A 57,671-nucleotide genomic window follows, 5' to 3' on the forward strand; every position below is an offset into this window, starting at 1 on the left:
GCAAGATTAGCAGAAGAGGCTAAAGAAGCTGAGGAAGCAAGATTAGCAGAAGAGGCTAAAGAAGCTGAGGAGGCAAGATTAGCAGAGGAAGCTAAACAAGGTGAAACTAGTGAGAGTGAAGAAACGCCTAAGAAAAAAGGACTTTTCTCTAAGTTGTTTAGTGGGTTAACAAAAACACGTGACCAGTTTTTAGGTGCTGTAGATGATGTTTTAAAAGGCTTTAAGAAAATAGATGAAGACCTTTATGAAGAATTAGAGGAAGCCCTAATCATGGCTGACTTTGGTGTAGAAACTACCATGAATATCATGGAAAAACTTCGTGAAAAAGTTAAAACAGAGAAAATTACTGAACCAGGTGATTTAAAACTTGCATTACAAGAAATCATCACAGGGATTTTGACAGCTCATGAGTGGAAACCACTTGTTGAAGAAGGTAAGCCAAATGTTATTTTAGTTATCGGTGTGAATGGGGTAGGTAAAACGACTACAATTGGTAAGTTAGCACATCAATTCAAAGAAGAGAATAAGAATGTTATTTTAGCAGCAGCAGATACATTCCGTGCAGCAGCTATTGAACAACTCCAAATTTGGGCAGATCGTTCAGGCGTGCCACTTGTTAAGCATGAAGAAGGATCAGATCCGGCCGCTGTTGTATATGATGGGATTAAAGCTGCAAAATCAAGAAAGTGTGATTTACTTATCTGTGATACAGCGGGGCGTCTGCAAAACAAGACGAACCTAATGAAAGAACTTGAAAAAATGGGACGTATTATTGAACGTGAATATCCAGAAGCACATAAAGAAGTGCTAATTGTTTTAGATGCAACAACAGGGCAAAATGCTATTTCCCAAGTTAAAGTTTTTAAAGAAGTAGCGAACGTAGATGGTATCATTTTAACAAAATTAGATGGAACAGCTAAAGGTGGAGCCGTGGTAGGTATTTGTGAAAACTTAAATGTACCTGTTAAATATATTGGTGTAGGGGAAAAGATTGATGATCTTCAACCTTTTGACCCTAAAGCTTTTGCAGCAGCTCTTTTTGAACAAAAATAAAATTAGAGTTGACAAAATACAAGTTATTCTTTATAATTCATCTGTAAAGTAAAAGAGGCTGACAGCTAGGGGGTGTTGTATGGAGAAGTTTGTTGAAGTGAGTTATTTATATGATTTTTATGAGTCACTACTTACAGACAAGCAGCGTGATTTATTGATGCGATATTATTTTGATGATTTATCGCTAGGAGAGCTCGCTACCACCTACAATATTAGCCGCCAAAGCGTTTTTGACACAATTAAGAAAGCTGAACAAAAGATGTTGGATCTTGAAAGTAAGCTAGAATTATGGACAAAATACGTCAAACAGGAAAAGATTCTTACAGAGGTAAAAGATAAACTTAAACAATGCTCACCACTTGGTGAAACAGAAAAAGAAAAGCAATTGCAAGAAGCTATTGCACTTCTTGAACAATTGTCAAGTGAAATGTAGGAGGAATTCCGGAAATGGCCTTTGATCAATTATCAACCAAATTGCAAGATGTTTTTAAACAGCTTAAAAGTAAAGGGAAGCTTAGCGATAAAGATGTTAAACTAGCATTAAGAGAAGTTAAGCTTGCACTTTTAGAAGCAGATGTTAACTTTAAAGTTGTTAAACAGTTTATTAAAACAATAGAAGAACGTGCAGTAGGCACTGAGGTGTTAGAAAGTTTAACACCAGGACAGCAAGTCATTAAAATTGTTAATGATGAGCTTGTAGCCCTTATGGGTGGTACACAAAGCAAAATTACATTTGCTTCAAAAGGTATTACACCAATTATGATGGTAGGTCTCCAAGGAGCAGGTAAGACAACAACAAGTGGTAAACTTGCAGCACTTATCAAATCCCAAGGTAAGAGACCATTATTAGTAGGATGTGACGTTTATCGTCCAGCTGCTATTGACCAGCTTATGAAAGTAGGGAAACAAGTTAACATTCCAGTTTTTTCTTTAGGAACAGACCATAATCCTGTTGATATTGCAAAAGCAGGTATGGAATATGCGAGAGAAAATAACTTTGATGTAGTACTCCTCGATACAGCAGGACGTCTTCATATTGATGAAGTGCTTATGGACGAGCTTAAATTCATTAAAGCGGAAGTTAAGCCAAGAGAGATTCTCTTAGTTGTAGATGCGATGACAGGGCAAGATGCTGTAAACGTAGCAGAATCCTTTAATGAAGCACTAGGGATTGATGGTATTGTTATGACTAAGTTAGATAGTGATAACAGAGGTGGTGCAGCATTATCTGTAAAAGCCGTAACCAACAAACCTATTAAATATGCAGGTATGGGTGAAAAACTTAGTGATTTAGAACCATTCCATCCAGAGCGTATGGCTTCTCGTATTTTGGGTATGGGTGACGTATTAACATTAATCGAAAAGGCTCAACAAAATTACGACGAAGATAAAGCAAAAGAATTAGAAGCTAAATTTAGAAAAGCTGAATTTAACTTTGATGACTTTTTAGATCAAATGCGTCAAATTAAAAAAATGGGACCACTTAACCAAATCTTAGGCATGTTACCAGGCATGAATACATCTAAGCTTGGTGAAATCGATGTAGATGACAAACAACTAGCATACATTGAAGCCATTATTTTATCTATGACGAAAGAGGAACGTCAAAATCCTAGTATTATTAATATGTCTCGTAAGAAACGTATTGCAGCAGGAAGTGGACGTGATCTTCAAGAAGTTAATCGTCTCATCAAACAGTTTGAGCAAATGCAAACAATGATGAAACAAATGTCTGGTATGATGAAAGGCAAAAAAGGTAAATTTAAATTACCTTTTATGTAAATAAATAATATAATTAATTAACCTTAGGAGGTAACAACATGGCAGTAAAAATTCGTTTAAAAAGATTAGGTGCAAAGAAAGCTCCTTTTTATAGAATCGTAGTAGCAGATTCTCGTTCACCAAGAGATGGTCGTTTCATCGAAGAAGTAGGTTACTTCAATCCATGTCAAGAACCAAATGAATTAAGCGTAAATAAAGAAGCTGTAGAAAAATGGTTAGCAAATGGTGCTCAACCAACAGATACAGTTAAAACTTTACTTAAAAAATCTGGCGTTGAAATGTAATTAACGCCCACATGGAGGGGATCCGATGAAAAGTTTAGTTGAAGTGATCGCCAAACAATTGGTAGATTTGCCAGAAGAAGTTTCTGTTTCACAACGTGAGGAAGAGAATGCAGTAATTCTAGAACTAAAAGTAGCCCCAAGCGATATGGGTAAAATCATCGGAAAGCAAGGCAAGATTGCTAAAGCAATCCGTACCATTGTGAAATCAGCAACAGCATCTTCTAGTAAGAAAGTAGTTGTTGAAATTAGTGAATAGGCTAGGGAATTCCCTAGCCTATTTATTATATACAGAATTTTTATAGATCTACTAAACGTCTATCTTAGTATTTATTCATATTAAGTATAAAATAAACAATAATTAACTTATAGATTGAGTGTTTTAATAAAGCAAGACATAGGGTATACTTTATAATGAACAATGATAATAAAAGATACATAAATGCTTAGAAATTGACTAAAAAGCCTTGCATAGAGCCTTTATAGTGAGTATTTAAGATATTAAGAAAGGAAATAAGACAATGGAACAAATGCTTACAATTGGAAGAATCGTAAATACACATGGTGTAAAAGGAGAAGTACGTGTACTACCTTCTACAGATGATATTAAACGTTTTGGAAAACTAAAAGAAATCGTTGTACAAAATCGTACAGAATCAATAAAAGAAATTGAAACTGTACGTTATCATAAAAATTTCGTTCTTTTAAAATTTAAAGGAATTGATAATATGGATGATGCTGAACTTCTTAAAAATAGTACACTTAAAATTAATCGTAAAGATGCACTTCCATTAGGACAAGATGAATATTATCAATGTGATTTATACGGCTTAAAAGTAGTAACAGAAGAAGGGCGTGACCTTGGAAAGTTAGTTGATATTCTTGTAACAGGTAGTAATGATGTATATGTAGTACGTAATACAGAGAAAGAAATTCTTATTCCAGCGATTAAACAATGTATTTTAAAAATTGATCTAGAAAAAGGTGAAATGCTTGTACAACTTTTAGAAGGGCTGGAAGATTAATCATGAAGATTACCATTATGACACTGTTTCCAGAGATGATTGAGAATGCAGTGAATTGTAGTATATTAGGGCGAGCAAGACAAAATGGTTTAATCGAAATAGAAGCAATAAATATTAGAGATTTTGCAAATAATAAACATCTACAGGTAGATGACTATCCTTATGGTGGTGGTGCAGGGATGCTTATGATGGCTGATCCTGTATGCAGATGCTACGACCATATTGTGGAGCATTCTTCTGTAGCACCACAACATGTACTTTATATGTCTCCACAAGGAAAGCCTTGGAAGCAACAAATGGCAGAAGCGTTAAGTAGCGAAGAACACATTGTTTTATTATGTGGCCACTATGAGGGGATTGATCAGCGTGCTTTAGATGCAATAGTGACGGAGGAAGTCTCAATTGGAGATTATGTACTTACAGGTGGTGAATTAGCAGCGCTTGTGGTAGCAGATAGTATTAGTAGATTGGTGCCAGGTGTTTTAGGGAAAGCTGAATCCTTCCAGGATGAAAGTTTTTCAGATGGTTTATTAGAGTATCCTCATTACACAAGACCAGCAGTCTATCGTGATGAAGCTGTTCCAGATGTTCTTTTATCAGGGAATCATCAAAAGATTGCAGCTTATAGGCGAGAAATGTCACTTATTAACACTTTTAATAAAAGACCAGATCTACTAAAAAGAGCAAAATTAACAGAAAAAGAAAAATATTTTATTAATGAATATGCAAAAAAACGTTGCAAATCCTAGGCGGACATGCTATAATTGCCTAGAGTTATTACGGACGGTCCTCTGCCAAAATGTATGGGTAATGAACGTCTCAGATTAAAGGAGAATACACATGAACGAAATTATCAGAGCAATTGAAAATGAACAAATCAGAGAAGTAACACCATTTAACGTAGGGGACACAGTACGTGTTTACGCTCGTATCAAAGAAGGTCAAAGAGAACGTGTACAAATGTTCGAAGGGATCGTATTAAAAAGACAAAATGGTGGAGCTCGTGAAAACTTCACAGTAAGAAGAATTTCTTACGGTGTTGGTGTTGAAAAAACATGGCCAGTTCATTCACCACTTCTTGAAAAAATCGAAGTTATTCGTCGTGGTAAAGTAAGACGTGCTAAACTTAACTACTTACGTGACCGCGTTGGTAAAAATGCTAAAGTTAAAGAATTAATCAAGTAAGAAAACAATTAATAAAATAAAAAGGGACTTTTATAGTCCCTTTTTGTGTATAGAAATGAGAGAATTTTATATGAAAGATCCAAGAGGTAAAAAGAAAGATCAGCTCTTAGGTTTCTTTAAAGATTTGATTATAGCTATTATTGTTGTTTTAGTGGTTAATGCTTTTTTAGTACAAAATTTAAAAGTGCAAGGCACTTCCATGGCACCACTTTTAGACAATAATAATATGGTCATTATTAATAAGCTAGCCTATAAAATGAGTATGCCTAAAAAAGGAGATATTATAGGATTTTACACCAATAATGTCAAGACACCAGTTGTGAAACGTATTGTAGGTTTGTCAGGAGATATCATTGATTACAAAGACGGCCAGCTTTATATCAATGGAACCCCTATCAATAACTCTGATGAAGATGCTATGATGCATAGAGGTGATATTAAGTATCCTTTTACAGTTGCAGAAGGCACTTACTTTGTATTAGGGGATAATTATAATAGTAGTATTGATAGTCGATTTAATTATATTGGATGTGTACCAAAGAAGAATATTGTAGGACGTATTAGTCTAAGAATATGGCCTTTTTGGAAAAATCCATTTTTAAAATAAATAGAATTTAATAGAAATAAAGGTGAATATTATGCAAATACAATGGTATCCAGGTCATATGACGAAAACAAGACGTCTCATAGAGGAGAATGTTAAGCTTGTTGATATTGTCATTGAATTACTTGATGCACGTGCACCATATAGTACTAAAAATCCTGATATTGATAAATTAACAAAAGGTAAAATGCGACTTATTGTTTTAAATAAAAGTGACCTTTCTGATCCAAGTGTGGTAAAAGAATGGAGCAAGTGGTATAGTAGTGCAAATGTACGTGTTATTGAAATTGTAGCGACTTCAGGTAAAGGGATTAAAGAAGTTACACAAGCTGCAGAGGACATGCTTAAAGAAAAAATAGAACGTGATAAAGCAAGAGGACGTATTTATAGACCTATTCGTGCAATGATCGTAGGCATTCCTAATGTAGGGAAATCTACATTTATTAATTCATTAGTGGGGAAAGGTTCTACTAAAACAGGTGATAAACCAGGGGTAACCCGCGGTAAGCAATGGGTTAAAATTAAAAAAGGATTTGAACTTTTAGATATGCCAGGTATTTTATGGCCAAAGTTTGAAGATCAAGAAGTAGCGAAAAAACTTGCTTATTTAGGTTCAATTAAAGATGAAATTTTAGATAGTCGTGAGTTAGCTATGGGATTTTTAGAACTTGGATCAAAACGTTTTAAAGATAAATTAGAAACACGTTATAAAATTGAAATTTTACCAGAAACAAGTGCTTATGATATACTACTTATGATAGGTAAAAAGCGTGGATTTATTGTGCCTGGTGGTGATATAGATGAAACAAGGACAGCGCTTGTCGTTTTAGATGAGTTTAGAAGTGGCAAATTAGGAAGAATTACTGTAGAATCTCCATCAGACCTCATAAGAGAGGATTGAGACTGTTGAAAAAAATCAAAAATTTATTAGAGTTTATGAAGGAGCCCTTTTTAGCGATATTGTGTGCCCTTCTAATCTCACAATTTCTAATGATGCATACTAGAATTCCTTCAGGTTCGATGATTCCAACTATTGAGCCTGGAGATCATCTTATCGTTAATCTTATGCCTAATTATTACAGAACACCTAAAAGAGGTGAAATTGTAGTTTTTGAGTATGGCGGAGAACATCTTATTAAACGTGTTATTGGTGAACCTAATGATGTCGTTGACTTAAAAGATGGAAAGGTCTATATTAATAATGAAGAAATAGATGAAACAGCCTATATCCATACATATAACGGAACAAGAGAATATGCAGGAAGTGACATAGAATTTCCATATATAGTTCCTGAGGGCTGCTATTTTATGATGGGGGATAATCGAGAAGGTAGTGCAGATAGCCGTATTTTTGGATCCATATCAAAAAATGCTATTATTGCTATTGGAGCCTTGAAGATTTTTCCATTTCAAGCTATAGGCGTTTTAAAGTAGATAGATAAAATGAAAAGAAAGAGGGCTTAGTCATGTACAAGTTAAGAAATATATTAGACTTTAGTAAAGATTTACTAGTAGCACTTTTAGCAGCACTTTTAGTCATTCGTTTTGTTGCTATGCACACAGAGGTACCAACAAGTTCTATGGTACCAACGATTATGGAAAAAGATCATCTTATTGTAAGCCCTTTTACTGCTTATGGAAGAGAACCTAGAATAGGCGAGATTGTCATTTTCTATCAAGATGGAGAAAGACTTGTTAAACGTCTTATTGCAACAGGCGGCGATACAGTTGACCTTATTGATGGAGATGTGTATGTAAATGGTGAAGCAATTGATGAATCAGCTTATATAAGATATGAGCATACAACAAATCCATTTTCTTGGAGCGATATAGAGTTTCCTTATACAGTGCCAGAAGGAAGTTACTGGATGATGGGCGATAACAGAGAAGAAAGTGCAGATAGTCGTGTATTTGGAGCTATAAAGAGTGATAAAGTTATCGCTATAGGCGGATTTAGAATATATCCTTTTGATACAATAGGAGTATTAGAATAATGAATGAGATTAAAAAAACAGTCAAAGCAATAGAACTTGAATTAAAGAGCGCTTCTTCTGAGGCGCTTCTTTCACTTATTAAAGTATATGAGGTAGATACACGTCAAAGTGTAATAAAACTATGTCAAAAATATAAAAAGCAATTAGAAACCCTTGAAAAGCTTAAAGAAGAATGGGCGGATAAACTCTATTTTGACCAAGCATTTCGTGGAGAACATAAGATGCTTATAGGTATTGATGAAGTAGGACGAGGACCGCTGGCAGGACCTGTTGTAGCTTGTGCAGTTGTATTACCAGATGAATGTGAGCTTTTAGGGGTTAAAGATTCTAAGAAAATAGCCGAAGAAAAAAGAGAAGCACTTTATGATGAAATTATGCACACAGCACTGCATGTAGGAATAGGCATAGTGGATGCACCTGAAATAGATGAAATAAATATTTTACAGGCTACATTTAAGGCTATGCGTATTGCAATACAGGAACTAGCTATAAAACCTGAAGTTATTTTAGTTGATGGTGATAAAGTAATAAAAGGTGTAGGCTGTACGCAACATGCAGTTGTAAAAGGTGATAATAAAAGTGCTGCAATTGCAGCTGCAAGTATTGTAGCTAAAGTAACAAGAGACCGTATGATGAAAGCGTATGCCAAAGATTATCCTCATTATGATTGGGAAAGTAATAAAGGATATGGAAGTAATGCCCATTATAATGGAATAAGAGCACATGGTATTACCCCTCTTCATCGTAAAACATTCTTAAAAAATGAGGGATTTTAGTGATCAATCAAACATTTATTCATACAAAACTTCATTCAGCCAATTCTTATGCTGCCTTAACTGAACAAGCTAAGGCAGCATTACTTACATCTAAAAGTCAATTAGGTTTAAATGTGGGCGACTTATTAGAAGGAAATCTTGTTAAAGTTGAGAATAAATTTTTTCTCAGAGAACTTGTAACAGGTCAACTATTTGCAACCAATTTAATAGATGAGCATTTACTTGGTCAGCTCTTAAAGTTTGAAGTAAAGGGATATGAGGGAACAAAACTTTTGTTAGCCTTAAGTGAGTCTACAATGTCACAAAATACGCTTATAGAGCAAGCTATGGACACATTAGATCTACCTAGGGAAGAGGGAATAAAGCAACTTATTAAAGCATTTACAGATGCTGAATTACCCCTTCAAAAAGAACCTATTCTTCAAACCTATAGACTGCAACAAGTAACAGAGTTACCAGGACAAGCTTTTTTAAACATACTAAAATATCACCAAGGAAATACATATGCCCCTTCCAATATACCGATTGGTCATGAGACATTAAAGCAAATGGGGAATTATAAGGAAGATGTTTTGAAAGAAGTATTAGACCAAACACTTGAAGCGTATTCTCGCACCATAGAAGAGAATAAGCCTATGGCGAATAAAACAGGAGCATTACAAAGCTTTTTGAAGGGTATTCAGCAAACTTTACCAGAAACAGTATTTAAAGCAGTTTTGCAAAACCTTATGTCAGAGACTGGAATTCTAAAAGAGGAAGGTCATACTCAATTAGATAAAGTATCTACCTCAAAGCTTATAGAGACCTTAGTGAAACAGTTAGATGAAATGCCTTTAGATGAAAGTTTAAAAAAGTGTTTAAAAGCATGTTTTACTTTAGATTCCAATACGCTGAGGCAGGCAAGTAAACAAGCAAAAGGTTTAAAGGATACAGTACTTTTTAAAGAAGAGGAAATAGTTAAAGTACTTGTCAAAGAAATGAAGCAATTAAGTGGAAATAGCCAAGGTCTAGAAAAAATGCTAAATGAATTAGAGGAGCAACTTCTTATTCATCATAAATTGAAGGAAGAGGGACAATACTATACATTCCCCTTTATGAGTGAATTAGGAGAGGCAAAAGGAAAAGTGTATTTTTACAAACCTTATAAAAATAAGCAAAAGCAAGATAAAAGTTTATATACAGTTATTGCTTTAGAAATGCCAACTTTGAAGGAAATAGAAGTCCATATCCATCAGATAGATAAAAACTTAAGATTAGATTTTTATACAGAACTAGAAGCAGCGAAAAAGTTAATTGAGGCAGAAGGTTATAGATTATTAGAGCCTTTAGGAAAATTAGGTTATCAAGTAGAACATATAAGTTTTGCTAAAAAGGAAGATAGAGAAGTTATAGCTCTACAGAGTGAAGAAAAGGATTTACCTCTACCTACAGGTTTTGATTATCATATTTAAGGGGGCTATATGGAAGATAAAATTAAACGCGCAGCAGCCATTAGTTATGATCCAGAAAAAGCCAGTGCACCCATTGTAGTAGCTGAGGGAAAAGGATATGTAGCTAAGAACATTATTGAAGAAGCAAAGAAACAAAATATACCCGTTTATAAAGATGATAAACTGGCTACACTTTTAACAGAAATTAAGATTGGAGCCCAAATACCTGAAGAACTTTATGATATTATGGCTCAAATACTTGTGTTTGTGAGTGATATGGATGAACTCTACGGTAAAGTGTCAAAAGAATAATAGGCAAGTTGGCAGTTATTATGAACAAAAAGCAAAAATATACTTAGAATCATTAGGTTATACAATTCTTCAGATGAATTATCGTTGCCGCCTAGGAGAAATAGACCTTATTGCTAAAGACAAGGACTATATTGTTTTTGTAGAAATTAAATATCGCTATTCAGCAAAATGTGGTCTACCTAGGGAGAGTGTCAACTATTATAAGAAGAAGAGAATTATTAATGTGGCCAAGTACTATCTCATGGCACATTATAAAAAAGAAGTAGCATGTCGATTTGATGTGATTGAGATATTAGGTGACCAACTTACACATTTAAAGGCGGCATTTTAGGGAGGAAATCATGATGGAACAAAAACGTGGTGCAATTTATAAAGAAGAAGGGATCATACCTCATGTTATATTTGAATGTTGGGAGAATGATTCAAATATGGGACATTGCTTTACAACAAAGTTAGGTGGTGTAAGCAAAGGAGAATGTGAAAGCCTAAATTTAGGATTTAACCGTGGGGATGATAGAGAAAATGTAGTAGAGAACTATCGACGTGTAGGTACATTACTTGGAACAAGTATAGAGCAGATGGTACTTAGTAGACAAGTGCATGAAACACAAATAGCAGAAGTTACAAGTAATGATGCAGGTAATGGTATTATAACACCTAATAAATGGGAAAGTTTAGATGGTATTTATACAAAAGAGAAAGGGCTTACGCTGGTTACACACTATGCAGATTGTGTTCCACTATTTTTTTATGCAAGAAAGTATGGTATGATTGGAATGGCCCACGCAGGCTGGCGTGGCACTGTTAATGAAATTGGTAAAAAAATGATAGACATATGGCACCAAGAACACAATATTCCTCTAGAAGACATTGAAGTTGGTATTGGACCATCTATAGGACCTTGTTGTTTTGAGGTCCATACAGATGTAGCTGACGTCTTTTTAGAACGATTTGGTGAGCAACCTTTTATTGTTAAAAATACTAAAAATGATAAATATAATATAGATTTGTGGGCATGTAATGCTTATAGTTTAGAAACAATAGGTATAAAACCAAATCAGATTGCTAAGGCTGAGATGTGTACGTGTTGTCAGAGTGATACGTTTTTCTCACATCGAAAAACCCAAGGTAAAAGAGGAACGTTAGGTGCTTTTATGTACTTAAAATAGGAGTTGAATAAATTGAAAAATACTTATAAATCACACCTTATAGTTGACGTACTTGAAGACAGCATTGCCAAAGAGTTAGAACTTGAAAAAGGTGATAAACTATTATCTATTAATGGGGAACGTATTCAAGATGTCTTTGATTATCGCTTTTTACTAAGTGATGAGGAGATAGAAGTTAAAGTTGAGAAAGCAAATGGAGAAGTTTGGGATTTCGAAATTGAAAAAGACTATGGAGATGATTTAGGTCTGGTTTTTGAAACAGAACTTATGGATGAGTTACTAAAATGTCGTAATAAGTGTAAGTTCTGTTTCATTGACCAACTTCCCCCTAATATGCGTCAAACAGTGTACTTTAAAGATGACGACTGGCGTATGTCTTTTTTAAATGGTAACTACATTACACTTACTAATATATCTGAGTATGACCAAGAACGTATGATCAAATACCGACTTTCACCACTCAATGTATCCATTCATGCTACAGACCCAGAGGTAAGACAAACATTACTTCATAATCGCTTTGCAGGTAAAATTATGGAACAACTGGGTACTTTAGTTGATCATGGTATACAAATTAATGGACAAATTGTATTATGTCCAGGTTTAAATGATGGTAAGGTTCTTGATCAAACAATACAAGACTTAAGTACGTTTATACCAGATATACTATCATTAACTGTTGTTCCAGTAGGAGTTTCAAAATTTAGAGAAAACCTACCTTATTTAGAATCATTTAATGAGGAATCAGCAAGAGAAGTTGTAGAAGTTATAGAAAAATGGCAAAAATATTATTTAGAGAAGATGGGTACACGCTTTGTCTTTGCAGCAGATGAATTCTATATTACAGGAAAAATGCCAAAGCCAAGTTATGATGAATATGAAGGATTCCCTGTTTTAGATAATGGTGTTGGAATGCTGACAAAATTTGAGTATGAATTAGAAGAAGCACTTAAAGAGGCGACAGATAATGGAGAAGCATTTGAATGTTCAATAGCAACAGGATGTATTACAGAAGTATTTATGAAAAATTGTGTTGCAAAACTAGAAGAAAAATTCTCACATATTAAAATACATGTTTATCCTATTATCAATGAATATTTTGGTGAATATGTAACTGTAACAGGACTTTTGACAGGACAAGACATTGTAAAGACACTAAAATCTAAACAAAACTTAGGGAAAGTTTTGCTAATTGCTGAGAATATGTTAAAATGTGGTGAAGAGGTCTTTTTAGATGACTATACTGTAGATCAACTGAAGAGTGAACTAGGAGTTCCGGTTCTCGTGATGCCGAATGAGGGACAAGAATGGCTAGATAAGATTTTACATGCAAAAGGAGAAATAAAATGAGTAAACCAATTGTTGCAATTATAGGGAGACCAAATGTAGGAAAGTCTACCTTATTTAATAGACTTGCGAAAGCTAGAATTTCTATCGTTGATGATACACCAGGAGTAACACGTGATAGAATTTATGCAGATGTAGAATGGCTTAATTACAAATTTACAATGATCGATACAGGTGGTATTGAGCCAGAGAGTAACGATATTATTTTATCTCAAATGCGTAGACAAGCAGAAGCAGCGATTGCTTCCGCAGACGTTATTGTATTCTTAGTAGATAATAAAACAGGCCTTACAGATTCAGATATGCATGTTGCGAATATGCTTAGAAAATCACATAAACCTGTTGTACTTGTAGTTAATAAAGTAGATGATATGCAAACACAAACAATGGGGATTTATGAGTTCTATAACTTAGGACTTGGTGATCCTATTCCAATTTCAGCTGGACAACCTCTTAACTTAGGAGATATGTTAGATGCGATTGTAGAATACTTCCCACAACCAACTGACGATGAAGAAGAAGATGATGCAATTAAAGTTGCTATCATTGGTAAACCAAACGTAGGTAAATCTTCACTTGTAAACAAAATTTGTGGAGAAGAACGTGTTATTGTAAGTGAGATTGCAGGAACAACACGTGATTCTGTAGATACAGAAGTAACAATTGATGATCAAAAATATGTATTAATTGATACAGCAGGGCTTAGAAAACGTAAAAAAGTAACAGAAGCGATCGAAAAATACAGTATTATACGTACAGTAGCTGCTGTAGAGCGTGCGGATATTGTTCTTATTATGATTGATGCAAATGAAGGTATTACAGAACAAGATACAAAAATTGCAGGGATCGCTCATGAAGCAGGAAAAGGTTGTATTATCGTTGTAAACAAATGGGATTCAATTGAGAAAAACGATAAAACAATGAACGCTTATTTAAAAGATATTACAAATACTTTAGCTTATATGCAATATGCACCATGTATGTTTATTTCAGCTATGACAGGACAACGTATTGGTAAGCTATTTGATATGATTCATACAATCGCTCAAAATCAAACACTTCGTATTAGCACAGGATTACTTAATGATGTATTATATGAAGCAACAGCAATGAACCAACCACCACATGACAAAGGTAAAGCACTTAAGATTCTCTACATGACACAAGTAAGTGTAAAACCACCAACATTTGTACTCTTTGTAAACGATAAAGAATTGATGCATTTCTCTTATTTAAGATACATCGAAAATCAAATGCGTGAAGCCTTTGGCTTTAAAGGTACACCAATTCACTTTATCGTAAGAGAAAAAGGAAAGAAGGATGAATAATCATGTACCGATTGATTGCACTTGGTCTCGGGTATTTGCTTGGGGGCATACAAACAGCTATTTTGTATGGAAGATTACAAGGAATTGAAATTCGTGAACACGGAAGTGGAAATGCGGGGGCAACAAATACTTTACGTGTACTAGGTAAAAAAGCGGCATTAATTGTATTTATAGGCGATGTACTAAAGGCAGCAGCTGCTGTTATGATTGCAAAATTACTATTTCCAGATACATCATTACTCGCAGGACTTTATGCGGGTATTGGTGCAATCATTGGGCATAGCTACCCACTCTTCTTTAAATTTAAAGGAGGAAAAGGGATTGCTGTAACAGTAGGAACCATTTATTTTATTGATATCAGAATAGCACTTATTGTAAGTCTTATCTTTATTATAAGTGCATGGACTACACGTATTGTCTCAAGTAGTTCACTCCTTTTAACAGGTTTTATTCCTATTTTACTTTACGTATTCTACAAAGGGTCTCCTAATATTGTAGAGATTGTATGCTTAGGTGTAGTGATTGCGGGTATTACAGCCTATAGACATAAGGAGAATATCGCAAGATTACTCAATGGGACAGAATCAAAGCTTGGCAGCAAGAAATAAGGAGGCATAGGGATGCAAAAGATAGGTGTACTTGGAGCAGGAAGTTGGGGATTAGCACTTAGTTTATTGCTTAATGAAAAAGGGCATGATGTAACAGTATGGTGCTATGACCAAAAAGAAAAAGATGACTTGCTCACTTATAGAGAGAATAAACGTTGTTTACCAGGTATTAAAATACCATTAGAAATTCATTTTTCTACAGATTATGAAGAATGTGTAGAGGGTAAAGATGTTGTAGTAATGGCTGTACCTTCAAAGGCTATACGTACAACTTCAGAAGCAATTATGCCTTATTTAGAGAAGGAGACTGTTATTGTCAATGTTTCTAAGGGAATTGAATTTGAAACACTTTATACCCTTTCCCAAGTTATCGAATCTGTTGTACCAAACAAAGTTGTTGTTTTATCAGGACCAAGCCATGCAGAAGAAGTAGCTAGACATATGCCAACAGCTGTTGTTGCTAGTAGCGAATGTATGGTGAGTGCAGAGTATATTCAAGATTTATTCATAACAGAATATTTTAGAGTCTATACAAACCCAGATATTATAGGTGTTGAATTAGGTGGAGCACTTAAAAATGTTATAGCACTTGCATCTGGTGTTGCAGAAGGATTAGGCTATGGTGATAATTCAAAGGCCGCACTTATTACAAGAGGTATTGCAGAAATCGCTAGACTAGGCGTAGCAATGGGAGGAAATCCTAATACTTTCGGTGGTCTAACAGGAATAGGTGATCTTATTGTAACTTGTATGAGTGGCCATAGCCGTAATCGTAGATGTGGTGAACTTATTGGACAAGGTTATACTCTAGATGAAGCAATCAAGAAAGTAAATATGGTTGTAGAAGGAGTTCCTACAACTAAAGGTGCTTATGCACTTATGAAAAAACATAATATTGAAATGCCAATCATTACAGCAATCTATGAAGGACTTTTTGAAAATGCTCCTGTAGATGAAGTTGTAACAAAACTTATGTGCCGTGATAAAAAAATGGAGAGTTTTGATTAAAGAGTGGTATATCTTACGCCTTCTCACATATATTTAAATGTACCCATACATTTTAAATAGAGGAGGCGTTTTTTAATGGAGTATTATGATATCTACAGAGATATTTCAGAAAGAACCAATGGAGACATTTATTTGGGCGTAGTAGGTCCAGTACGTACAGGTAAATCTACATTCATTAAGCGTTTTATGGAAGCACTTGTTATTCCTAACATTGAAAATGAACATAGCAAAGGGCGTGCACAAGATGAATTGCCACAAAGTGGAGACGGTAAGGTCATTACAACGACAGAGCCTAAATTTATTCCTAATGAAGCTGTGAATATTAAAATTGGTGGCGACTTTGATGTAAATGTACGCCTTATCGATTGTGTAGGCTATATGATTCCAGAAGCAGAAGGACATATGTATAATAACGTGCCACGTATGGTTAAAACACCTTGGTTCGAAGAAGAAATCCCATTTATGCAAGCAGCAGAAATTGGAACCAAGAAAGTTATTAATAACCATTCAACAATAGGTGTTGTTGTAACTACAGATGGTAGCTTTACACAAATTCCAAGAAATAATTACATAGAGGCTGAAGAACGTGCGATTAATGAACTTAAAAAGATAGGAAAGCCTTTTATTGTGATCTATAATACAAAGAGACCTTATGCACCAGAAGTATTAGAAGAAACGGCTAACCTATCTAGAGAATATGATGTGCCAGTTCTTCCTATCGATGTTGCTCAAATGAAAGTAGAGGATATTAATAATTTACTTGAAAAAGTACTTTATGAGTTCCCACTGAATGAGGTTCAATTCATGCTTCCTAAATGGATTGAAACTTTAGAAAATGAACATTGGCTCAAAAAGCAATGGGTAGATTATATTAAAGAAGTAATTTATCCATTAGAAAATATTCGTCAAATTAAGCAGAGCCTAGAGCAATTTAAAGATCTAGATTTTATTAAAAATGTTTATTTGGAAAAGATTCGTTTAGGTGAAGGCGTTGTTAAAATTGATGTCAACACAACAGATGATTTATTCTATCGTGTACTTTCTGAAACAACAGGTATGGAAATTAATGGTGATCATGAACTTATGACGCTTATTAAAGATTTAGCAGATACAAAACGTGAATATGATAAAGTTGCTTATGCACTTAATGAAGTTAAACAAAAAGGTTATGGTGTTGTAGCACCTGTATTTGATGAACTTACATTAGAACAACCTGAAATTGTGAAACAAGGTAATAGTTTTGGTGTGAAACTTAAAGCAAGTGCACCAAGTTACCACATTATTAAAGCCAATATCCAAACAGAAGTTTCTCCAACAGTGGGTACGGAGAAACAAAGTGAGGATCTTATCAATTACATGATGAGTGAATTTGAAACAGATCCAACAAAAATTTGGGATTCTAACATTTTTGGTAAGACACTTCATGAACTTGTTAATGAAGGTTTACAAAACAAACTTTATCGTATGCCAGAGGATGCACAAACTAAACTTCAAGATACCCTTCAAAAAATTATTAATGAGGGGAATGGCGGTCTTATTTGCATTCTTTTATAAGACGACTTTTAAAGGCACATTGTGCCTTTTTTTTATTTGTATCTTCCGATGCTTGCAAGATTAAACAATCCATTATATGATACTATTAAAGAAAATATTGGAAGTGAGCAGATGAAAAAAACAAAAGGAAAAAATGAAAACAAAAAAACAAAAAAGTCTTCCGCTAATGGCTATTCCAATAGTACGGGAGCTTATAATTTAGATGATTATCGCAGTAAGAAGCGTAATTACTATAATCCTTATGGAAGTGATACACAAGATTATTCTACCCCTTCTAATCCTTATCGTAAGCAATATAATACCAAAGCCAATCAGTCTAGTACTAATAAGAGTAAAAGGACAACGGAATCAAGGGCACCTCAAAGAGGTTATACAAACCCTTATGAGGATCGCTATACACCAAGACAAAATACAAAAAGTAGTAATACTTCATATGGGTATCCTTCATCCTATAGTGAGAGAGGGGTTAATAATCCTTATGAAAGAGAGTATGGGGAGCAATATACATATCAAGGGGTAGAGACGAAGACACCTGAACAACGTAAGGCAGAGTTACGTAGTAAAAATAAGATAACACGTAAAGAAGCCCAACAAAATACTAAGAGACGTAAAAAACGTATGGTTAAGAAAATGGCAATGATTATGGTACTTGTCATGTTTATGAGTTATGGCGTTGTACGTGCAATTGACTTTTTTGTTTATCCATCCGTTTCGTATCAAACAGTACAACGTGGGGTAATAGATAATTCAAATCTTTATAGTGGGATTATTTTTAGAGATGAAGCAGTTTATGAAAGTACGAAGACAGGGGATATTCATTACATAGTAGGAGAAAGTGAAAAGGTTGCAAAAGACGGTAGTATTTGTTTAGTTGCAAAAAGCTCCGAAATTGATGCATTAAAAAAACAGCTTTATGCAATTGACGATACACTTTATAGCAAACAAGATAAAAGAAGTGAACTTTCGTATTATCAACCTGATGTGAAGCAAGTCAATGACACACTAAAAGCTGAAATGGCTAATTTTGTGGATAGCAAGTATTGGGAAAATCCTAAAAGTGTCTATACACTACGTCAGTCTTTAGATAAAACTATTGAAGAGCGTACAGCACTTTACGTTCAAGATGAATCAAAAACAACGGAAGGGATTAAGGGCGCTCGTACAGAGGTATTAGAAAGCCTAAAAAATAATCAATCAGCCCTTAAAGCACCTGAAGCAGGTATTGTATCTTATGGTCTAGACGGCTATGAAGCAAATTTAACTGAAGAAGTATTAGAAAATATGACTCTTGAAAACTATAAAACACTCCAAAACAGTGTCAAACAATCTGAAGTTACCATAGCACCGTTACAAACAGAAGCAAATACACCACTTTATAAGATTATTCGTAGTGATAAATGGAAAGTAGTCACTTATATTGATAGCGAAGATGCATTAAGTCTAGAACAAGGTAAATATTATGAACTTTATTTTGACAATACTAAACGTGATCATGTACGTTTTAAATTAGAAAGTAAAGAAGAAGGTGAAAAGACAAAACTGGTATTTAGTGCAAATGAATACTTAGTCGACTTCTTAAATAATAGACAAGTTTCGTTTAGTATTGGACAAAATAGAGCAGAAGGGGTAAAAATACCGATTAAAGCAATTGTTGAAAAAAATATTTTATCTATTCCAAAAGAGTATGTTGTAGAACAAGGCTCTGAAAAGGGTATTTTAAAAGTACAAGGGCAAACAAGCGTATTTACACCTATGCGTATTCAATATGATGATGAGAAAAATGTTTATATTATGCAACAAATTGAACAATTACAAGGTGTAGGATTAGGGACAGTTATAGCTCATCCTGAAGGAGGAAGCCAATATACCGTTTCTGAGCTTGAAACAGTACAAGGGGTATACACCGTTAATGGACAGTTTGCTCAGTTTAAACGTATTGCTATTCAAATGGTAAATGAAGAGTATGCTATTTTAAGTAGTGGAAAAGAAAATAAACTTAAAGAATTTGATCAAATTATTTCTAATCCAAAAAACATAAAAGAAGATCAGCTTCTTAAGTATATGAATGTTCAAAATGAATAGATAGGTGATGAGATGAAACAAGCATTAGAAAATATAGAAAGCCGTATGGCGCAAAGTGCTATTAAAAGTGGTAGAAAACCAGAAGATGTAACACTGATTGCAGTTTCAAAGACATATCCAGTAGAAGCCATTGAGCAAGCTTATGCATTAGGCTGTAAAGACTTTGGAGAAAATAAAGTTCAAGAGTTAATGAGTAAGATAGAAAACATACAAAATCCCATTGAATGGCACCTTATAGGGCATTTGCAACGTAATAAAGTAAAATACGTGGTTGGGCATGTATCTCTTATTCACTCTGTAGATAGTTTAAGATTAGCCAAGGAGATTCAAAAAGAATCATTGAAAAAGGATGTAGTGACGTCTATCTTATTAGAAGTAAATGTAGCGAAAGAAGAATCTAAGCACGGTATTTATATGGATGAAGTATTAGAACTTGTTCACGAAATTTCTAAAATGTCACATGTAAGACTTAAAGGATTTATGACGGTAGCACCTTATACCCAAAACCCAGAGGAAAATAGGTCAATCTTTAGACTGCTTTATAACTTATCAGTTGACATCCAAAAACAAAACATTGATAATATAAGTACAAGTATATTATCGATGGGTATGAGTAATGATTATGAAATCGCTATCGAAGAAGGGGCTACCCATGTCCGTATTGGTACCGCTCTCTTCGGTACACGCGATTACAATAGATAAAAAATATTCATCAAATTAGGAGGCGTATGCGATGAAAGCAATAATGACTAGAATGAAGGACATTCTCTTCTCTAATGAAGACTTTGAAGATGAAGAAGATGAATTCGAAGAAACACAACCTATGCAACAAGAACCTATTCAACCAAGACCAAGACCAGCATCAACTTTAAACATGCCACAGATGCAACCAAGACTAGCACCTGTGACGCCTGCACCAACACAGGCATCAACTAAAGAGAAAATGGAAATATTAAATTTTACAATGTCTGCTTATGAAATGACAGGTGAAGTAGCAACTTATATTAAAAATAGAAAACCAATCATTGTAAATATGAAAAATCTTACACCAGGGGAAGTACAAAGAGCAGTAGACTATTTAACGGGTGCATGCTTTGCACTAAATGGTACAGTAGAATGCATTACAGATCAAATTTATATTTTTGCACCTGAAAGCGTTAATATTACGCCAGAAGTAATTAAGCAAAAAAACATGTGGCCAACAGCATAGGCCATTAGACTAAAGGATTACTAAAATGAATTGGATGAATATAGCGGATCAAGATGAAAAACATTTCTTAAAGATGGTAATCGAATACAATGAAAAGGCAAGTAGGCAGTATCGTATGCTGTCTACCCCTTTTTATAATCGTGACTGGATGGAAGAAGTGTTAAATCGCTACCATCTTCTGACGCAGCTAGAATCGTATACTTTTTTAGGGGGCTATGAATACGCAGAACGACAAGTACTTGCCTTTGGTTATGAGGAAACTTATATGGAATGCCCAATACGCGCATCAAAAATTACTGTCAAAACAGGTATTGGTAAACCATTAAGTCATCGTGACTTTTTAGGGGCTTTATTGGGGTTAGGGATTAAAAGAGAAACAATAGGTGATATTATCCCAACAGATTTTGGGGCTTATGTCATTGTGCAAGAAGAAATGAGTGATTTTATTGGTACATACCTAACAGGAATAGGAAGATATCAAAAAATTACAGTAGAAGAAATAACTTTCGAAGAAATGCAAATTGAATCCCCTAAGACAAAAGCTGTTACAGGAACAGTACCATCATTAAGAGTCGATGCAATTTTTGCATTAGCTTTTGGTGTATCACGTAGTGAAGTAGTAAAATTGCTTGAACAAGAACGTGGAAAAGTAAACGGTATGAGTGTTCGAGGGAGCCAGCTTATGAAAGTAGGCGATACAGGAACGTTAAGAGGATATGGGAAAATGCGATTATCTGCTATAAATGGTTATACCAAAAAAGAACGTATGCATCTTACCATAGAAAAATTTATATAGGGGGAATCCGTAAATATGTTATCACCAGTTGATATTCAAAATAAAGAATTTAAAAAAGCTAAAATGGGTGGCTATAATATAGCAGAAGTTAACGAGTTTTTAGATGAGGTATTAGAAGGCTATCAACAGCTTACAAAGGAAAACTATGAACTTAAAGATAAGTTAAATATGCTTAATGAAAATATACAATATTATCGTACAATGGAAGCTACAATCCAAAATGCTTTAGTTCTAGCAGAAAAAACTGCACAAGATACAAAAACTTTAGCTTACGAAAAAGCTGATCAAATTAAAAAAGAAGCAGAACAAAAAGCTGAAAGTACCCTTGAACAAGCAAAACAAGATATTTATGCTTTAAGTAATAAGCGAGAAGAACTTAAAAAACAATTTTTAGCTATGAAAGTTCAAATCAAGCAAATGCTTCAAGCACAACTTGAAATTTTAGAGCAACAAAATATTACAATGATGACAGATGAGATCAGCTCACCTATAAAATATGAAAGAACAGCAGATGAAGAAGCTGCAGCGACAAGTGAAGATGATGATACTTTCTTCACAAAAGAATTTACCCTTTTAAGTGATGAGGCTTAAGTATGAAGCAATTACAAAAGACGGCGACAAGGCCGTATCACATCATTGTAACAACTGATTTTAACAAACTTAAAGAATCCATTTGTGAAGTTGTAAAACCAAGTAGCATTATGGTGATTACAGACACACATGTTGGACCATTATATTTAGAGGAAGTATGTAAGCAACTCGAAACAATTGCACCTGTCTTTTCACATCAATTTGAAGCCGGCGAACAATCTAAGTACCTTGGAACAATAACCAAGATTTATGATAAGCTTATTGAATGTGAAATGGATAGAAGTAGTCTTATTGTAGCATTAGGTGGTGGTGTTGTAGGGGACATGAGTGGATTTGTAGCTTCAAGCTATATGAGAGGTATTCCATTTGTACAGATTCCTACAACAATCGTTGCGCAAAATGATAGTAGCATAGGGGGTAAAGTAGGCGTTGATTATTTAAAACATAAAAATATGGTTGGTGCATTTTATCAGCCAGTACTTGTTTATACCAATTTATCTACTTTAAGAACTTTGCCTGAAAGAGAGATGATTTCAGGTTTAGCTGAAGTTTTAAAGCATGCTTTTATCAAAAATAAAGCTTTATATGATTATCTTAACGATAAAAAGGATAAAATATTGGAACAAGACTTAGTGGCTTTAGAAGAAATGACCTATTATTCTTGTCTTGTAAAATGTAGTGTAGTGGAAGAAGATACAAAAGAACTTGGACTAAGGAAAATTCTCAACTTTGGACATACGTTAGGGCATGCTTTAGAGACTGTGTCTGACTTTACCATTTTACATGGAGAATGTGTTGCTTACGGTATAGTAGCAGCAAGTTTTATAAGTTATAAACGTGGTTTATGTACTCAAGAGACATTAGAAAACGTTACAAACTTATGTAAAAGCTATCATCTTCTTCAACCTGTCATGCCATTTGACATAAAAGAAGTCCTTCATCATGTGCTCTTTGATAAGAAGAAAGCTTATGGGAAAGTAGCATTTATTTTAATAAATGACATAGGTGCAGTTGAAATTGTTAAAGATGTTACAGAAGATGAAATGCAACAATCACTTATATATATCCAAGAAACGTGCCAGTAAGCACGTTTTTCTTATGAGGAAGAGAAAGGAAGAACTCGAATGAAATTTATTACACCTATTAGTATTGCATTGTTAGTTTTATTAGACCAAATAACAAAAATCTGGACGGTAAACCACTTCCAAAATACCGGTGCTGAAAATATTGTTTTATGGCCAGGTGTATTAGAACTGACTTATGTTGAAAATAGAGGTGCGGCCTTTGGTATGATGCAAGGGAAAGTATGGCTCTTTGTGCTGATTACAGCAGCTGTATTAGGCGTTATTTTATGGTATTGGCGTTCTATACCGGAAAATAAGTCAGGAGTATGGATGAAAATCGCACTTGTTTTAGTTGTAAGTGGAGCCATTGGGAATTTAATTGATCGTGTATTTATTCATTATGTACGTGATATGATTTATTTCTCATTAATTGATTTCCCTGTCTTTAATGTGGCAGATATGTGTGTTGTAGGTGGCGTAATCTTACTCTTCCCAATTCTTTTATTTGGAGAACTTGAACTTGAGGATACGAAAAAAGTAAACAACGAGGATTAGACATCATGAATGAAGAAATCATTTTAAACGTAGAAGAAGCAGGGCTTAGACTTGATAAATATTTAGATGAGCAGTTAGCTGACTATACAAGATCTTTTTTACAAAAGCAAATAGAAGAAGGTCGTGTTACTGTCAATGGAAAAGTACAACCCGCAAGATATAAGGTGAAGCAAGGTGATGAGCTACTTGTTATAATTCCAGAACCTGTAGAAGTGGATATTGTAGCAGAGAATATCCCAATAGATATTGTTTATGAGGATGATGACATTATTATTGTGAATAAACCTCAAGATATGGTTGTACATCCTGCACCAGGAAACTATACAGGAACATTGGTAAATGCTTTGCTATATCATTGTAAAGATGGGCTTTCAGGTATAAATGGTGAGATTCGACCAGGAATTGTTCACCGTATAGATAAAGATACATCGGGTATATTAATGATTGCTAAAAATGATAAAGCCCATCTAATGCTTTCTAATTTATTAAAAGACCATCATATTACAAGACGTTATCATGCGATTGTCTATGGTAACTTCAAGGAGACAGAAGGCACCATAGAAAAGCCAATAGGAAGGTCTCCTAAAGATCGAAAGAAGATGGCTATTGTACAAGATGGGCGTTATGCTAAAACTCACTATCGTGTAATTGAACAGTTTAAACAGTTTGCTTATGTAGAGTTAACCCTCTATACAGGAAGAACGCATCAAATACGTGTCCATATGACAAGTATAGGGCATCCCCTTTTAGGAGACCCTGTTTATGGGCCTAGTAAAATGATGTGGGGAATTGAGGTACAAATGCTACATGCTAAGGTATTAGGATTTGAACATCCGACTACAGGAGAATATGTAGAATTTACAAGTGAGTTACCAGAACTATTTAGTACAACCCTTGACAAACTTAGAAAGATGTGATAGCCTGTTAAAGACGAAGTCCTTTAAGAGTAGTCCGGGAGGCTAACAAGGATGTACTGATCGGTTTTTATAAGTTTATTAAAATAGCGTAGTGTTACGTTATTTTGGTCATGTATATCTACAAGGTTTCTTATGGACGATTCCATAAGAAACCTTTTTTTATGCCCAATATGAAAAATGAGGAGGAAGAAGATGGTTCATAAAATTTTGTTAGATGAAACAGCAATGAATCGTGCGTTAACACGTATTGCACATGAAATTATTGAAGCCAATAAAGGTGCAAAAGATATTATTCTTGTTGGAATTGAAACAAGAGGTGTACCACTTGCATACAGATTGGCAGAAAAGATTAAACAAATTGAAGAGGTAGATGTACCAGTAGAAAAAATTAATATTGCCTTTTACAGAGATGATTTAGAAAAAAAATATGCACAACCTGTAACAGGTGAAAGTAATGTACATGATATTAACGATAAAACAGTCATCTTAGTGGATGATGTTATTTACACAGGGCGTACAGTACGTGCAGCTATGGACGCAGTTATGGATCTTGGAAGACCAAGTTATATTAAACTTGCTACGCTTATTGACCGTGGTCATCGTGAACTTCCAATAAGACCAGATTTTATAGGTAAAAATATTCCTACATCTAAAAAAGAAATTGTACATGTACGTTTACAAGAAATAGATGGGGAGAATTACGTTTTACTAGAAACAAAATAATATTTTATTTAATGGAGGGGTAAAAATGGAGATGGAAAATATTACGACAGGGAAGAAGTTAGTATTAGGTTTACAACATGTCCTTGCAATGTTTGGTGCCACAGTTCTTGTACCTATGTTGACAGGATTAAATCCAGGGCTTGCAATATTAGCAGCTGGTATTGGAACACTTGTGTTTCACTCAGTAACAAAAGGTATTGTACCTGTATTTTTAGGATCAAGCTTTGCATTTATCAGTGCAATTAGTTTAATACTTTCTCAATACGGTATTGGCGTTGTAAAAACAGGAATAATTGCAACAGGATTAGTTTATATCATGATGGCAGGTGTGATTAAATTAGTAGGCGTAGAAAAGGTTAAATCTTTCTTCCCTCCAATTGTAGTAGGTCCGATGATTATGGTTATTGGTTTAAGATTAAGCCCTACAGCGATTAATATGCTTCGCGTAGATGGAACAGATGCAAATCTCTTAGCAAATTTACCAGCAGGAATACCTGCAGACTTACCAATAGAGGTTATTCGTAGTATGCCTATTACATTACCTTTAGACTTCAATAAAGTATTGGTAGCACTTCTTGTAGTGGCAGTCGTTATTGCTATTTCAATTTGGGCACGTGGTTTCTTTAAAATGATTCCAATCCTCATAGCTGTTGTATTAGGTTATGTAGTATGTTTAGCGATGGGAATGGTAGATACTCAACCTATTATGGATGCAAGTTGGATTGGCTTATCAGAAGCAGCCATGAGTGATTTAACAACTTTACCTGCTTTTAATGCAGATGCGCTTGCAGGGATTTTAGCTATTGCACCGATTGCATTAGTTGTATTTATTGAGCATATTGGTGATATCACAACAAATGGTGCTGTAGTAGGTAAAGACTTCTTTGAAAATCCAGGTGTACATCGTACACTTTTAGGTGATGGTTTAGCAACAATCGTAGCAGCACTACTTGGTGGTCCTGCTAATACAACATATGGAGAAAATACAGGTGTACTTGCAGTAACAAAAGTATACGATCCAAAAATTATTCGTATTGCAGCATGTTTTGCAATAGTACTTAGTTTATGTGGTAAGTTTACAGCAATTGTACAAACTATTCCAGGTGCTGTTATGGGTGGTATTAGTATTGTACTCTTCGGAATGATTGCAGCAGTAGGTGTACGCACTGTAGTTGAAGAGCAATTGGATTTTAAACATAGCCGTAACTTGCTTATTGCAGCTGTAATCTTTGTAGTAGGAATTGGTGTATCAGATGTTCCAGTTTGGGGTACTATTACAATTTCTGGTCTTGCAGTAGCAGCTTTATTAGGTGTTGTTCTTAATAAGCTTTTACCACAAGATTTATAGGAGAATGTTATACTAAAGTAAAAATAGTGTTATACTAGGTAGGAAGATGGACTTCCTACCTTTTTTATATGATAAATATATTTAAATATTAAGACAAAAGGGAAGAGAAATATAGAAGTATAGCGTTTTATGATGAAAGTAATAGGGATGAATAAAATTTTCAGCACATAAAGAAAGGGATGATCAATATGAAAGCTGAGATTTTGGCAGTAGGGAATGAAGTGATTACAGGACACACTGTAAATACAAATGCCAGCTTTATTGCAAGTAAACTTCAAGACTATGGCATTTTGACAAGTTATCATACAGCGGTAGGAGATTCAAAGGAAGATATTGAACGTGCTTTAGAAACTGCATTGAAGCGCACAGATGCTATTTTTATAATAGGTGGTTTAGGGCCTACAAAAGATGACTTAACAAAAGAGGTCGTATGTGAATACTTAAGGAAGCCACTCGTATTTTATGAAGAGATTTATAAAGATATCACTGAGTATTTTGCAAGAACAGGGCGTACAACACCAGAGAATAACCGTAAACAAGCTTACTTCCCTAAAGATGCTTATATATTAAACAATGATTGTGGAACGGCCCCAGGGTGTCTAATGGAGTCAGAAGGGAAAATAGTTGTGCTCTTACCAGGTCCTCCTAAAGAGCTTATGCCTATGTTTAATAATGAAGTGTGCCCGTATTTAGAACAAAAGATGGATGGGGTATACTATACTTTGGATATTAAATGCTTTGGAATTGGTGAAAGTCATCTAGCCGAACAAATAAGTGATCTATTAGGCGAATTTGAAGACTTAGTTGTGGCACCTTATGTAGGTAAGTTAGAAATCATATTACGTATAAGAGCCTATAAAAAGACCTATCAAGAAGCTTATGAAGCAGTAGAAGAAATGAAAAATAAAATAGAGTCCCGTTTAAAATCTCATATAGTTGGTTATAATGATGAAGAAATTGAAGAAATTATTTTGAAAATAATTAAAGACAAGCATTTAACTTTATCTACGGCGGAATCTTGTACAGGAGGGCTTTTAGCTGGCACATTAGTCAACTGTAGTGGAATCTCTAGCTACTTCAAAGAAGGCGTAGTGACTTATAGTAATGAAGCTAAGATGAAATATTTAGGTGTAAAAAAGGAGACACTTAGTCAGTATGGTGCAGTAAGCCATGAGACAGCTAGGGAAATGGCAGAAGGTGTTAGAAAGGCAGCTCAAGTAGATATTGGACTATCTACAACGGGGATTGCAGGGCCAGATGGTGGTACTATGGAGAAGCCTGTAGGGCTTGTATATATAGGGATTGCATTACCAGATGAAACCCTAACCTATGAGCTTAGATTGGAAGGGGATAGACAGGAAATAAGAAATAAAGCAGTCAAACATATTTTACAAAGGTTGCTAGAAAAACTTCATAATTAGACTTGCTATTTGAATGGAACTTAGGTATAATGATGTAAAGAACAAATGTTCGATATGATGAAGAGGTGAGATGATGAATAACGAATCAAAAAAAGCATTAGATGCTGCGATTTCTCAAATACAAAAACAATTTGGAAAAGGCTCAATTATGAAGCTTGGGGAAGCTACAGAAACGAGTGTTTCTACATTCCCGACTGGATCATTAAGTTTAGATATCGCATTAGGTGTTGGGGGAGTACCACGTGGAAGAATTATCGAGGTTTATGGACCTGAATCATCAGGTAAAACAACAGTAACCCTACACATGATTGCAGAAGTACAAAAAATGGGTGGTATTGCAGCATTTATCGATGCTGAGCATGCACTTGACCCTGCCTATGCTAAAAAACTTGGTGTAGATATTAATGAATTATATATTTCACAACCAGACAATGGTGAACAAGCTCTTGAAATTGCCGAGACAATGGTACGCTCTGGTGCAATTGACCTTGTAATCGTAGACTCTGTAGCAGCACTTGTACCACGTGCTGAAATTGAAGGGGATATGGGGGACTCACATATGGGTCTTCAAGCAAGATTGATGTCACAAGCGCTTAGAAAGCTTACAGGAGTTGTTAATAAATCAAAATGTACAGTTGTATTTATCAACCAGTTACGTGAAAAAGTAGGTATTACATTTGGTAGTAACGAAACAACAACAGGTGGACGTGCACTTAAATTCTATGCTTCTGTTCGTTTAGATGTAAGAAAGATTGAAACACTTAAACAAAGCAATGAATTTATAGGAAGTCGTACACGTGTAAAAGTTGTTAAAAATAAAGTAGCACCACCTTTCCAACAAGCAGAATTTGATATTATGTATGGTGAAGGTATTTCTAAAGAAGGTGATGTACTAGACCTTGCAGCAAATATCGATATCGTTAATAAAAGCGGTGCATGGTATTCATATGGAGACGTTCGTTTAGGACAAGGGCGTGAAAATGCCAAAGTATTCTTAAAAGAAAATCCAGCTTTATTAGAAGAAATTGAATTGGCTGTACGTAATCACTATGGTGTGAATAAAGCAGAGTCAGAAGTGCCAGTAGAGGATTTAGAAGACACAGAAGATATGATGCTTGATTTTGAAGAGTAAGAAAAAGGTTCTAACATCTCATATAGGATGTTAGAACCTTTTTCTATTGTAAGATGTGCTATACTTATGTTACATAACAGGTGAAGTATTTTAAAGGGGTGTAAGAGCATAAAAAATATACTTTTAAATAGCGTAAAGGAATGATGAAGGTCTCACAAATAATAGTGAAATAACTTGTGTATTTGGCAGTGTACACTAATGCTGTGGAATGGTATCTAAGTAATATCTAGATAGATGGCTGGTTGATAAAATAGGGTGTGAGGCTTTTGAATAGGAAGGCTATAGGATATACTTAAATGACGTTTAAAAATAAAAGAAAGTGGGCATGATTAAAAAGTGGATATAAAATATGAAATTACAGCAATAGAACCACAGAAAAAAGATCCAGACCGTTCTTCGGTTTATATAAATGGAGAATTTTCTTTTGGTGCAAGTAATAAAGCAGTTGAACGGTATGGACTTGTAGCAGGAATGGTATTGGATAATGCGGGTTATGAGGCTTTAATGTCTAAACTTCAATTAGATAAGGCTAAAATGCGTGCACTTAACAGCATAGCAAGAGGCGATAAGACAGAGCAACAAATGCGTATGTTACTATTAAAAGCCGAATATAGCGAATGGATTATCGAAGAAGTTATAAGCTTCCTCAAAAAATATAGCTATATTAATGATGAAAATTTTGTCAAGCGTTATATGAATTCAAAAGTAAAATATAATCATAAAAGTTTGAGAAAAGTACAGTCAGAACTTTATAGTAAAGGTATTGTTGTTAGTGATCTTGAAACATACAAAGAGAAGTATGCAGAAGAAGAAGAAGAGAACATTTTATACTTTTTAAATAAGTTTAAGTATAGTTCTGAACTTGAATATAAAGACAAACAAAAAATTATTAATCGTATTTTGACACGTGGTTTTTCTTACAGTGCAGTAGAACGTTGCATTCGACGTCAAAATGAGGGGCTGTTTGACTAATGCCAATGCTTGACAGTGATTTTAAAAAGTTATACAATTATGTTGTTATTTGCACGTTTTTAGCACAAAAATAGGGAGGTGGTCATATCATAAATAATGTTTCCGTAATCACAGTGATTATGGTCGTACTGATTAGTATTGTAGTTGGAATATTATGCTTTGCAGCAGGCATTCTTTATAGAAAACGTATCGCAGAAGCGCAAATTGGTTCAGCAGAAGAAAAAGCGCGAAAAGTCATAGATGATGCTATAAAGACTGGGGAAGCTAAAAAGAGAGAAATGCTTTTAGAAGCAAAAGAAGAGAATATTAAAGTTAAAAATGAATTAGACAAAGAAGTAAAAGAACGTAGAAGTGAATTGCATCAGCTAGAGAGACGTTTAGTACAAAAAGAAGAAGTACTTGATAAAAAATCTAATCAATTTGAACAGAAAGAAGAACAGCTTCAAGTGAGATTAGATAAAATTGAAAAAACTAAGCTACAAATTGAAGAAATTGAAAGAAAGCAGTTAGATGAACTAGAACGTATTTCAGGACTTACATCAGAGGCTGCAAAACAATATCTTCTTAAGACCATCGAAGATGAAGTAAAACATGAGTCAGCACTTCTTATTAAAGAAGTTGAAGCAAAAACAAAAATGGAAGCTGACAAAAAGGCAAAAGAAATCCTTACGAATGCTATTCAAAAGTGTGCAGCAGACCATGTTGTGGATACAACAGTATCCGTTGTTCCATTACCTAATGATGAGATGAAAGGACGTATTATTGGTCGTGAAGGTCGTAATATTCGTACTTTAGAAACATTAACAGGTATTGATCTTATTATTGATGATACACCTGAAGCGGTTATTTTATCAGGATTTGATCCAATCCGTCGTGAGATTGCAAGGATTGCCCTTGAAAAACTCATTGTAGATGGACGTATCCATCCAGCACGTATTGAAGAAATGGTAGAAAAAGCACGTAAAGAAGTTGAGGTCCTTATTCGTGAAGAAGGGGAAGCAGCTACATTTGAAACAGGGGTACATGGGCTTCATCCAGAGCTTATTCGTTTACTTGGTAAGATGAAGTTCAGGACAAGTTATGGACAAAATGTACTTAGACATTCTATTGAAGTTTCAAACTTAGCAGGTCTTATTGCAGGAGAATTAGGTTTAGATATTCGCCTTGCAAAACGTGCTGGTTTACTTCATGATATAGGTAAATCTGTTGACTATGAAGTAGAAGGTTCACATGTAAGCATTGGTGCAAACCTTTGCCGTAAATATGGTGAAAATGCAGTGGTTATTAATGCTGTTGAAGCACATCATGGTGATGTAGATCAAGAAACAGCTATTGCAGTTATTGTACAAGCTGCAGATACTATTTCTGCTGCACGTCCAGGCGCACGTCGTGAAACTTTAGAAACATACATTAAACGTTTACAAAAACTTGAAGAAATTGCAACGTCATTTAAAGGTGTTGATAAATCCTTTGCAATTCAAGCAGGTCGTGAAGTGCGTATTATGGTTGTTCCTGAAGAGGTAGATGACGAAGGACTTGTACTTCTAGCAAGAGAAGTTACAAAACAGATCGAAAAGGATCTTGAATATCCAGGTCAAATAAAAGTAAGCATCATAAGAGAGACGCGTGCAACAGAGTACGCAAAATAAAAGAAGAGGTGTCTAGTGACACCTCTTCTTTTATTTGTTTAAGTATCTACATAAAAATGAATCCATTATACATTTTTATTGCACAGAATAAACAAAAATAAAAAGAAACATACGATAAGCTTGTTTACTTAAGTTAAGAATCATTAAAGTTGAAATAAAAGATTAAGCATATAGAACAAAAAAAAGATTAATGAATAAAATAATATTAAGTTACTAAATGAAAGATTAAAAATGAATCTTGCAAAAGTCAGATAAATAAATTATAATGATACTAATATTTCAAAAACTAAGTGGAGGATGATAGTATGATTTCTAGATTAGCAAGTAGTATAGCACCTTCTTCGACATTAGCCATTACAGCTAAAGCTAATGCTATGAAGGCTGAAGGAATAGATGTTGTAGGATTTGGTGCAGGTGAACCGGATTTTGATACACCAGATTATATTAAAGAGGCAGCAATTCGTGCCATTGAAGAAGGATTTACGAAATATACACCTGCATCAGGAATCATAAGTTTAAGAAAGGCCATTGCTCATAAATTGCAGGTTGAAAATAATGTAAGTTATACACCAGAACAAATTGTGGTTAATAATGGAGCAAAACATTCTTTGGTGAATACTTTTATGGCCATATTAAATCCTGGAGATGAAGTGCTTATACCTGCACCATTTTGGTTGAGCTATCCAGAAATGATTAAGATGGCTTACGGAGAACCTAAAATAGTTTATACACTTCAAGAAGAAGGCTATAAGTTAAAGCCAGAGGCACTAGAAGCTGCAATAGGTCCTAATACTCGAGCTATTGTTTTAAATTCTCCTTCAAATCCAACAGGGGTTGTATATACAAGAGAAGAAATTAAAGCTATTGCTGAAATGGCTGTTAAACATGACTTATGGATTGTTTCAGATGAAATCTATGAATATTTAGTTTATGATGGTGCTGAGCATACATGTATTGCTTCACTATCAGATGAAATTTATAAACATACTATTACGATAAATGGTTTATCAAAAAGTCATGCAATGACAGGGTGGAGAATAGGTTATATTGCAGCACCTCTTGAAGTTGCAAAAGCTGCAGGGAATATTCAGAGTCATGCAACATCTAACCCCAACTCTATTGCGCAAAAAGCAGCAGAAGCAGCCCTTGATTTAAGTCAAGACTTTGCTAGAAACATGGTAAAGATATTTGAAGAAAGATGTAAATTAATGTATGAAGGGTTAAATGAAATTGAAGGTTTTAATTTGATTAAACCACAAGGTGCATTCTATTGTTTTATTAATATATCTAAGCTTTATGGCAAACAGTATAATGGTGAAGTCATTCAAACAGCTGCAGACTTTGCTAGAGTGATTTTAGAAGCAGAAAATGTTGCAGTAGTACCTTGTCAAGATTTTGGAGCGCCAGACTGTATTAGGCTTTCTTATGCCATTAAAGAAGAGGCGATCATAAAAGGTCTAGATCGTATCAAAAAATTTGTAGAGTGTATGGAATAAATAAAAGAGGAAGCCAGTTCAAAATAGCTTCCTCTTTTATTGTAAGAAAATAGTTTAAGGTAAGTTGTTATAGAGTGATGATTTGGTGGCAAAATAGATAGAGATGTTTAAGGTAAAATTTAAAAAGTGAACAAAAACTAAAAAAATAAATAAAAGGTTCGAATTTTATTGAGTTTCATGTAAATATTCATTATAATATAAGTGAATGAGACGCAATGAGCGTATGAAAGAGAGGAAGAAGCATATGAGAGATACTTATCAAAGTCCTTTAGCAGGTCGCTATGCAAGTCGCGAAATGCTTTATTTATTTTCTGAGGATAAAAAATTTAAAACATGGCGTAAATTATGGGTGACTCTTGCAGAAACAGAAAAAGAGTTAGGTCTAGCAATTACAGATGAACAGCTTGAAGAAATGAAACGTTATATGGATACCATTAACTACGATGTTGCAGATGCATGGGAGAAAAAAGTGCGTCATGATGTAATGGCTCATGTGCATGCTTATGGAGAACAAGCTACAAGTGCGATGCCTATTATACATTTAGGTGCAACAAGCTGTTATGTAGGCGATAATACAGATTTGATTATTATGTATGAAGCTTTAGAACTTTTACGTACTAAAGTTTTAAATGTAATGGAGAAACTTACACAATTTGCACTTAAATATAAAGACCTTCCAACTTTAGGGTTTACACATTTCCAACCAGCTCAGCTTACAACAGTAGGTAAGAGAGCTACTTTATGGCTTCAAGAGCTTTGGTTAGATTTAGAAGAAATAGATCATCTTTTAGCTGGGAAACGACTTAGAGGCGCAAAAGGTACAACAGGTACTCAAGCAACTTTCCTTAATTTATTTGAAGGAGATTATAGCAAGGTTAAAGAACTAGATAAGCGTATTGCGAATAAATTAGGTTATGAAGAAGTATTTCCTGTAACAGGTCAAACTTATACAAGAAAAATAGATAGTCAAATTTTAAATGTTCTTAGTCAAATTGCTCAGTCAGCTTATAAATTTAGTAATGATATTCGTTTACTTCAAAATTTAAAAGAAGTAGAAGAACCTTTCGAAAAAAATCAAATAGGTTCTTCAGCAATGGCATACAAACGTAATCCAATGCGTAGTGAACGTATAAGTGCACTAGCGCGCTTTGTAATCTGTGATGCACTTAATCCAGCGATTACATCTTCAACACAATGGTTTGAAAGAACACTAGACGATAGTGCGAATAAACGTCTTGCTGTATCTGAAGCCTTTTTAGCAATCGATGCTATTTTAGAAACTTATATGAATGTAGCAGATGGAATGGTTGTTTATCCAAAAGTTATTGAAACACGTATTTTAAGTGAGCTTCCATTTATGGCAACAGAAGTAATCTTAATGGAAGGTGTAAAACGTGGGGGTGACCGCCAAGAACTTCATGAAAAAATTCGTGTACTTTCTATGGAAGCGGCTAAAGAAGTAAAAGAACATGGTAGACCAAATGATTTAATTGAACGTATTTTAGCAGATGGTACTTTCAAAATGTCAGAAGAAGAACTGCGTGGTATTTTAAAACCAGAGAACTTTATTGGATGTGCAAGCATGCAAGTTGAAGATTTTATTGGTGAAGTGATTCGTCCACTACTTGATGCAAATCAAAATGTACTTGGGCGTGAAGGTGAAGTACGCGTTTAATATGAACTAAATAGTAAGAGCCCTATAACAATACTTGTTATAGGGCTCTTACTATTTGTTTGAGAGAAAAATTATTGATCAGACATAACTTCTTTGATTCCTTTAAAGGTACCTAAGAAGTTAACAGCATCTGATGGAAGAATCAATTTACTTGCATCACCTTCAGCAATTTTTTCTAGTGCTTCCATAGAACGTAGTGCAAGGACTTGGTCATCTACACCAGCATCTTTCATGGCAAGTAGAATCGCCTTTGTACCTTCAGCTTTAGCATTTTGAATTTGAAGAATCGCTTCAGCTTCGCCTTGTGCTTTTAAGATAGAGGCCTGGCGTTGGCCTTCTGCTGCATGGATAAGGGCTTCTTTCTCTGCTTCAGCTCGTAAAATAGCAGACTCTTTATTTCCTTCCGCTTCTAAGATAGCAGCAGCTTTTTCACCTTCAGCACGCAGTACCGCTTCTCTTCTTTGGCGTTCAGCACGCATCTGCTTTTCCATAGCATCTTGAATATCTCGAGGAGGGAGGATGTTTTTTAATTCTACACGGTTTACTTTGATTCCCCATTTATCAGTTGCCTCATCAAGAATGGCACGTAGTTTAGTATTGACTACATCACGAGAAGTAAGTGTCTCATCTAAATCTAATTCACCAATAATATTTCTAAGTGTAGTAGCTGTTAAATTTTCGATAGCACTAAGTGGATTGGCAATTTCAAAAATAAAGTTTACAGGATCAGTTACTTTGTAATAAACAACAGTGTCAATTTGCATTGTAACATTATCTTTTGTAATAACAGGCTGAGGTGGGAAATCTAAGACAGACTCTCTCAAATCAACGATCGTATAGATTCTTTCAATAAAAGGTAAAATAAAGTTGACTCCTGTCTCTGCTTTGCGGCTAAACTTCCCGAGTCGCATCACAATGCCTACACTAGATTGTTTGATGATTTTGATAGAACTTAAGGTAATAACTAAAATAAAGAGAACTAAAATAATAAGACCGATCGTTAATGGCATGATTAAACCTCCTAAGAATAGTAAAAAATTAAGTTTATTAAGCTATACTTTTATAGGTTTTACATTTGTTCCATATTAGGGTTAGTAGAGTTAGAGTCAACTGGTACTTCGTGAACGACTAATCGTACACCACGAATTTCATCAATGATTACTTTTGAACCTTTTTTTATAGGTAAATCATTGCTTGAGATGGCACTCCAGATTTCACCATCTAGTTTAACTTGACCTACATCTGTAGCATGCTCACCGATCGCTTCTAGTACAGTACCGGTCTTTCCAATAAGAGCATCGATATTCGTAGCAATAGCATCTCTTTTAGAAAAATGAGCTGTGCAGTATTTTGTTAAGGTAAGTAATAATAAAATAGAAATGGTAAGAAAGACAATAAGTTGAATGGCAACATTTGAAGTGATAAGTGAAGTTATAAGTGCAGCAAGGGCACCAACAGTAAACCAGATGAGAAAGAATCCGCTATTAATCATTTCTGCGATTGCAAAGATGATTCCTATGACAAGCCACATAAGCCACATAAAATCACTCCTTTCATTTGGGCTGTACAATGTTATAATAAAATTGTACGCAATAGAAACGTATTATACTGTAAATTATAACATAAGTATAAGAATATTCAAAATAAAGTTAAGGAAAGAGGTAAGTCATGAAACGATTTGGATTTATTGGTGTTGGGAATATGGGTGGTGCAATGATTGGTGCTATTACTAAATATTTTGAAGAGAAAGTGGCTCTATTTGATGTAGATAGCAATCAATATAACAAGTTTGATGCAACGCGTATTATAGGCTGTACATCTGTAGAAGAATTGGTTAAACAAACAGATATTATTATTCTTAGTGTGAAGCCACAATATTATGAAATAGTATGTAGCCAAATCAAAGAACTATTAAATGAAGAACAGGTTATTATAACTGTAGCGCCTGGTGTAAGTATTAATAAGATGCAGACACTTTTAGCAGGTCATAAAAAAATAATACGTACCATGCCAAATACACCAGCTTTAGTAGGAGAAGGTGTTACAGCATACTGTTTTGAAGAAGGTGTGATTTCAAAAGAAGAAATTGAAACCATAGAATCAAGATTTAACGCCTTTGGACGTAGTTTCAAAATAGTAGAAAATCAGATGAATGCAATCGTTGCATTATCAGGATCATCACCTGCATATGGTTATATGTTTATTGAAGCCATGGCAGATGCGGCTGTGCGCTTTGGTGTGCCTAGACAAATGGCTTATGAAATGGCTGCACTCTCTATTAAAGGAGCATGTGAGATGGTGTTAGAGACTAAAGAACATCCAGCAGTTTTAAAAGATGCTGTAACCTCACCAGGTGGAACAACCATTGAAGCAGTAGCAAAATTAGAAGAAACGGGCTTTAGAAATAGCGTTATAAGTGGCATGAGCGCGTGTTTCGATAAAGCTAATCGTATGAGTTAGGAGGTAATCATGGGGGCTAAACGTATTGGACGTAAAGAAGTCTATAAAGGGAAAATATTTACGATTGTACAAGATGAAATCCTATTTGACGATGGCTCGGTAGCACAGTGGGACTTAGTTGTACATAATGGGGCATCGGCAGTTGTACCTATCACAGAAAATAAAGAAGTTATTTTAGTTAAACAATATAGAAATGCTAAAGATGGTTATGTATTAGAAATCCCAGCAGGTAAACTTGAAAAAGGCGAAGACCCTCTTGAATGTGCTAAACGAGAACTAGAAGAAGAGATTGGCTTTAAGGCGGGAAGAATGACTAAAATTTGTAGTATGTTTACTGCTGTAGGATTTAGTGATGAGCGTCTACACTTATATATGGCAGAACAATTACAAGTAGGTAAACAAAACTTGGATGAAGATGAATATATTGAAGTTGTAACCTATCCGATTACAAAAGCAGTAGAGATGATTTTTAAGGGAGAAATCTGTGATAGTAAGACAATAGCTGGATTACTTGCGGTAGAAAATTTATTGAGGTATTCTAAATAAGTTCTAAACTTAGCCTTATGCTCATAAAGTAAAAAGAGAGGACAAACCTTATGAGGAGGAAGCTAAGTGAAACGAGCGATAAAATCTTTTTCAAAAGGATTTATGAATACAGATTTAGTATGGCTTATGGTTTGCATGATAGGTATACTTGTTGGAAGCTTATATGGTGTGAGTATGAAAAGTGATGTAGCTTTTATGGGGAGTTTAACAACTATTGTTCAAGGAAATGCTTTGATACAGGAAAACTCATTTCTGATTTTGAAGAAAGCTGTGTGTATTCATCTGATTCAATTATTAGGAATATGGGTAACAGGACTTACAAAACCAACAAGGTATTTGGGTATGGCTATATTGTTTTTTATAGGTTTTAATTATGGATTTAGCATTTGTGGTATTTTAATGCTCTACGGGCTAAAAGGTATAATTATGAGTGTTTTACTTTTTGGTATACAGGCTGTAGCATTACTTTTTTTAGGCATTATGGTAGGTGAACATAGCTTAAGATATGGCGTAAAGGGAAAAGAGAGCTATGGTAAAGTTTATCATCAATTAATTATTTATTGTGTAGTAGGTGCTATAGTAATAAGCCTTGTAGATGCTTATGTACAACCTTTTGTAAGAAATTTATTTTAATACTATAGGGTAAAATGATGTCGTAAGATATGTTTTACCCTATTTTTATTTGGTTATAAATAGTTTTTAAATAAAAAAAGCGACGAAATAGGGGGAAAAAGTGGGAAAAATAAGAAACATAGATGTTGATAAATGACAAGTAAAGTTATATAATTGTATAAGAATAAATAGGTTTTAAAGAAAACTATTTAAATTTAGAAGTAAGGGGGGAAACAATGATGTTTCGTGATATCGATGTAACCAATAAGGTACTAGATGCAACCATGATGAAGTTTGGTGCAGTAGTTGGCAATGTTACGAATGTAGATACACCAGGCTATAAAAGGCAAGAAGTGTCTTTTGAAACGCAACTAGAGTCAGAAATTCAAAAAAATGGAACAAAAAATATAACTGTTGAGAACCTTTCACCTGTTACCTATACTGATCGAAGTACACTATCATATCGTATAGATGGAAATAATGTAGATATTGATAAAGAAATGTCAGAACTTGCGCAAGTTAAATTGCGTTATGATGCTTTAATTCAACGTGCAAATGCACAAATTCGTCGTTATACATACATATTACAGAATATAAAATAATTAGCTGTGAAATATAAAAATTCTAAAGAAGTATAAGAGATATAAATATTAAATATAAGATAGGGGGATGTGTAATGTCGTTTTTTGGATCAATGGATACCTCAGCATCAGGAATGACCGCACAACGACTGAGATTAGATATCATATCTCAGAATATAGCGAATGCCAATACAACACGTACTGCTGAAGGTGGTGCTTATAAGCGAAAGGGTGTTATTTTTGAAAGCGTGAATCAAAATAATAGCTTTAGTAGTATTTTAGGAGAGTATACAAATGGCAATCATAAAGGAGTGCGTGTGGCAGAAATCGTAACAGATGAATCACCTTGTCCACTCGTATATAATCCAACACATCCAGATGCGAATGCAGAGGGATATGTAGAAATGCCAAATGTAAACACTGTGGATGAAATGGTAAATATGATTTCTGCTAGTAGATCATATGAAGCCAATGTAACAGCCTTTAATGCAATGAAAGCTGTTGCAACAAAAGCTTTAGAAATTGGCAAAGGGTGATAAGGAGGTTAGCTAGATGATAGATTCTATAAGCGGGATTAGTAAGAACCTATCCGTGGTCGAACAAAAATTAGAGAGAAAAACAGATGATGGTATCTTTCAAGGGGCACTTGAATCTGCGCAACAATTACTAGAAGCAACGGTTAAAGCGGAAAATGAAACAAGTGAACTAAGTTATGATTTTATGACAGGTAAAACTGATAATATTCATAATTTAATGATTGCTCAAGAGAAATCAAGTATTCTTCTACAATTTACTATGCAAGTTCGAAATCAAGTTATGCAAGCGTATCAAGAAATTATGCGAATATCTGTCTAGTAAAAGGAATGAGGTGAATACATGCAAGAGACAATAGAGCAAGCATCAACGCAATTAACCGAAAAATGGAATGGGCTTTCTAAAAAGCAAAAAATAAGGTTAGGCATTGGCGCAAGCTGTATTATTCTAACACTGATTGTTGTAGCGGTAATATTTACAAGACCTAAATATGAAGTGGTTTTAAGAAAGATTACTGAATCAGATATTGCAGCGGCAGCAGAAGTTTTAGATAATGAAAAGATTACATATGAAATTATTGATGATGGTACAAGTTTACAAGTTAAAGATAAGGATGTTGTCAATGCAAAATTAGCATTAACGAGAGAAAATGTACCAAAAGGTGGATATACTTTTGAGGATGCAATTAACAATAGTATGTCTACAACAGAGAGTGAAAAACGTGCAAAAATGAATCAACTTGCAGAAGTTGAATTAGAACGTGCGCTTACTTCTATGGATGCTATTGATTATGCAGATGTAAGATTGGTGGTTCCAGAAGAGAAAAACTCCTTTATTGCTTCAAAACAAGAAAGTAGCGCAAGTATTTTAGTTACTCTAAACACACCTCAAACAAGTAAGCAAATCGAAGGAATTGCTCGATTTGTTTCAAGTAGTGTATCAGGACTTAAGATGGAAAATATTAATATCATTGATACAGAGGGGAATAGCTTATACATAGGGCAAGAGGAAGATACGCTGTCAACTAATAAGCAACAAGAAATTAAATTAGCAGCAGAAAAAGACCTTGGAGCTAAAGTCAAACAAATATTAGAACCCATTTATGATGAAGTACGTATTAGCTCAAATCTTATTCTGAATTTTGATCAATATGAAGAAATGAGAGAAGAATATGTCCCACAATTTGAAGAAGATGGGCGCGGCATTATTCGAGTGGAGAAAGAACAAACTACTGAAAGCACCAATAGTCAAAATGGTGCAGAACCAGGTGTAGCAACGAATAATGGAGAAGCACCTACTTATCAAGTTGGTGATGGGGGAACAGGTGAATCTAAAACAAGCAATAAAGAGATAGAATATGTAAATAATAAAGTTATTTCAAATATAGTTAAAAATCCAGGTGATATTGATTATAAAAACTCTACTTTAGCTGTAAATGTATTTAAAAATAAAGTTTATAAGCAAGAGGAAGTAGAAAAAACATTAGATAATAATGTAACATGGGAAATATTTAAAGAAACAAATAGTGTAAATAGACCAATAGAAGTTAAGCAAGAAATTGTAGATTCTATTCGATATGGGACAGGGGTTGACAACGTGGTTGTATCAGGATATGAAAAACCCGTTTTTATTGACACAGTACCATATGAAGTAGAGTTTACAGATTATCTACCATTTATCTTAATACTCCTTATTGTATTAGTTGCTGCATTTGCTCTATTCAAGTTTAGAAAACATGATGAAGATGTTGAAACAGAACCAGAACTTGAAGTTGAAGAAATGCTTAGCGTTGCTAAACAAGATCTTAAGGAACTTGAAGAGATTGAACTTAAAGAAACACTTGAAACCAAACGTCAAATTGAAAGATTTGTGGATGAAAAACCAGAAGCTGTTGCAAATCTATTACGTAACTGGTTATCAGAAGATGAATGGGAGTGATAAGAGATGGCGGGAACACAATATTCAAGTAAGCAAAAAGCAGCTATGTTGCTTATTGCTTTAGGGCCAGAAAAATCTTCTAAGATTTTTAAACATCTAAAAGAAGAAGAAATAGAAGAGCTTACATTAGAAATAGCAAGTATACATTCTGTTTCACCAAAAGCAAAAGAAGAAGTATTGCAAGAATTTTATGAAATTTGCTTAGCGCAAGAATATATTGCAGAGGGTGGAATTGGTTATGCAAAACAAGTTCTTGAACAAGCCTTAGGTGCTGAAAAAGCAGTTGAAGTGATTAATCGATTAACCGTATCTTTACAAGTAAGACCGTTTGAATTTGCACGTAAAACAGATGCTTCTCAACTTGTTAATTTCATTCAAAATGAACATCCACAAACGATTGCATTAATTCTTTCTTATTTAAAACCATCTCAAGCATCTGCAATTTTGACATCTTTACCAGTTGAAATGCAAGCAGATACAGCAAGAAGGATTGCAGTAATGGATAGAGCAGCACCAGATCTTATTAATGAAGTAGAGAAGGAACTAGAAAAACGTCTTTCTACATTAGTATCTGATGATTATGCAACCATTGGTGGTATTGATTCAATCGTAGAAATTATTAATCAAGTAGACCGAGCAACTGAGAAAAATATTATGGAAAGTTTAGAAATAGAAGATCCAGAACTTGCAGAAACAATTAGAAAACGTATGTTTGTATTTGAAGATATTTCGATGCTGGATCCAAGATCTATTCAACGTGTACTTCGTGAAGTGGATAATCATGAATTAGCCATTGCACTTAAAGGTGCGACAGCTAATGTTAAAGCATTAATACTTGGTAACGTATCCAAACGTCTTGCTTCTATGATTGAAGAGGATCTTGAGTTTATGGGACCAAAGCGTGTTAAAGAAATTGAAGAAGCACAACAAAAAATCGTTAATATTATTCGTAAGCTAGAAGATGCAGGCGAGATTGTTATTTCACGTGGGGCAGGTGATGAGGTCATTGTCTAGTATTATTAAAAATTATAGAACTTTACAAGGTAATATTATTTCAATAGGAAAAGAACAATCTTATTTGCAAGTAGAAACAAACAGTTCTTCAACTGCTATAGCAGTTGAAGAACCTGTAGAACAGATAGATTTAGCTTTCTTAGAAGAGGAGGCTAAAAAAGAAGCAATGAAAATTGTACAAGATGCCGAACTAAAGGCAAAGGCAATACTTGAACAAGCACAAGTAGAAATAGCTACAATGAAACAAAATATTGAAGCTGAAACTACGGCTTACAGAACACAAATTAATGAAGAAATTCATATGAAGCAGTTGCAAGCGCAAGAAGAAGTAGATAGCCTTATAAAAGCAGCTTATTTAGAAAAAGAAAATATTATTAAGCAAGCAGAACCAGAGATTGTAGAGCTAGTAGCAGCGCTTGTACATAAAATTGTAGACTTTAAATTAATTAGTGGAATAGAATGGCTAACTTTATTTGTAAAACAAGCTATAGAAAAAGAGCAGTTTAAAGAAAAGGTTCAAGTTATTGTTGCTTCAAAAATGTTAGAAGAAAATGAAGAGGCTTTACAAGAAGCTTTTAAACATTTACCAGTGGAAGTTGAATTGATTTGTGATAGTCGATTGAGCTGTACAAGTTGTAAAGTTGAATCATCTAAAGGTGGTATTACATACGACATAAAAGAAGGTCTTCAAAAAATGTTAGATGAGTTACAGCTTTTATGCATTAAGGGGTGAGACGACATGAATTTGGATAAGTATAAACAGCTCATGGATACACCTCTATGGACTTATACGGGTATAGTAACAAAAGTTGTAGGGATGGCTGTAGAATCGTTAGGTCCCAAAGTTAATATTGGAACATTATGTACGATTACAGGTTCTAGTAATGAAGAACTATTAGCTGAAGTAGTAGGTTTTAATGGTGAAAATATTTTGCTGATGCCATTAGGTGATTTATCAGGAGTAGGGCCTGGGTGTATTGTAAAATCGACAGGAGAAAAACTTCAGATAAAAGTTACCAATGATTTATTAGGACAAGTTGTAGATTGGCAAGCCAATCCATTAGATGAAACACCTATCTTGAATGGTGTAAAAGTACCTCTTGAAAATACAGCACCTAATCCCCTTACAAGAAATCGTATACATGAACAGATGACGCTAGGTGTAAAAGCTATAGATGGTATGCTTAGTGTAGGTAAAGGGCAACGTATGGGGATATTTGCAGGGAGTGGTGTAGGTAAAAGTACGCTGATGGGTATGATTGCGAGAAATGCACTTTCAGATATTAATGTCATTGCATTAATAGGTGAACGTGGTAGAGAGGTAAGAGAATTTATTGAAAAAGACTTACAAGAGGCAGGTCTTAAACGTTCAATTGTTGTTGTAGCAACTTCAGATCAGCCTGCTCTCGTGCGTTTTAAAGCAGCTCAAACAGCTACTGCAATCGCTGAATATTTTAGAGATCAAGGACAGGATGTACTACTTCTTATGGATTCTTTAACACGTTTTGCAATGGCACAACGTGAAATTGGACTTTCTATAGGGGAACCTCCTGTATCAAGAGGCTATACACCTTCAGTATTTGGAACACTTCCAAAACTATTAGAACGAGCAGGCTATTCAGATAAAGGAAGTATTACAGGACTTTATACTGTTTTAGTAGATGGTGATGACTTCAATGAACCAGTAACAGATACTGCACGTGGTATTTTAGATGGACATATTTTACTTTCAAGAAAACTTGCTCATAAAGGTCACTATCCAGCAATTGATGTACTTGGAAGTATTTCTAGGGTTATGGGTGATATTACAACAAAAGAACACCGTCAAATGGCAGTCGAAGTAAAAAAACACTTAGCCATTTATACAGATGCGGAAGACCTTATCAATGTAGGGGCTTATAAAGAAGGCAGTAATCCGGAAATTGATATGGCCATTTCTAAAATTAGTAGTATTAAGGACTTTTTAACACAAGCTACTCATGACCAATTTACGAAGGAAGAGACATTGGCTTATATGCAGGCTATTGTTGGCTAAGGAGTAGGAAATGTCGAAGTTTAAATTTACTTTAGAACCTATTTTATCACTTAGACAAAATACTGAAGATTTATGTAAGAGAGAGCTGGGTATTTGTTTAAATGAAAAAGCTAAATTAGATGAACAGTATGAAAAACTTATAGCTGTTAGAAATGAAATATTAGAAGCTATGAGGCCTGAAAATAATCAGGTATTAGATATTGAAAGACTTAAATACTATAAGTCTTATGATGAAACTATAAAAATGCAACAGATGCAACTTGCGAAAATGCTTAGGCAACTAGAAGAAACTATTGATGAAAAGAAAGAAGCGCTAAAAGAAGCTGTAAAAGAAAAAAAAATCTTAGAGAATCTAAAAGAACTTCATTATGCAGATTTTATTGAAGTGTGTAAAAAAGAAGAGCAGCAATTAGTTGATGAGTTAGTAGCTTATAAATATTCGCAAAAGGATGAGGGGGAATAAAATGCCAGAGGCAATAAGAGGGGCAAGACAGAAAAAGAAAAAAGGTTTATTAAAAGGAATCATTGCTCTTACTATAGTTGTATTAATAGGCGGAGGGCTTTATATCAATAGATCAAAGATTGCTCCCATTGTTAAAAACATTCCTATACTGAATCAAATTTTTAAAACTGAAATAGGAACCCAAGATCCTTATGATATGCTTTCAAAAGAAGAGCTTAAACAAAAACTATTAACTACAGAAGAAGTTCTGGCTAATGAACAGCTTAAAGTAGTTAATCTAGAAAATGAAACAACTCTTTTGAATAATAAGATTAATGCACTTAAACAATATGAAGAAAATTATAATGCCTTTATTGCTCAAAAAAATGAGTGGGACAAAAAAGTAGCAGAGGAAAATCCAGAACTTTTCAAGGAACAATTTGAAGCAACTTATAAGGATACAGCAGAACTCATTTATAGAGAATTAAAAGGAGAAGAAATACTTAATAAAGAACAAAAAGAAGTTGCAAAGACAATTGGGCAAATGAGTGCTAAAGAAGCAGCAGCAGCACTTACAAAACTGCTATCAACAGATACAGAACTGGTGAAAAATATCTTGAAAAATATGAAGAGTGATCAGCAGGCAAAAATCTTAAATGAAATGAGTGCAACAACAGCAGCCCAAGTTATTAAACTCATTGCACCGAGTCAAAATTAAGGGAAGGGGGCAAGCAATGAATACTTTAATTGGAATGTTAGCACCTAATATGAATACTAAAGAAGTATTAGGAAATCAGTTTAAGACAGGAGAGACTAACTCAAAAGATAATTTCGCTAAGACAATGGATAAGACGCAATCTAGTGTTGAAAGACCTAAAAATGAAGATCAAACACTGTCACAAAGTAAAGTGAATAAAACAAATCAAACTTATAAAAGGGTAGACTCTGTAGTTAAAGAGAAGCTAGAAAATCAGAAAGAACAAGTAGATGTCAATGAAAATGTTGCAGTATTAATGATGAATTTACTTGAAAGTCAACTTAATTTAACAACAGATGAATTGACAAAGCTTTTAGAAGAACAAGGGATTACAGTTATGGATCTGACAGACCAAGATACCTTTAGGACATTTGTTATGGATGCATTAGGTGAAGATGAGATGTCACTTTTAAGTGGTGAAGTTGATTTAAAAGCTTTAAGTAAATTATTTGAGGACATAAAGACTATTCAATCAACATACTATACGGAAAATAAAGTGATTACTGAAGAAACAATGGTGAGTCAAGGCGAAGTTATTCAAAATACTCAAGTTATAGTAGAGGCTAATCCAAGACAAGAAGAAAAAATATTATCTAATGGAGTAACACCAGAAATATTAGAAGCAACCCAGGCAGTAGATAAAATCAGTGATAAGGAAGAACATTTAGCAGTAGCTAAAATAGATGTAAAGGTGACAGGCGAAGTAGAAGAACTACTAAACGTATCTGAAGTATCTATGACCTTACCAATCCAAGAACTTTCTAAGCAACCAGGAATTGAGTTTTGGCAAAATGATCTATCAACACTTACAACAGAAACAAAAGCTTCAATAGAAATGCCTATTCATAGCCAAGTACTTGAAAAGATTTATTATTCTAAACTTGAATCATTAAAAGAATTAGAAATGCAATTAGCACCTAAAGAGCTAGGTAAACTTACTTTTAAAATGATTGAGCAAAATGGTGTTGTAACTGCTCACATTAAAGTAGAACAAGATAAAACCAAAGATTTAATCTTAGAACATCTTATGGAACTTCAAGAAGGACTAGAAAGCCAAGGACTTGTCATTCAAGATGTTCAAGTTGAGGTAAAAAAAGATACTCATCATTCTCAAATGGAGATGGAAAAGCAAAAATCTGCAAAACGTATTCAAGAACTTATTGCTAAACAAATGGATGAGATATTAGCAGAAAATCAAATAGACTCGGTAGCATCTAAAAGTTTAACAAGTTTAGAATTAGATTATGAAGTATAGGGGGAAAAGATGAGTTCATTAAATATAGTTTCACCAAATAGTGAGAACATACAATTAGGAGATGGGGGGCGTGTAATTAATCAAGAGTTGAATAAAGATATGTTTATGCAACTTCTTGTAACACAGCTCCAGTATCAAGATCCACTAAACCCAATGGACAATCAAGAAATGATGGCACAAGTTGCTCAATTTACAGCTTTAGAACAGATGAAGAATGTTGCAGATACTGTAAATAAGCAGCTTGCTCATAGTATGATTGGAAGTTATGTTCAATATACATATAAAAATACAGAAACAGGACAAACAGAATTACTTCTTGGAAGAGTTGACTATGTTAAAAATAAAGGGAGTAATACACTCATTGGCATAGGTAGCCATGAAGTAGAGCTATCAGATATCCAAGAAGTTATTGATCCTTCAAATATTCAAGCAAATTCTTCAGCATTTGACCTTATTGGTAAAACAGTTCAAGGTACTATGGAAGTTAAGAATGAAACAGGTATCTATGAAAATGTTGTTATAGAAGGACGTGTGTTAGAAGTGCGTATGAAAGATGGCAATTCTTATATCGTTGTAGGGAATGGTGAACAAGCAGTTGAACTAGAATTAGATAATGTTCAAAATATTGTTGAAGTACCTTCAATTACAGATAAATGGGCATCAGCTACAATTCAAGATAAAGAGGGCAATGAACAAGAACTTACAGGTATTGTAGAATATGTAGTAGTTACAAAATCAGATACTTATGCTTGTATTGATGGCAAATATGTACCATTTAAACAAATTAATTTAATTAAAGAGGCAAAATAAGGAGGAATAAGGGTATGATGCGTTCAATGTATTCAGGTGTATCAGGTCTTCGTGTACACCAGACAAAGATGGATGTTATTGGTAATAATATAGCAAATGTTAATACAGTAGGGTATAAATCACAACGTGTAACATTTGGAGATGTTTTCTCACAAACACTTCAAAGTGGTACATCAGCAAGTGATGAAACAGGTCGTGGAGGACGTAACCCAATGCAAGTTGGTCTAGGGGTTAATGTATCCTCAATTGATATTTTAATGACACCTGGTGCAGCACAAAGAACAGATAACCCATTTGACTTAATGGTAGATGGTGATGGCTTTATTGTTGTAAGCGATGATTCGGGTACATATTTTACACGTGCAGGTGCATTAAGACAAGATGAAGAAGGAAATTTAGTTATTCCAAATGGAATGAAAGTTATGGGGTGGCCAGCAAGTAAAGATGGAACAGATATTGAAAGAGGAGAAGTACAGCCTATTGTACTTACAGATCCATCTAATAGTACAGCCAAACCAGAGACAACGACTTCAGTAGAATTAAGCGGAAACTTAGATAAAAATAAGTCTCCTATAGATACACAGATTAAAATGTACGATTCATTAGGAAATCTATATACAACACCTATTAGCCTAACATTTGACAATGGTCAGTGGACACTAGAGCCTAAGGGGGAAAAGATTACAGGTAAAGATGGAGAGTTTGTTATTTTGACAGATACAAATAAAAATCAGTATGCTGTGCCTATTGGTAATGTATTTAAAGAGGCGGAAGCTGGTTTTTATGGGATCAAGTTCTCATTTACGGAAAAAGGTGAATTAGATGCGAGCAAGGATAAACTAGTAGGAGCTACAGTTGATGAAAAAGGTAATGTAAGCTTTGATTTAGCAAAAATTGACTTAACAAAAGCTATTGATCCTGAGACAGGTAAAGATAAACCTCTTAATGCAACAGTGGGTTCTGAAGTAGGTGTAAATATTAATATTACAAATCTTACACAATATAATTCAAAAACTACTGTTGACCCTAAAACGAAGGATGGTAAAGCGCCAGGTGCAATGACCGGTTTTGAAGTAGGAGGCGATGGTAAAATTGTAGCACATTATGATAATGGAACAACTAAGTTACTTGGGCAGATAGTTGTAGCAAACTTTGATAACCCAGCAGGACTTCAAAAAGTAGGAGATAGTTTATTCCAATCTACAGCAAACTCAGGAGACTTTGATAATATTGGGATGGCAGCTAACTTCCAAGCTGGTGTACTTGAAATGTCAAACGTAGATCTATCACAAGAGTTTACAGAAATGATTACAACACAAAGAGGTTTCCAAGCTAACTCACGTATTATTTCTGTATCAGATGAAATGTTACAAGAACTTGTAAATCTAAAACGATAAGACATAATTAGGGGAAATAAGTGAGGTCATAAAATGATTACATTAACAAAGCTTAATGGGGCAAACTTTTCACTTAATGCAGAATTGATTGAATCAATTGAGACAACCCCAGATACAGTAATTACAACACAGACTGGTAAAAAATATGTGGTTCAAGAATCGGAAGAGATAGTAATACAGAAAGTTATTACCTATAAGCGACTTATTTATATACCAGTCTAAGATAAAAGAGGTGGTTAGATGGATATTTCAACAATAGTAGGGTTGGTACTTGGGCTTGTATTTGTTATTATATCAATCCTTTTAAATGGGAGGATAAGTCTATTCTTTGACTTACCTTCTGTTATGATTGTAGTAGGGGGATCAATATCAGCATTATTAATTGCATACCCTCTTCCAAAATTTCTTGAAGGGCTAAAAACAGTTAAACATGCATTTTCTAATGTTGAATTAGATGCAACAGGTCTTATTCAACAAATTAATGAACTGGCTTTAGCGGCAAGAAAAGAAGGGCTACTTGCACTTGAAGAAATGGCTCAAAAAATGGATGATCCTTTCCTTAAAAAAGGTATTTTACTTATTGTAGATGGAACCGATCCAGAACTTGTAAGAAGTATTATGGAAACAGAATTAACATTTATTGAATCTAGACATAAAGATAATCAAGGATTCTGGAGTACATTTGCAGAATTTGGACCTGCATGGGGGATGATTGGAACACTTATTGGACTTATAGCCATGCTTGATTCTCTTGATGATCCATCAACAATTGGTCCTAAAATGGGCGTGGCCTTAATTACAACATTGTATGGTTCCATGATAGCAAACTTCTTTGCTACTCCAGTTGCAAATAAATTAAAGGTAAGAAGTAATGATGAGTTACTTTTAAAACAGGTAATGATAGAGGGGCTCCTATCGATTCAAGCAGGTGAAAATCCTCGTGTTATTGAAGAGAAATTAAAGGCCTTTTTATCACCATCAGTAAGAAATAGTTTTAGCGATGAGAATATAAATGCTGAAAACTAGAAGGAGATAAATCATGAAAAGAAAAGAGGATGAACCTAAAAAGGGTGCACCAGCATATATGAATACCTATGGTGATATGATGACCCTTCTTCTAACTTTCTTTGTATTAATGTTTTCTATGTCTACTATAGATTCAGCTAAATTTAAAGCATTTATTGAATCTTTTCAAGGATCATCAGGTATTTTAGATGGTGGAGAAGTGATTTTAAATGATAATGGAATGTTAGGTAATGGTATTCAACAGTTCCCTGTCAATCAACAAATGGTTTCAGTAAGTGACTTTGAAAATTATCAGCAGATCAAAGAGTTACAAGGGATTAAAGAAAATTTAGAAGAGTTTATATATGAAGAAAAGCTTCAAGATAAAGTTGGTGTTGAACATAAAGGGGATGCTATTATTGTCAGCTTTGAAGATGTTCTCTTATTTGAAACTGGAAAAGCAGATTTAAAACCTGAAGCACAAGAAGTTTTAAGAACTTTGGGTGAAGGTTTACTTTCTTATATTGATAAAGGCTATAAGATTAGTTTAGAAGGGCATACAGATAATCTGCCAATTCGTACGCCACAATTTCCAAGTAACTGGGAACTTTCAGCAGCACGTGCTATTGCTGTAGCAAAATTCTTTGTTGCTGATATGAACTTCTCACCAGAAACTGTTTCAGCAGAAGGGTATGGTGAATATAGACCAATTGCAACAAATGATACACCAGAAGGTAGATCTGCTAATAGACGTGTTGAGCTTAAGCTTACAAAGGAAAATTAGAGAATAAAGGTGGAACGAGATGGATAAAAAATTTAAGATTTTTGTAATTATATCAATCATTATCTTAACGTTTGTTACAGTGGCAGGTGGTGTAACTGTATTTATGATGATGAATGATGCTAAAAAAGAAACATCTTCAGAAGAAAAGGTCAATAAAAGTGCACTTGCTATTGTCTATTTGGATGAATCAGTTAATGCAAATCTAAAAATGGATAAAGATAATATTCCGCATATTGCACGTGTATCATTAGGATTTGAAATTAATACAAAAGATAAAGATTACAAGACTTTTACAGTAGATTTTACAGAAAAACAAATCATTGTTCGTGATAAAATTATTTCATTAATTAGAAGTCAAACGTATAATGAGTTAGAAAAAGATAAACTTGGACAAATGATAAAAAAAGAAATTAATGCTTTATTAGGTACAGAAATTATACAAACTGTTTACTTTAGTGATTTCTTTGTACAATAAGAGACGAGTAAGGAGGTGAAACGATGAGTGAAATACTCTCACAAAGTGAAATTGATGATTTGTTTAAGGCCTTAACCTCTGGTGAGATAGATGTTGAAGAAATCAAAGAAGATAGGAAAAAACAAATCATTAAACCTTATGACTTCACCAGACCGTCTAAGTTTTCAAAAGAACAACTTAGAACACTAGAGATTATATGCGAAAACTATGCAAGATTAATCTCTACATATTTATCAGGGTATTTACGTAACTTAGTGCCGGTTGAAGTCATTAATGCTGAGGCGATTACTTACTCAGAGTTTACAAATTCATTAAGTAATCCAGTTATTTTATCAATTATAGATTTCTCACCTCTATCGGGTTCAGTTATTTTAGAACTTTCACCTAATATGGGCTATGCGATTATTGACCGCGTCCTTGGTGGTAGTGGAAGTTCTATGAGCAGAATAAGAGAGTTCACAGAAATTGAACGTATTATATTAGAAAAGATGTTTGCACAATTTGCAAATCTTTTAATTGAACCATGGGAAAATGTAGTAGAACTTTCTCCTATGCTTGAAAAGATTGAAACAAACTCCCAAGTTGCACAAATTATTTCACCTAATGAGATGGTGGCCCTTATTACATTTAACATTAAGTTAGGAAATGTAGAAGGCATGCTTAATCTGTGTATTCCTCATATTGTAATCGAACCAATAATGGATAAATTAAATACAAGATTTTGGTTTGCACAAAACGAGCGTGTACATAATCATGAGTATGAAAAAAATATTGAACATATGATTCAATATACAAAAATGCCAATCAAAGCTGTTCTTGGTAAAACCCATATAACAGTGCAAGAGTTTCTTGAACTACAAACACAAGATATTATTAGTTTAGATAAAGATATCGAATCAGATATCGATCTTTATGTAGGCCAATTATTAAAATTTAAAGGGCAAGTGGGAACATATAAAAATAAATCAGCAGTTAAGATTACAGAAGTAATAAAGAGGGAGGATGACTAATGACAGGAGAAATGCTTTCCCAAGAAGAAATTAATGCATTACTAGGAGGGTTAGTCTCAAATGATGAAATATCATCTGGTAGCGATGAGGTATTAACACCAGAAGAGATTGATGCATTAGGAGAAATAGGAAATATTAGTATGGGGACAGCAGCAACAACTTTGTTTGCTCTTTTAAATCATAAAGTTATGATTACAACACCTATTGTTGAGGTAATGACTCTAGAAAGTTTTAAGAGTCAAGTAACAGATGATTTAATTGCTGTTTCAGTCGGTTATACAGAAGGATTAACGGGAACAAACCTTATGATTTTAAACCAAAATGATGTTAAAATCATAGCAGATTTAATGATGGGAGGACCAGGTCAAGCATCAGATGAACCTATTTCGGAACTTCATTTGAGTGCGATAGCAGAAGCAATGAATCAAATGATAGGTTCATCTTCTACATCATTATCTCAAATGTTTTCAAAGAAAATTGATATTAGTCCATCGGAAGCCATTCAATTGAATTATGCTCAAGAGGAACTAGTAAAGATTTTAGGTAGTGCAGATCCAATTGTAAAAATTTCATTTAGGATGCAAGTAGAAGAAAATATCATTGATAGTCAATTGATGCAAGTATTACCAATTAAATTTGCAAAAAGCTTAGTAAGTAATTTATTTGCTGGAAGTATGGAAGCTGATATTCAAGTAGAAGCAACACAAGCAGTGACAGAAGATGTACAGCAACCATCATCATATATAGAATCTGTAAGTCATAATGAATCAATGCCAAGTGCTACAGAACCAATGCCACAAGTAATGGCAAATGAGTATGGACAAGCAGGAAGCAGCTATCCACAACAAGGTTACCCACACATGGGCTATCCTCAACCAGGCTATGCTCAACCTGATTATTCCCAACAAATGGGGAGCTATCCAAACCAAATGCCAAATTATGGTGTACCTGAAGTAAGACCTACACAAACACTACGTGATATAGAAGTTCAAAAACCAGAGTTCCCGAACTTTGGAGCACCTCAACAAGTCTATCCAAAAGAAAATATGGATGTACTTATGGATGTTTCTTTAGAAGTATCTGTTGAGCTAGGGCGTACACAAAAGAAAATTAAAGAAATTTTAGAATTTGGTCCTGGAAGCGTTGTTGAACTTGACCATATAGCAGGTGAACCCGTAAATGTACTTGTAAATGGCAAGTTCATTGCTAAAGGTGAAGTCGTTGTGATTGACGAAAACTTTGGTATTCGTATTACAGATATCATAAACCCAGAAAGTAGAATTTAGGAGGAAAAAATTATGGCAAACCGCGTATTAATTGTAGACGATGCAGCATTTATGAGAATGATGATTAAGGACATTTTATCAAAAAATGGGTATGAAGTAGTAGGAGAAGCAGAAAATGGTGTAAAAGCTATTGAAAAGTATAAAGAACTTACACCAGACTTAGTTCTCATGGATATTACAATGCCAGAGATGGATGGTATTCAAGCAGTAAAAAATATTAAAGCTATAGATGGAAATGCAAAAGTAATCATGTGTTCAGCAATGGGACAACAAGCAATGGTTATTGAATCTATTCAAGCAGGAGCAAAAGACTTTATTGTTAAACCATTCCAAGCAGAACGTGTACTTGAAGCTGTTAGAAAAGTAGTAGGCTAAGTATATGAACAATGGAGGGTTTTTCAGTGCAGTAGTAGAGCTTGTGACATTGGTTATAATATTTGTTGGAGTACTTGCATTGACGTATTTTGTAACAAAAAAAATTGCACAGGTTAAACAAGGTGGACAAAAGACAAAAAACCTTCAAATGATAGAAGTCTTACAAATAGGACAAGGTCAATGCTTATCTATTGTAAGAACAGGAAAAACTTATCATCTTATAGGAAGTACAAAAGAAGGAATTAGTTATTGCAAGGAATTAGATCCAAATGACTTGCAGTTGGATGCTTACAAGGAGTCTAGTTTTAATGAGTATTTAGCTCATTTTAAGCAAGATCATGAGGAGACACAAAATGAAAATAAATAAGAAAACTTTTAAGTACTTAATATTAACAATGATAATAGGGATGTGTTGCTTTGAAGCAACACATCTTTATGCTAGTAGCGTATCATTACCAAGTATTTCTCTTGAGGTAGGTACGGCAGATAGCCCTTTAGAGCTTAGCCAAAGTTTACAAATGCTTTTTATCTTAACCATATTGGCATTAGCACCATCTATCTTAATTATGATGACATCCTTTACCCGTATTATTATTTCATTGCACTTTTTAAAGTCAGCGATGGGGACACAACAGATGCCACCTAATCAAGTCATTATTGGACTTGCACTTTTTCTTACATTCTTTGTAATGAGTCCAGTGGCAACCCAAATCAATGAAACAGCATTAAAGCCATATGAAGCAAAACAAATTACACAAGAGGAAGCAGTAGAAAGAGGACTTGTACCTATTAAAGAATTTATGCTTCGTCAGACACGTGATGAAGATATAAAACTTTTTATGGATCTATCAGGTAGGGAGCCCCTTGCAACAGATGCACAGATTGCCCAGGAGTTACCAATGCATGTTATTGTACCAGCTTTTATGATTAGTGAGCTTAGAGCTGGATTTATAATAGGCTTTTTAATTTACATACCATTTATTGTTATGGATATGGTTGTTGCATCCACGTTAATGAGTATGGGGATGATGATGTTACCACCAGCTACTATAGCTCTACCATTTAAAATTTTATTATTTATTCTAGTCGATGGATGGAATTTACTTATTGGACAATTGATCCAAACATTTAGATAGAGGTGACAATATGGAACAATTAGTATTAGATGTAATGCGTGAGGCAATTATGACCATGATAAAAGTTTCAGCGCCAACGTTACTTGTCGCCTTAGTCATTGGTTTGGTAGTCAGTATTTTTCAAACGGCGACATCTATTCAAGAACAAACTTTAGCGTTTATACCTAAAATTCTAGGTGTATTTTTAGCGATTATTATTTTTGGATCTTGGATTATGACTACTTTAGTGAATTTTATAACACGTTTATTTGCAAGTTTCAATCAGTTTTTATAGGTGAATCATTATGTTACTTAATACATTAGCTATATTACAACATTTACCTGTGACACTATTAATTTTTTGTAGAATTTTGTTTGCTATACACGTTATGCCTATTACTTTAGAGGCAAAGATACCAGCTATTTTTAAAGCAGGCTTATCCTTGTTTTTAACACTTATAGTCTATAATACTGTGCCTGTACAATTAGATGTCACACATCTATCTATTGTAGGTTACTTTATATGGGTGATAAAAGAATGTATAGTAGGTCTTGTTTTAGGTTTTGCAGTATCACTTTTTTTCCAGCTTTATCATTTCGTAGGACAGATGATAAGTATGCAGGGTGGGCTTAGTATGAGTAATTTATTTGACCCAACAAGTGGAACACAAACGCCTTTAATTGGGCGTTTTTACTATTTAGCATTCTCTACACTTTTTGTGGCATCAGGAGGATTTCACTGGTTTATACGAGGGTTAGTAGAATCTTTTCAAATGATTCCTGTCACTCAAGCTGTATTTAGTGAAGAATTAGTCTTTACAATGATTCAAGCAGGAAGTATTTTCTTTGAACTTAGTTTTAAATTAGCAAGTCCAATTATAGGTGTTATTTTTATAGTAGACTGTGGCCTAGGTATACTTGCTAGAACAGTTCCTCAAATGAATATGTTTGTTATAGGTATACCATTAAAAGTAGTTATTTTATTAGTGTTGCTATTTATTACAGTTGGTTTGATGCCAGTCTATAATACTTTTTTAAATGACTATATTATGGAGATTTTTTATAGTGTTCAGCAGGGGATGGTACCAAGATGACGAATATAAGGATGAATTTAGACTTACAATTTTTTGGGGCAGAGTCAGATGGTAGGACAGAAAAAGCAACACCTAAAAAGCGTGAAGATGCAAGAAAAAAGGGGCAGGTTGCTAAAAGTACAGAACTTAATACAGCCTTTCTACTTTTAGCCTTTTTTGCAGGTATGAAGTTTCTTGGTGATTATTATATGAACCAATTTAATCAAGGGCTTACAAAAAGTTTTACCGCTATTCCAGAACTTCTACAAAATTTTGAAGGAAGTAGTCTTTTGAAGGTAATAGGGCAAGGCATTATACAGATTATTATTATAAGTGGACCGTTATGGCTTTTATTATTTGTTGCCGCATTGGTTGTGTCTATAGGACAGGTAGGTTATAAACCTACATTTAAACCGCTAGCGCCAAAGTTTAATAAAATGAATCCACTGAACGGTTTAAAGCGTATCGTATCTAAAGATATGTTAGTTGAACTTTTAAAAAGTATAGCAAAAGTTATTTTCTTAGGAAGTATTTTTCTTATGGTTATAAAAGATGAGATTAATGTATTCTATAAATTTTATGATATGACAATGATGCAGATTTTAACAAATACAGCTGGTGTTTTATTAAAAGTAGGATTTTATGTAGGCGGCGCTTTTATTTTTGTAGCTATTGTTGATTATGGTTATCAGAAGTATAAACATGAAGATAGCTTAAAAATGACGAAACAAGAGATTAAAGATGAATATAAACAAGCAGAGGGAGATCCTCAGGTTAAAGGTAAAATTAAACAAAAGATGCGTGAGATGTCTATGAAACGAATGATGCAATCTATTCCAGAAGCAGATGTTATCATTACAAACCCAACACATTTTGCTATAGCTATTCAATATGATCCAGAAAAAAATGTGGCACCTATAGTTGTAGCCAAAGGGGTAGATTATGTAGCAGCTAAAATTAAGGAAAAGGCAAAAGAACATCATGTTGAAATTGTAGAAAATAGACCTTTAGCCAGAGCCCTATACTATACAGTAGACTTAGGACAACAAATTCCAGCAGAGCTCTATAATGCCGTAGCGG

67 protein-coding genes (1 of these 67 running past the window's edge) are annotated in these 57,671 nt (G+C 34.2%); 65 read left to right on the forward strand and 2 right to left on the reverse strand.

What is annotated here, in order from left to right; all coding sequences use genetic code 11:
* Positions 1–153: 153 nt before the first annotated feature.
* The 38 genes from ftsY (at position 154) to purB (ending at position 35,087) form a co-directional block, all read left to right on the forward strand.
* Positions 154–1,053, forward strand: coding sequence for a signal recognition particle-docking protein FtsY (ftsY, locus tag PBV87_RS13685; RefSeq protein ID WP_271012712.1), 900 nt, complete (start codon positions 154–156; stop codon positions 1,051–1,053).
* Positions 1,054–1,132: 79 nt separating this feature from the next.
* Entirely contained in the window at positions 1,133–1,486 is a 354-nt protein-coding gene (ylxM, locus tag PBV87_RS13690) for a YlxM family DNA-binding protein (RefSeq protein WP_053983979.1), read from the forward strand.
* 14 nt (positions 1,487–1,500) lie between these two features.
* Positions 1,501–2,835: a signal recognition particle protein gene (ffh, locus tag PBV87_RS13695; protein WP_053983978.1), complete on the forward strand. Its 1,335-nt coding sequence runs from the start codon at positions 1,501–1,503 to the stop codon at positions 2,833–2,835.
* A gap of 38 nt (positions 2,836–2,873) precedes the next feature.
* Positions 2,874–3,119, forward strand: coding sequence for a 30S ribosomal protein S16 (rpsP, locus tag PBV87_RS13700; protein WP_053983977.1), 246 nt, complete (start codon positions 2,874–2,876; stop codon positions 3,117–3,119).
* Positions 3,120–3,144: 25 nt separating this feature from the next.
* A complete protein-coding gene (locus PBV87_RS13705; protein WP_053983976.1) occupies positions 3,145–3,375 on the forward strand; it encodes a KH domain-containing protein in 231 nt (76 codons plus the stop codon).
* Positions 3,376–3,637: 262 nt separating this feature from the next.
* Positions 3,638–4,141 (forward strand): ribosome maturation factor RimM, encoded by a 504-nt coding sequence (gene rimM / locus PBV87_RS13710; RefSeq protein ID WP_271012643.1) that lies wholly within the window; start codon positions 3,638–3,640, stop codon positions 4,139–4,141.
* Positions 4,142–4,143: 2 nt separating this feature from the next.
* Positions 4,144–4,890 carry a tRNA (guanosine(37)-N1)-methyltransferase TrmD gene (trmD, locus tag PBV87_RS13715; RefSeq protein WP_271012644.1) on the forward strand — a complete coding sequence of 249 codons (747 nt, stop codon included), beginning with the start codon at positions 4,144–4,146 and terminating at the stop codon, positions 4,888–4,890.
* A 91-nt stretch (positions 4,891–4,981) separates the two neighbouring features.
* A complete protein-coding gene (rplS, locus tag PBV87_RS13720) occupies positions 4,982–5,326 on the forward strand; it encodes a 50S ribosomal protein L19 (RefSeq protein WP_053983973.1) in 345 nt (114 codons plus the stop codon).
* Between the two features lie 70 nt (positions 5,327–5,396).
* A complete protein-coding gene (lepB, locus tag PBV87_RS13725) occupies positions 5,397–5,933 on the forward strand; it encodes a signal peptidase I (protein WP_271012645.1) in 537 nt (178 codons plus the stop codon).
* A 31-nt stretch (positions 5,934–5,964) separates the two neighbouring features.
* On the forward strand, positions 5,965–6,831 hold the full coding sequence (ylqF, locus tag PBV87_RS13730) for a ribosome biogenesis GTPase YlqF (protein ID WP_053983971.1): 867 nt from the start codon (positions 5,965–5,967) through the stop codon (positions 6,829–6,831).
* A gap of 35 nt (positions 6,832–6,866) precedes the next feature.
* Positions 6,867–7,364, forward strand: a complete 498-nt coding sequence (lepB, locus tag PBV87_RS13735) for a signal peptidase I (protein ID WP_242847714.1) — start codon at positions 6,867–6,869, stop codon at positions 7,362–7,364.
* Between the two features lie 32 nt (positions 7,365–7,396).
* Positions 7,397–7,924, forward strand: a complete 528-nt coding sequence (gene lepB, locus PBV87_RS13740) for a signal peptidase I (protein WP_053983969.1) — start codon at positions 7,397–7,399, stop codon at positions 7,922–7,924.
* A complete protein-coding gene (locus PBV87_RS13745) occupies positions 7,924–8,700 on the forward strand; it encodes a ribonuclease HII (RefSeq protein WP_271012646.1) in 777 nt (258 codons plus the stop codon). Before lepB (PBV87_RS13740) ends, PBV87_RS13745 begins: the two co-directional genes overlap by 1 nt.
* Positions 8,700–10,151 (forward strand): flagellar hook-length control protein FliK, encoded by a 1,452-nt coding sequence (gene fliK, locus PBV87_RS22915; RefSeq protein WP_271012647.1) that lies wholly within the window; start codon positions 8,700–8,702, stop codon positions 10,149–10,151. Before PBV87_RS13745 ends, fliK begins: the two co-directional genes overlap by 1 nt.
* Positions 10,152–10,160: 9 nt before the next feature.
* Positions 10,161–10,442, forward strand: a complete 282-nt coding sequence (locus tag PBV87_RS13755; protein WP_271012648.1) for an EscU/YscU/HrcU family type III secretion system export apparatus switch protein — start codon at positions 10,161–10,163, stop codon at positions 10,440–10,442.
* Entirely contained in the window at positions 10,411–10,773 is a 363-nt protein-coding gene (locus PBV87_RS13760; protein ID WP_271012649.1) for a YraN family protein, read from the forward strand. Before PBV87_RS13755 ends, PBV87_RS13760 begins: the two co-directional genes overlap by 32 nt.
* Positions 10,774–10,786: 13 nt before the next feature.
* Positions 10,787–11,611: a peptidoglycan editing factor PgeF gene (pgeF, locus tag PBV87_RS13765; protein ID WP_198524892.1), complete on the forward strand. Its 825-nt coding sequence runs from the start codon at positions 10,787–10,789 to the stop codon at positions 11,609–11,611.
* A gap of 12 nt (positions 11,612–11,623) precedes the next feature.
* Positions 11,624–12,961, forward strand: coding sequence for a DUF512 domain-containing protein (locus PBV87_RS13770; RefSeq protein ID WP_271012650.1), 1,338 nt, complete (start codon positions 11,624–11,626; stop codon positions 12,959–12,961).
* On the forward strand, positions 12,958–14,286 hold the full coding sequence (gene der, locus PBV87_RS13775; RefSeq protein WP_053983963.1) for a ribosome biogenesis GTPase Der: 1,329 nt from the start codon (positions 12,958–12,960) through the stop codon (positions 14,284–14,286). The genes PBV87_RS13770 and der overlap by 4 nt, the downstream gene beginning before the upstream one ends.
* A 2-nt stretch (positions 14,287–14,288) precedes the next feature.
* Entirely contained in the window at positions 14,289–14,894 is a 606-nt protein-coding gene (gene plsY / locus PBV87_RS13780) for a glycerol-3-phosphate 1-O-acyltransferase PlsY (protein ID WP_271012651.1), read from the forward strand.
* Positions 14,895–14,906: 12 nt separating this feature from the next.
* Positions 14,907–15,902 carry an NAD(P)H-dependent glycerol-3-phosphate dehydrogenase gene (locus tag PBV87_RS13785; protein WP_053983961.1) on the forward strand — a complete coding sequence of 332 codons (996 nt, stop codon included), beginning with the start codon at positions 14,907–14,909 and terminating at the stop codon, positions 15,900–15,902.
* A gap of 75 nt (positions 15,903–15,977) precedes the next feature.
* Entirely contained in the window at positions 15,978–17,456 is a 1,479-nt protein-coding gene (gene spoIVA, locus PBV87_RS13790) for a stage IV sporulation protein A (protein WP_053983960.1), read from the forward strand.
* A 48-nt stretch (positions 17,457–17,504) separates the two neighbouring features.
* Positions 17,505–19,538, forward strand: coding sequence for a biotin/lipoyl attachment domain-containing protein (locus PBV87_RS13795; protein ID WP_198524890.1), 2,034 nt, complete (start codon positions 17,505–17,507; stop codon positions 19,536–19,538).
* Between the two features lie 12 nt (positions 19,539–19,550).
* Positions 19,551–20,240, forward strand: coding sequence for a YggS family pyridoxal phosphate-dependent enzyme (locus PBV87_RS13800; protein WP_271012652.1), 690 nt, complete (start codon positions 19,551–19,553; stop codon positions 20,238–20,240).
* Positions 20,241–20,271: 31 nt separating this feature from the next.
* Positions 20,272–20,748, forward strand: coding sequence for a cell division protein SepF (locus PBV87_RS13805; protein ID WP_053983957.1), 477 nt, complete (start codon positions 20,272–20,274; stop codon positions 20,746–20,748).
* Between the two features lie 25 nt (positions 20,749–20,773).
* The gene (locus PBV87_RS13810; RefSeq protein ID WP_271012653.1) at positions 20,774–21,544 is read left to right on the forward strand and encodes a YlmH family RNA-binding protein; all 771 of its coding nucleotides are present in this window, start codon (positions 20,774–20,776) and stop codon (positions 21,542–21,544) included.
* A 15-nt stretch (positions 21,545–21,559) separates the two neighbouring features.
* Positions 21,560–22,135 carry a DivIVA domain-containing protein gene (locus PBV87_RS13815; protein WP_053983955.1) on the forward strand — a complete coding sequence of 192 codons (576 nt, stop codon included), beginning with the start codon at positions 21,560–21,562 and terminating at the stop codon, positions 22,133–22,135.
* Between the two features lie 2 nt (positions 22,136–22,137).
* Positions 22,138–23,220, forward strand: coding sequence for a 3-dehydroquinate synthase (gene aroB, locus PBV87_RS13820; RefSeq protein WP_271012654.1), 1,083 nt, complete (start codon positions 22,138–22,140; stop codon positions 23,218–23,220).
* A 39-nt stretch (positions 23,221–23,259) separates the two neighbouring features.
* Complete coding sequence (gene lspA / locus PBV87_RS13825; RefSeq protein ID WP_053983953.1) at positions 23,260–23,754, forward strand: signal peptidase II; 495 nt, start codon at positions 23,260–23,262, stop codon at positions 23,752–23,754.
* 5 nt (positions 23,755–23,759) lie between these two features.
* The gene (locus PBV87_RS13830) at positions 23,760–24,671 is read left to right on the forward strand and encodes an RluA family pseudouridine synthase (protein ID WP_271012655.1); all 912 of its coding nucleotides are present in this window, start codon (positions 23,760–23,762) and stop codon (positions 24,669–24,671) included.
* A gap of 192 nt (positions 24,672–24,863) precedes the next feature.
* Positions 24,864–25,394 (forward strand): bifunctional pyr operon transcriptional regulator/uracil phosphoribosyltransferase PyrR, encoded by a 531-nt coding sequence (gene pyrR, locus PBV87_RS13835; protein WP_053983951.1) that lies wholly within the window; start codon positions 24,864–24,866, stop codon positions 25,392–25,394.
* 25 nt (positions 25,395–25,419) lie between these two features.
* Positions 25,420–26,742, forward strand: a complete 1,323-nt coding sequence (locus PBV87_RS13840; RefSeq protein WP_198524889.1) for a uracil-xanthine permease family protein — start codon at positions 25,420–25,422, stop codon at positions 26,740–26,742.
* 188 nt (positions 26,743–26,930) lie between these two features.
* On the forward strand, positions 26,931–28,163 hold the full coding sequence (locus PBV87_RS13845) for a competence/damage-inducible protein A (protein WP_271012656.1): 1,233 nt from the start codon (positions 26,931–26,933) through the stop codon (positions 28,161–28,163).
* A gap of 70 nt (positions 28,164–28,233) precedes the next feature.
* Positions 28,234–29,295 (forward strand): recombinase RecA, encoded by a 1,062-nt coding sequence (gene recA / locus PBV87_RS13850; protein ID WP_334305095.1) that lies wholly within the window; start codon positions 28,234–28,236, stop codon positions 29,293–29,295.
* A gap of 336 nt (positions 29,296–29,631) precedes the next feature.
* Entirely contained in the window at positions 29,632–30,267 is a 636-nt protein-coding gene (locus PBV87_RS22920) for a regulatory protein RecX (RefSeq protein WP_053983948.1), read from the forward strand.
* Between the two features lie 119 nt (positions 30,268–30,386).
* Positions 30,387–31,916: a ribonuclease Y gene (gene rny, locus PBV87_RS13860; RefSeq protein ID WP_053986291.1), complete on the forward strand. Its 1,530-nt coding sequence runs from the start codon at positions 30,387–30,389 to the stop codon at positions 31,914–31,916.
* A 305-nt stretch (positions 31,917–32,221) separates the two neighbouring features.
* Entirely contained in the window at positions 32,222–33,412 is a 1,191-nt protein-coding gene (locus tag PBV87_RS13865; RefSeq protein WP_271012658.1) for a pyridoxal phosphate-dependent aminotransferase, read from the forward strand.
* Positions 33,413–33,656: 244 nt separating this feature from the next.
* Entirely contained in the window at positions 33,657–35,087 is a 1,431-nt protein-coding gene (gene purB / locus PBV87_RS13870; RefSeq protein WP_053983946.1) for an adenylosuccinate lyase, read from the forward strand.
* 71 nt (positions 35,088–35,158) lie between these two features.
* Here purB and PBV87_RS13875 read toward each other — a convergent pair whose 3' ends face one another.
* Together PBV87_RS13875 and PBV87_RS13880 are read right to left on the reverse strand one after the other, a co-directional pair.
* Positions 35,159–36,097, reverse strand: coding sequence for an SPFH domain-containing protein (locus PBV87_RS13875; RefSeq protein WP_053983945.1), 939 nt, complete (start codon positions 36,095–36,097; stop codon positions 35,159–35,161).
* A 59-nt stretch (positions 36,098–36,156) separates the two neighbouring features.
* The gene (locus PBV87_RS13880) at positions 36,157–36,627 is read right to left on the reverse strand and encodes an NfeD family protein (RefSeq protein ID WP_271012659.1); all 471 of its coding nucleotides are present in this window, start codon (positions 36,625–36,627) and stop codon (positions 36,157–36,159) included.
* Positions 36,628–36,755: 128 nt separating this feature from the next.
* Between PBV87_RS13880 and proC the strand changes: the two genes are divergently transcribed.
* The 27 genes from proC to flhB all read left to right on the forward strand — a co-directional run.
* Positions 36,756–37,547, forward strand: a complete 792-nt coding sequence (gene proC / locus PBV87_RS13885) for a pyrroline-5-carboxylate reductase (protein ID WP_053983943.1) — start codon at positions 36,756–36,758, stop codon at positions 37,545–37,547.
* Between the two features lie 9 nt (positions 37,548–37,556).
* Positions 37,557–38,093 carry an NUDIX hydrolase gene (locus PBV87_RS13890; RefSeq protein WP_053983942.1) on the forward strand — a complete coding sequence of 179 codons (537 nt, stop codon included), beginning with the start codon at positions 37,557–37,559 and terminating at the stop codon, positions 38,091–38,093.
* 66 nt (positions 38,094–38,159) lie between these two features.
* Entirely contained in the window at positions 38,160–38,726 is a 567-nt protein-coding gene (locus PBV87_RS13895; protein ID WP_053983941.1) for a hypothetical protein, read from the forward strand.
* A gap of 215 nt (positions 38,727–38,941) precedes the next feature.
* Complete coding sequence (gene flgB, locus PBV87_RS13900; protein WP_271012660.1) at positions 38,942–39,307, forward strand: flagellar basal body rod protein FlgB; 366 nt, start codon at positions 38,942–38,944, stop codon at positions 39,305–39,307.
* A 74-nt stretch (positions 39,308–39,381) separates the two neighbouring features.
* Positions 39,382–39,822 (forward strand): flagellar basal body rod protein FlgC, encoded by a 441-nt coding sequence (gene flgC / locus PBV87_RS13905; protein WP_271012661.1) that lies wholly within the window; start codon positions 39,382–39,384, stop codon positions 39,820–39,822.
* A gap of 55 nt (positions 39,823–39,877) precedes the next feature.
* Complete coding sequence (locus PBV87_RS13910; protein ID WP_198524887.1) at positions 39,878–40,141, forward strand: flagellar hook-basal body complex protein FliE; 264 nt, start codon at positions 39,878–39,880, stop codon at positions 40,139–40,141.
* Between the two features lie 21 nt (positions 40,142–40,162).
* Positions 40,163–41,758: a flagellar basal-body MS-ring/collar protein FliF gene (gene fliF / locus PBV87_RS13915; protein WP_053983937.1), complete on the forward strand. Its 1,596-nt coding sequence runs from the start codon at positions 40,163–40,165 to the stop codon at positions 41,756–41,758.
* A gap of 6 nt (positions 41,759–41,764) precedes the next feature.
* On the forward strand, positions 41,765–42,772 hold the full coding sequence (gene fliG / locus PBV87_RS13920; RefSeq protein WP_053983936.1) for a flagellar motor switch protein FliG: 1,008 nt from the start codon (positions 41,765–41,767) through the stop codon (positions 42,770–42,772).
* Positions 42,765–43,505: a FliH/SctL family protein gene (locus tag PBV87_RS13925; protein WP_271012662.1), complete on the forward strand. Its 741-nt coding sequence runs from the start codon at positions 42,765–42,767 to the stop codon at positions 43,503–43,505. Before fliG ends, PBV87_RS13925 begins: the two co-directional genes overlap by 8 nt.
* 6 nt (positions 43,506–43,511) lie before the next feature.
* On the forward strand, positions 43,512–44,807 hold the full coding sequence (gene fliI, locus PBV87_RS13930) for a flagellar protein export ATPase FliI (RefSeq protein ID WP_271012663.1): 1,296 nt from the start codon (positions 43,512–43,514) through the stop codon (positions 44,805–44,807).
* A gap of 10 nt (positions 44,808–44,817) precedes the next feature.
* Positions 44,818–45,270 carry a flagellar export protein FliJ gene (fliJ, locus tag PBV87_RS13935; RefSeq protein ID WP_053983933.1) on the forward strand — a complete coding sequence of 151 codons (453 nt, stop codon included), beginning with the start codon at positions 44,818–44,820 and terminating at the stop codon, positions 45,268–45,270.
* 1 nt (position 45,271) lies between these two features.
* The gene (locus PBV87_RS13940; protein WP_271012664.1) at positions 45,272–45,967 is read left to right on the forward strand and encodes a MotE family protein; all 696 of its coding nucleotides are present in this window, start codon (positions 45,272–45,274) and stop codon (positions 45,965–45,967) included.
* A 16-nt stretch (positions 45,968–45,983) separates the two neighbouring features.
* The gene (locus PBV87_RS13945; RefSeq protein ID WP_271012665.1) at positions 45,984–47,261 is read left to right on the forward strand and encodes a flagellar hook-length control protein FliK; all 1,278 of its coding nucleotides are present in this window, start codon (positions 45,984–45,986) and stop codon (positions 47,259–47,261) included.
* Between the two features lie 9 nt (positions 47,262–47,270).
* Entirely contained in the window at positions 47,271–48,071 is an 801-nt protein-coding gene (locus PBV87_RS13950) for a flagellar hook assembly protein FlgD (protein ID WP_053983930.1), read from the forward strand.
* 14 nt (positions 48,072–48,085) lie between these two features.
* A complete protein-coding gene (locus tag PBV87_RS13955) occupies positions 48,086–49,468 on the forward strand; it encodes a flagellar hook protein FlgE (RefSeq protein ID WP_053983929.1) in 1,383 nt (460 codons plus the stop codon).
* 33 nt (positions 49,469–49,501) lie between these two features.
* Positions 49,502–49,690 carry a flagellar FlbD family protein gene (locus PBV87_RS13960; protein WP_053983928.1) on the forward strand — a complete coding sequence of 63 codons (189 nt, stop codon included), beginning with the start codon at positions 49,502–49,504 and terminating at the stop codon, positions 49,688–49,690.
* An 18-nt stretch (positions 49,691–49,708) separates the two neighbouring features.
* Complete coding sequence (locus PBV87_RS13965) at positions 49,709–50,494, forward strand: motility protein A (RefSeq protein WP_271012666.1); 786 nt, start codon at positions 49,709–49,711, stop codon at positions 50,492–50,494.
* A gap of 13 nt (positions 50,495–50,507) precedes the next feature.
* On the forward strand, positions 50,508–51,257 hold the full coding sequence (locus PBV87_RS13970) for an OmpA/MotB family protein (RefSeq protein ID WP_053983926.1): 750 nt from the start codon (positions 50,508–50,510) through the stop codon (positions 51,255–51,257).
* A gap of 19 nt (positions 51,258–51,276) precedes the next feature.
* Positions 51,277–51,732, forward strand: coding sequence for a flagellar basal body-associated FliL family protein (locus tag PBV87_RS13975; RefSeq protein ID WP_271012667.1), 456 nt, complete (start codon positions 51,277–51,279; stop codon positions 51,730–51,732).
* A 23-nt stretch (positions 51,733–51,755) separates the two neighbouring features.
* Positions 51,756–52,742, forward strand: coding sequence for a flagellar motor switch protein FliM (gene fliM / locus PBV87_RS13980; protein WP_271012668.1), 987 nt, complete (start codon positions 51,756–51,758; stop codon positions 52,740–52,742).
* Entirely contained in the window at positions 52,742–54,028 is a 1,287-nt protein-coding gene (fliY, locus tag PBV87_RS13985) for a flagellar motor switch phosphatase FliY (protein ID WP_271012669.1), read from the forward strand. The genes fliM and fliY overlap by 1 nt, the downstream gene beginning before the upstream one ends.
* Positions 54,029–54,040: 12 nt before the next feature.
* Positions 54,041–54,403 (forward strand): response regulator, encoded by a 363-nt coding sequence (locus tag PBV87_RS13990; RefSeq protein ID WP_053983922.1) that lies wholly within the window; start codon positions 54,041–54,043, stop codon positions 54,401–54,403.
* A gap of 4 nt (positions 54,404–54,407) precedes the next feature.
* A complete protein-coding gene (locus tag PBV87_RS13995) occupies positions 54,408–54,770 on the forward strand; it encodes a flagellar biosynthetic protein FliO (RefSeq protein ID WP_271012670.1) in 363 nt (120 codons plus the stop codon).
* Positions 54,757–55,539 (forward strand): flagellar type III secretion system pore protein FliP, encoded by a 783-nt coding sequence (fliP, locus tag PBV87_RS14000; RefSeq protein ID WP_330680432.1) that lies wholly within the window; start codon positions 54,757–54,759, stop codon positions 55,537–55,539. Before PBV87_RS13995 ends, fliP begins: the two co-directional genes overlap by 14 nt.
* Before the next feature lie 10 nt (positions 55,540–55,549).
* Complete coding sequence (gene fliQ / locus PBV87_RS14005) at positions 55,550–55,813, forward strand: flagellar biosynthesis protein FliQ (RefSeq protein WP_053983919.1); 264 nt, start codon at positions 55,550–55,552, stop codon at positions 55,811–55,813.
* Between the two features lie 10 nt (positions 55,814–55,823).
* The gene (gene fliR, locus PBV87_RS14010) at positions 55,824–56,612 is read left to right on the forward strand and encodes a flagellar biosynthetic protein FliR (protein WP_271012671.1); all 789 of its coding nucleotides are present in this window, start codon (positions 55,824–55,826) and stop codon (positions 56,610–56,612) included.
* An 11-nt stretch (positions 56,613–56,623) separates the two neighbouring features.
* On the forward strand, positions 56,624–57,671 hold the 5' portion of the coding sequence (gene flhB, locus PBV87_RS14015; protein WP_242847657.1) for a flagellar biosynthesis protein FlhB. Its footprint extends 59 nt past the window's final position; the window shows 1,048 of its 1,107 coding nt (coding positions 1–1,048); its start codon is at positions 56,624–56,626; its stop codon lies off the right edge, out of view.

Source organism: Holtiella tumoricola, assembly GCF_027857615.1.
GTDB classification, from domain to species: Bacteria; Bacillota; Clostridia; order Lachnospirales; family Cellulosilyticaceae; genus Holtiella; species Holtiella tumoricola.

What these genes read in the sequence shown, in the direction of transcription:
- ylxM (WP_053983979.1), top strand. Translation starts at nt 1,133, where the DNA reads ATGGAGAAGTTTGTTGAAGTGAGTTATTTATATGATTTTTATGAGTCA.
- ffh (WP_053983978.1), top strand. Translation starts at nt 1,501, where the DNA reads ATGGCCTTTGATCAATTATCAACCAAATTGCAAGATGTTTTTAAACAG.
- rpsP (WP_053983977.1), top strand. Translation starts at nt 2,874, where the DNA reads ATGGCAGTAAAAATTCGTTTAAAAAGATTAGGTGCAAAGAAAGCTCCT.
- PBV87_RS13705 (WP_053983976.1), top strand. Translation starts at nt 3,145, where the DNA reads ATGAAAAGTTTAGTTGAAGTGATCGCCAAACAATTGGTAGATTTGCCA.
- rimM (WP_271012643.1), top strand. Translation starts at nt 3,638, where the DNA reads ATGGAACAAATGCTTACAATTGGAAGAATCGTAAATACACATGGTGTA.
- trmD (WP_271012644.1), top strand. Translation starts at nt 4,144, where the DNA reads ATGAAGATTACCATTATGACACTGTTTCCAGAGATGATTGAGAATGCA.
- rplS (WP_053983973.1), top strand. Translation starts at nt 4,982, where the DNA reads ATGAACGAAATTATCAGAGCAATTGAAAATGAACAAATCAGAGAAGTA.
- lepB (WP_271012645.1), top strand. Translation starts at nt 5,397, where the DNA reads ATGAAAGATCCAAGAGGTAAAAAGAAAGATCAGCTCTTAGGTTTCTTT.
- ylqF (WP_053983971.1), top strand. Translation starts at nt 5,965, where the DNA reads ATGCAAATACAATGGTATCCAGGTCATATGACGAAAACAAGACGTCTC.
- lepB (WP_242847714.1), top strand. Translation starts at nt 6,867, where the DNA reads ATGAAGGAGCCCTTTTTAGCGATATTGTGTGCCCTTCTAATCTCACAA.
- lepB (WP_053983969.1), top strand. Translation starts at nt 7,397, where the DNA reads ATGTACAAGTTAAGAAATATATTAGACTTTAGTAAAGATTTACTAGTA.
- PBV87_RS13745 (WP_271012646.1), top strand. Translation starts at nt 7,924, where the DNA reads ATGAATGAGATTAAAAAAACAGTCAAAGCAATAGAACTTGAATTAAAG.
- PBV87_RS13755 (WP_271012648.1), top strand. Translation starts at nt 10,161, where the DNA reads ATGGAAGATAAAATTAAACGCGCAGCAGCCATTAGTTATGATCCAGAA.
- PBV87_RS13760 (WP_271012649.1), top strand. Translation starts at nt 10,411, where the DNA reads ATGAACTCTACGGTAAAGTGTCAAAAGAATAATAGGCAAGTTGGCAGT.
- pgeF (WP_198524892.1), top strand. Translation starts at nt 10,787, where the DNA reads ATGGAACAAAAACGTGGTGCAATTTATAAAGAAGAAGGGATCATACCT.
- der (WP_053983963.1), top strand. Translation starts at nt 12,958, where the DNA reads ATGAGTAAACCAATTGTTGCAATTATAGGGAGACCAAATGTAGGAAAG.
- plsY (WP_271012651.1), top strand. Translation starts at nt 14,289, where the DNA reads ATGTACCGATTGATTGCACTTGGTCTCGGGTATTTGCTTGGGGGCATA.
- PBV87_RS13785 (WP_053983961.1), top strand. Translation starts at nt 14,907, where the DNA reads ATGCAAAAGATAGGTGTACTTGGAGCAGGAAGTTGGGGATTAGCACTT.
- spoIVA (WP_053983960.1), top strand. Translation starts at nt 15,978, where the DNA reads ATGGAGTATTATGATATCTACAGAGATATTTCAGAAAGAACCAATGGA.
- PBV87_RS13795 (WP_198524890.1), top strand. Translation starts at nt 17,505, where the DNA reads ATGCTTGCAAGATTAAACAATCCATTATATGATACTATTAAAGAAAAT.
- PBV87_RS13800 (WP_271012652.1), top strand. Translation starts at nt 19,551, where the DNA reads ATGAAACAAGCATTAGAAAATATAGAAAGCCGTATGGCGCAAAGTGCT.
- PBV87_RS13805 (WP_053983957.1), top strand. Translation starts at nt 20,272, where the DNA reads ATGAAAGCAATAATGACTAGAATGAAGGACATTCTCTTCTCTAATGAA.
- PBV87_RS13810 (WP_271012653.1), top strand. Translation starts at nt 20,774, where the DNA reads ATGAATTGGATGAATATAGCGGATCAAGATGAAAAACATTTCTTAAAG.
- PBV87_RS13815 (WP_053983955.1), top strand. Translation starts at nt 21,560, where the DNA reads ATGTTATCACCAGTTGATATTCAAAATAAAGAATTTAAAAAAGCTAAA.
- aroB (WP_271012654.1), top strand. Translation starts at nt 22,138, where the DNA reads ATGAAGCAATTACAAAAGACGGCGACAAGGCCGTATCACATCATTGTA.
- lspA (WP_053983953.1), top strand. Translation starts at nt 23,260, where the DNA reads ATGAAATTTATTACACCTATTAGTATTGCATTGTTAGTTTTATTAGAC.
- PBV87_RS13830 (WP_271012655.1), top strand. Translation starts at nt 23,760, where the DNA reads ATGAATGAAGAAATCATTTTAAACGTAGAAGAAGCAGGGCTTAGACTT.
- pyrR (WP_053983951.1), top strand. Translation starts at nt 24,864, where the DNA reads ATGGTTCATAAAATTTTGTTAGATGAAACAGCAATGAATCGTGCGTTA.
- PBV87_RS13840 (WP_198524889.1), top strand. Translation starts at nt 25,420, where the DNA reads ATGGAGATGGAAAATATTACGACAGGGAAGAAGTTAGTATTAGGTTTA.
- PBV87_RS13845 (WP_271012656.1), top strand. Translation starts at nt 26,931, where the DNA reads ATGAAAGCTGAGATTTTGGCAGTAGGGAATGAAGTGATTACAGGACAC.
- recA (WP_334305095.1), top strand. Translation starts at nt 28,234, where the DNA reads ATGATGAATAACGAATCAAAAAAAGCATTAGATGCTGCGATTTCTCAA.
- rny (WP_053986291.1), top strand. Translation starts at nt 30,387, where the DNA reads ATGGTCGTACTGATTAGTATTGTAGTTGGAATATTATGCTTTGCAGCA.
- PBV87_RS13865 (WP_271012658.1), top strand. Translation starts at nt 32,222, where the DNA reads ATGATTTCTAGATTAGCAAGTAGTATAGCACCTTCTTCGACATTAGCC.
- purB (WP_053983946.1), top strand. Translation starts at nt 33,657, where the DNA reads ATGAGAGATACTTATCAAAGTCCTTTAGCAGGTCGCTATGCAAGTCGC.
- PBV87_RS13875 (WP_053983945.1), bottom strand. Translation starts at nt 36,097, where the DNA reads ATGCCATTAACGATCGGTCTTATTATTTTAGTTCTCTTTATTTTAGTT.
- PBV87_RS13880 (WP_271012659.1), bottom strand. Translation starts at nt 36,627, where the DNA reads ATGTGGCTTATGTGGCTTGTCATAGGAATCATCTTTGCAATCGCAGAA.
- proC (WP_053983943.1), top strand. Translation starts at nt 36,756, where the DNA reads ATGAAACGATTTGGATTTATTGGTGTTGGGAATATGGGTGGTGCAATG.
- PBV87_RS13890 (WP_053983942.1), top strand. Translation starts at nt 37,557, where the DNA reads ATGGGGGCTAAACGTATTGGACGTAAAGAAGTCTATAAAGGGAAAATA.
- flgB (WP_271012660.1), top strand. Translation starts at nt 38,942, where the DNA reads ATGATGTTTCGTGATATCGATGTAACCAATAAGGTACTAGATGCAACC.
- flgC (WP_271012661.1), top strand. Translation starts at nt 39,382, where the DNA reads ATGTCGTTTTTTGGATCAATGGATACCTCAGCATCAGGAATGACCGCA.
- fliF (WP_053983937.1), top strand. Translation starts at nt 40,163, where the DNA reads ATGCAAGAGACAATAGAGCAAGCATCAACGCAATTAACCGAAAAATGG.
- fliG (WP_053983936.1), top strand. Translation starts at nt 41,765, where the DNA reads ATGGCGGGAACACAATATTCAAGTAAGCAAAAAGCAGCTATGTTGCTT.
- fliI (WP_271012663.1), top strand. Translation starts at nt 43,512, where the DNA reads ATGAATTTGGATAAGTATAAACAGCTCATGGATACACCTCTATGGACT.
- fliJ (WP_053983933.1), top strand. Translation starts at nt 44,818, where the DNA reads ATGTCGAAGTTTAAATTTACTTTAGAACCTATTTTATCACTTAGACAA.
- PBV87_RS13940 (WP_271012664.1), top strand. Translation starts at nt 45,272, where the DNA reads ATGCCAGAGGCAATAAGAGGGGCAAGACAGAAAAAGAAAAAAGGTTTA.
- PBV87_RS13945 (WP_271012665.1), top strand. Translation starts at nt 45,984, where the DNA reads ATGAATACTTTAATTGGAATGTTAGCACCTAATATGAATACTAAAGAA.
- PBV87_RS13950 (WP_053983930.1), top strand. Translation starts at nt 47,271, where the DNA reads ATGAGTTCATTAAATATAGTTTCACCAAATAGTGAGAACATACAATTA.
- PBV87_RS13955 (WP_053983929.1), top strand. Translation starts at nt 48,086, where the DNA reads ATGATGCGTTCAATGTATTCAGGTGTATCAGGTCTTCGTGTACACCAG.
- PBV87_RS13960 (WP_053983928.1), top strand. Translation starts at nt 49,502, where the DNA reads ATGATTACATTAACAAAGCTTAATGGGGCAAACTTTTCACTTAATGCA.
- PBV87_RS13965 (WP_271012666.1), top strand. Translation starts at nt 49,709, where the DNA reads ATGGATATTTCAACAATAGTAGGGTTGGTACTTGGGCTTGTATTTGTT.
- PBV87_RS13970 (WP_053983926.1), top strand. Translation starts at nt 50,508, where the DNA reads ATGAAAAGAAAAGAGGATGAACCTAAAAAGGGTGCACCAGCATATATG.
- PBV87_RS13975 (WP_271012667.1), top strand. Translation starts at nt 51,277, where the DNA reads ATGGATAAAAAATTTAAGATTTTTGTAATTATATCAATCATTATCTTA.
- fliM (WP_271012668.1), top strand. Translation starts at nt 51,756, where the DNA reads ATGAGTGAAATACTCTCACAAAGTGAAATTGATGATTTGTTTAAGGCC.
- fliY (WP_271012669.1), top strand. Translation starts at nt 52,742, where the DNA reads ATGACAGGAGAAATGCTTTCCCAAGAAGAAATTAATGCATTACTAGGA.
- PBV87_RS13990 (WP_053983922.1), top strand. Translation starts at nt 54,041, where the DNA reads ATGGCAAACCGCGTATTAATTGTAGACGATGCAGCATTTATGAGAATG.
- PBV87_RS13995 (WP_271012670.1), top strand. Translation starts at nt 54,408, where the DNA reads ATGAACAATGGAGGGTTTTTCAGTGCAGTAGTAGAGCTTGTGACATTG.
- fliP (WP_330680432.1), top strand. Translation starts at nt 54,757, where the DNA reads ATGAAAATAAATAAGAAAACTTTTAAGTACTTAATATTAACAATGATA.
- fliQ (WP_053983919.1), top strand. Translation starts at nt 55,550, where the DNA reads ATGGAACAATTAGTATTAGATGTAATGCGTGAGGCAATTATGACCATG.
- fliR (WP_271012671.1), top strand. Translation starts at nt 55,824, where the DNA reads ATGTTACTTAATACATTAGCTATATTACAACATTTACCTGTGACACTA.